The 57,671-nt window shown below is 72.9% G+C and carries 41 protein-coding genes (2 of these 41 cut by a window edge); 19 read left to right on the plus strand and 22 right to left on the minus strand.

The genetic code is table 11. The features are described from left to right. From ACIBI5_RS24690 to ACIBI5_RS24700, 3 genes are all read right to left on the minus strand, one after another. Positions 1 to 1,235 carry the 5' portion of an ATP-binding cassette domain-containing protein gene (locus tag ACIBI5_RS24690; RefSeq protein ID WP_397250476.1) on the minus strand. The gene continues 1,123 nt to the left of window position 1, outside the view, so 1,235 of the gene's 2,358 nt are visible here — the first part of the coding sequence; the start codon lies at positions 1,233 to 1,235; its stop codon lies beyond the left edge, outside the window. A 115-nt stretch (positions 1,236 to 1,350) separates the two neighbouring features. Next, the gene (locus ACIBI5_RS24695) at positions 1,351 to 1,755 is read right to left on the minus strand and encodes an MFS transporter (protein ID WP_397250478.1); all 405 of its coding nucleotides are present in this window, start codon (positions 1,753 to 1,755) and stop codon (positions 1,351 to 1,353) included. Continuing rightward, positions 1,752 to 1,928 carry a hypothetical protein gene (locus ACIBI5_RS24700; protein WP_397250480.1) on the minus strand — a complete coding sequence of 59 codons (177 nt, stop codon included), beginning with the start codon at positions 1,926 to 1,928 and terminating at the stop codon, positions 1,752 to 1,754. The genes ACIBI5_RS24695 and ACIBI5_RS24700 overlap by 4 nt, the downstream gene beginning before the upstream one ends. 241 nt (positions 1,929 to 2,169) lie before the next feature. Here ACIBI5_RS24700 and ACIBI5_RS24705 point away from each other — a divergent pair, with 241 nt between their 5' ends. Both ACIBI5_RS24705 and ACIBI5_RS24710 read left to right on the plus strand, forming a co-directional pair. Then, positions 2,170 to 2,610, plus strand: coding sequence for a helix-turn-helix transcriptional regulator (locus ACIBI5_RS24705; RefSeq protein WP_397250482.1), 441 nt, complete (start codon positions 2,170 to 2,172; stop codon positions 2,608 to 2,610). Positions 2,611 to 2,620: 10 nt separating this feature from the next. Next, positions 2,621 to 3,034 (plus strand): VOC family protein, encoded by a 414-nt coding sequence (locus ACIBI5_RS24710; protein WP_397250484.1) that lies wholly within the window; start codon positions 2,621 to 2,623, stop codon positions 3,032 to 3,034. A gap of 3 nt (positions 3,035 to 3,037) precedes the next feature. Here the strand turns inward: ACIBI5_RS24710 and ACIBI5_RS24715 are convergent, their stop codons facing one another. Next, on the minus strand, positions 3,038 to 3,391 hold the full coding sequence (locus tag ACIBI5_RS24715) for a VOC family protein (RefSeq protein ID WP_397250486.1): 354 nt from the start codon (positions 3,389 to 3,391) through the stop codon (positions 3,038 to 3,040). A 53-nt stretch (positions 3,392 to 3,444) separates the two neighbouring features. Between ACIBI5_RS24715 and ACIBI5_RS24720 the strand changes: the two genes are divergently transcribed. Continuing rightward, positions 3,445 to 3,945, plus strand: coding sequence for a TetR/AcrR family transcriptional regulator (locus ACIBI5_RS24720; RefSeq protein WP_397250488.1), 501 nt, complete (start codon positions 3,445 to 3,447; stop codon positions 3,943 to 3,945). A 196-nt stretch (positions 3,946 to 4,141) separates the two neighbouring features. On the opposite strand, the gene ACIBI5_RS24725 is transcribed toward ACIBI5_RS24720, so the two are convergent. Then, positions 4,142 to 4,765, minus strand: a complete 624-nt coding sequence (locus ACIBI5_RS24725; RefSeq protein ID WP_397250490.1) for a GntR family transcriptional regulator — start codon at positions 4,763 to 4,765, stop codon at positions 4,142 to 4,144. A gap of 89 nt (positions 4,766 to 4,854) precedes the next feature. On the opposite strand from ACIBI5_RS24725, the gene ACIBI5_RS24730 reads away from it, so the two are divergent. Both ACIBI5_RS24730 and ACIBI5_RS24735 read left to right on the plus strand, forming a co-directional pair. Beyond that, the gene (locus ACIBI5_RS24730) at positions 4,855 to 6,042 is read left to right on the plus strand and encodes a CaiB/BaiF CoA transferase family protein (RefSeq protein ID WP_397250492.1); all 1,188 of its coding nucleotides are present in this window, start codon (positions 4,855 to 4,857) and stop codon (positions 6,040 to 6,042) included. Beyond that, positions 6,039 to 6,839: an HpcH/HpaI aldolase/citrate lyase family protein gene (locus ACIBI5_RS24735; protein WP_397250494.1), complete on the plus strand. Its 801-nt coding sequence runs from the start codon at positions 6,039 to 6,041 to the stop codon at positions 6,837 to 6,839. The genes ACIBI5_RS24730 and ACIBI5_RS24735 overlap by 4 nt, the downstream gene beginning before the upstream one ends. Before the next feature lie 211 nt (positions 6,840 to 7,050). Here the strand turns inward: ACIBI5_RS24735 and ACIBI5_RS24740 are convergent, their stop codons facing one another. After that, positions 7,051 to 7,887 carry an MBL fold metallo-hydrolase gene (locus ACIBI5_RS24740; RefSeq protein WP_397250496.1) on the minus strand — a complete coding sequence of 279 codons (837 nt, stop codon included), beginning with the start codon at positions 7,885 to 7,887 and terminating at the stop codon, positions 7,051 to 7,053. Positions 7,888 to 8,055: 168 nt separating this feature from the next. Between ACIBI5_RS24740 and ACIBI5_RS24745 the strand changes: the two genes are divergently transcribed. Continuing rightward, positions 8,056 to 8,757 (plus strand): TetR/AcrR family transcriptional regulator, encoded by a 702-nt coding sequence (locus tag ACIBI5_RS24745; RefSeq protein ID WP_397250498.1) that lies wholly within the window; start codon positions 8,056 to 8,058, stop codon positions 8,755 to 8,757. A 356-nt stretch (positions 8,758 to 9,113) separates the two neighbouring features. Here the strand turns inward: ACIBI5_RS24745 and ACIBI5_RS24750 are convergent, their stop codons facing one another. The 4 genes from ACIBI5_RS24750 to ACIBI5_RS24765 all read right to left on the minus strand — a co-directional run bounded on the left by ACIBI5_RS24750 (position 9,114) and on the right by ACIBI5_RS24765 (position 12,254). After that, positions 9,114 to 9,701, minus strand: a complete 588-nt coding sequence (locus ACIBI5_RS24750; protein ID WP_397250500.1) for a plasmid pRiA4b ORF-3 family protein — start codon at positions 9,699 to 9,701, stop codon at positions 9,114 to 9,116. 133 nt (positions 9,702 to 9,834) lie between these two features. Then, on the minus strand, positions 9,835 to 10,494 hold the full coding sequence (locus ACIBI5_RS24755) for an alpha/beta hydrolase (RefSeq protein WP_397250502.1): 660 nt from the start codon (positions 10,492 to 10,494) through the stop codon (positions 9,835 to 9,837). Positions 10,495 to 10,551: 57 nt separating this feature from the next. Continuing rightward, positions 10,552 to 11,214 (minus strand): hypothetical protein, encoded by a 663-nt coding sequence (locus tag ACIBI5_RS24760; RefSeq protein WP_397250504.1) that lies wholly within the window; start codon positions 11,212 to 11,214, stop codon positions 10,552 to 10,554. Positions 11,215 to 11,432: 218 nt separating this feature from the next. Next, positions 11,433 to 12,254, minus strand: a complete 822-nt coding sequence (locus ACIBI5_RS24765; protein ID WP_397250506.1) for a DUF6597 domain-containing transcriptional factor — start codon at positions 12,252 to 12,254, stop codon at positions 11,433 to 11,435. Here ACIBI5_RS24765 and ACIBI5_RS24770 point away from each other — a divergent pair. Further along, positions 12,253 to 12,798 (plus strand): TIGR03086 family metal-binding protein, encoded by a 546-nt coding sequence (locus ACIBI5_RS24770; protein ID WP_397250508.1) that lies wholly within the window; start codon positions 12,253 to 12,255, stop codon positions 12,796 to 12,798. The genes ACIBI5_RS24765 and ACIBI5_RS24770 overlap by 2 nt on opposite strands. Before the next feature lie 159 nt (positions 12,799 to 12,957). Continuing rightward, on the plus strand, positions 12,958 to 14,457 hold the full coding sequence (locus tag ACIBI5_RS24775) for a PhoX family protein (RefSeq protein WP_397250510.1): 1,500 nt from the start codon (positions 12,958 to 12,960) through the stop codon (positions 14,455 to 14,457). 55 nt (positions 14,458 to 14,512) lie between these two features. Here ACIBI5_RS24775 and ACIBI5_RS24780 read toward each other — a convergent pair whose 3' ends face one another. Continuing rightward, the gene (locus ACIBI5_RS24780; protein WP_397250512.1) at positions 14,513 to 15,058 is read right to left on the minus strand and encodes a CGNR zinc finger domain-containing protein; all 546 of its coding nucleotides are present in this window, start codon (positions 15,056 to 15,058) and stop codon (positions 14,513 to 14,515) included. An 82-nt stretch (positions 15,059 to 15,140) separates the two neighbouring features. Here ACIBI5_RS24780 and ACIBI5_RS24785 point away from each other — a divergent pair, with 82 nt between their 5' ends. Next, positions 15,141 to 16,376 (plus strand): MFS transporter, encoded by a 1,236-nt coding sequence (locus ACIBI5_RS24785; RefSeq protein WP_397250514.1) that lies wholly within the window; start codon positions 15,141 to 15,143, stop codon positions 16,374 to 16,376. Between the two features lie 13 nt (positions 16,377 to 16,389). Here ACIBI5_RS24785 and ACIBI5_RS24790 read toward each other — a convergent pair whose 3' ends face one another. Further along, on the minus strand, positions 16,390 to 17,586 hold the full coding sequence (locus ACIBI5_RS24790) for a DUF418 domain-containing protein (RefSeq protein WP_397250516.1): 1,197 nt from the start codon (positions 17,584 to 17,586) through the stop codon (positions 16,390 to 16,392). A gap of 170 nt (positions 17,587 to 17,756) precedes the next feature. Between ACIBI5_RS24790 and ACIBI5_RS24795 the strand changes: the two genes are divergently transcribed. From ACIBI5_RS24795 to ACIBI5_RS24810, 4 genes are all read left to right on the plus strand, one after another. After that, positions 17,757 to 22,736, plus strand: coding sequence for a CHAT domain-containing protein (locus tag ACIBI5_RS24795; RefSeq protein ID WP_397250518.1), 4,980 nt, complete (start codon positions 17,757 to 17,759; stop codon positions 22,734 to 22,736). Beyond that, on the plus strand, positions 22,729 to 23,412 hold the full coding sequence (locus tag ACIBI5_RS24800) for a hypothetical protein (protein ID WP_397250520.1): 684 nt from the start codon (positions 22,729 to 22,731) through the stop codon (positions 23,410 to 23,412). Before ACIBI5_RS24795 ends, ACIBI5_RS24800 begins: the two co-directional genes overlap by 8 nt. A gap of 66 nt (positions 23,413 to 23,478) precedes the next feature. Further along, positions 23,479 to 23,997 (plus strand): SigE family RNA polymerase sigma factor, encoded by a 519-nt coding sequence (locus tag ACIBI5_RS24805; RefSeq protein WP_397250523.1) that lies wholly within the window; start codon positions 23,479 to 23,481, stop codon positions 23,995 to 23,997. Further along, positions 23,994 to 25,085 carry a hypothetical protein gene (locus ACIBI5_RS24810; protein WP_397250526.1) on the plus strand — a complete coding sequence of 364 codons (1,092 nt, stop codon included), beginning with the start codon at positions 23,994 to 23,996 and terminating at the stop codon, positions 25,083 to 25,085. The genes ACIBI5_RS24805 and ACIBI5_RS24810 overlap by 4 nt, the downstream gene beginning before the upstream one ends. 39 nt (positions 25,086 to 25,124) lie before the next feature. Here ACIBI5_RS24810 and uppS read toward each other — a convergent pair whose 3' ends face one another. After that, a complete protein-coding gene (uppS, locus tag ACIBI5_RS24815; protein WP_397250528.1) occupies positions 25,125 to 25,862 on the minus strand; it encodes a polyprenyl diphosphate synthase in 738 nt (245 codons plus the stop codon). 92 nt (positions 25,863 to 25,954) lie between these two features. Between uppS and ACIBI5_RS24820 the strand changes: the two genes are divergently transcribed. The 6 genes from ACIBI5_RS24820 (at position 25,955) to ACIBI5_RS24845 (ending at position 31,460) form a co-directional block, all read left to right on the plus strand. Then, on the plus strand, positions 25,955 to 26,350 hold the full coding sequence (locus ACIBI5_RS24820) for a DoxX family protein (protein WP_397250530.1): 396 nt from the start codon (positions 25,955 to 25,957) through the stop codon (positions 26,348 to 26,350). A 50-nt stretch (positions 26,351 to 26,400) separates the two neighbouring features. Then, on the plus strand, positions 26,401 to 26,958 hold the full coding sequence (locus ACIBI5_RS24825; RefSeq protein WP_397250532.1) for a hypothetical protein: 558 nt from the start codon (positions 26,401 to 26,403) through the stop codon (positions 26,956 to 26,958). Positions 26,959 to 27,057: 99 nt separating this feature from the next. Beyond that, entirely contained in the window at positions 27,058 to 28,086 is a 1,029-nt protein-coding gene (locus tag ACIBI5_RS24830; protein WP_397250534.1) for an ABC transporter substrate-binding protein, read from the plus strand. Continuing rightward, positions 28,083 to 29,099, plus strand: a complete 1,017-nt coding sequence (locus tag ACIBI5_RS24835) for a FecCD family ABC transporter permease (RefSeq protein ID WP_397250536.1) — start codon at positions 28,083 to 28,085, stop codon at positions 29,097 to 29,099. Before ACIBI5_RS24830 ends, ACIBI5_RS24835 begins: the two co-directional genes overlap by 4 nt. Before the next feature lie 5 nt (positions 29,100 to 29,104). Continuing rightward, the gene (locus ACIBI5_RS24840; RefSeq protein ID WP_397251311.1) at positions 29,105 to 30,151 is read left to right on the plus strand and encodes a FecCD family ABC transporter permease; all 1,047 of its coding nucleotides are present in this window, start codon (positions 29,105 to 29,107) and stop codon (positions 30,149 to 30,151) included. A gap of 22 nt (positions 30,152 to 30,173) precedes the next feature. After that, positions 30,174 to 31,460: a lysine N(6)-hydroxylase/L-ornithine N(5)-oxygenase family protein gene (locus ACIBI5_RS24845; RefSeq protein WP_397251314.1), complete on the plus strand. Its 1,287-nt coding sequence runs from the start codon at positions 30,174 to 30,176 to the stop codon at positions 31,458 to 31,460. Between the two features lie 2 nt (positions 31,461 to 31,462). Here the strand turns inward: ACIBI5_RS24845 and ACIBI5_RS24850 are convergent, their stop codons facing one another. The 9 genes in view from ACIBI5_RS24850 to ACIBI5_RS24890 are tightly spaced (at most 24 nt apart) and all read right to left on the minus strand, a layout consistent with a single transcriptional unit that may run on beyond the window. Then, positions 31,463 to 32,203, minus strand: a complete 741-nt coding sequence (locus ACIBI5_RS24850; RefSeq protein ID WP_397250538.1) for a class I SAM-dependent methyltransferase — start codon at positions 32,201 to 32,203, stop codon at positions 31,463 to 31,465. Next, on the minus strand, positions 32,200 to 33,069 hold the full coding sequence (locus ACIBI5_RS24855; RefSeq protein WP_397250540.1) for a siderophore-interacting protein: 870 nt from the start codon (positions 33,067 to 33,069) through the stop codon (positions 32,200 to 32,202). Before ACIBI5_RS24855 ends, ACIBI5_RS24850 begins: the two co-directional genes overlap by 4 nt. Continuing rightward, on the minus strand, positions 33,066 to 34,766 hold the full coding sequence (locus ACIBI5_RS24860; protein WP_397250542.1) for an ABC transporter ATP-binding protein: 1,701 nt from the start codon (positions 34,764 to 34,766) through the stop codon (positions 33,066 to 33,068). Before ACIBI5_RS24860 ends, ACIBI5_RS24855 begins: the two co-directional genes overlap by 4 nt. Further along, positions 34,759 to 36,438 (minus strand): ABC transporter ATP-binding protein, encoded by a 1,680-nt coding sequence (locus ACIBI5_RS24865; RefSeq protein ID WP_397250544.1) that lies wholly within the window; start codon positions 36,436 to 36,438, stop codon positions 34,759 to 34,761. Before ACIBI5_RS24865 ends, ACIBI5_RS24860 begins: the two co-directional genes overlap by 8 nt. Before the next feature lie 6 nt (positions 36,439 to 36,444). Further along, the gene (locus ACIBI5_RS24870; RefSeq protein ID WP_379621162.1) at positions 36,445 to 36,654 is read right to left on the minus strand and encodes an MbtH family protein; all 210 of its coding nucleotides are present in this window, start codon (positions 36,652 to 36,654) and stop codon (positions 36,445 to 36,447) included. 24 nt (positions 36,655 to 36,678) lie between these two features. Beyond that, positions 36,679 to 37,923, minus strand: coding sequence for an enterobactin transporter EntS (gene entS, locus ACIBI5_RS24875; protein WP_397250546.1), 1,245 nt, complete (start codon positions 37,921 to 37,923; stop codon positions 36,679 to 36,681). Continuing rightward, entirely contained in the window at positions 37,920 to 53,666 is a 15,747-nt protein-coding gene (locus ACIBI5_RS24880; protein WP_397250548.1) for an amino acid adenylation domain-containing protein, read from the minus strand. Before ACIBI5_RS24880 ends, entS begins: the two co-directional genes overlap by 4 nt. Before the next feature lie 24 nt (positions 53,667 to 53,690). After that, a complete protein-coding gene (locus ACIBI5_RS24885) occupies positions 53,691 to 57,662 on the minus strand; it encodes an amino acid adenylation domain-containing protein (protein ID WP_397250550.1) in 3,972 nt (1,323 codons plus the stop codon). Beyond that, positions 57,659 to 57,671: the 3' portion of an amino acid adenylation domain-containing protein gene (locus tag ACIBI5_RS24890; protein ID WP_397250552.1), read on the minus strand. It continues 4,397 nt past the right edge of the window; the window shows 13 of its 4,410 coding nt (coding positions 4,398–4,410); its start codon lies off the right edge, out of view — the gene reads right to left on this strand; its stop codon occupies positions 57,659 to 57,661. The genes ACIBI5_RS24885 and ACIBI5_RS24890 overlap by 4 nt, the downstream gene beginning before the upstream one ends.

Here is a 57,671-nt window from a genome sequence, read left to right on the forward strand (position 1 = left end):
AGGCGCAGCAGCAGCTCGTTCATCCGCTGGATGTCGTGCGGGTGCAGGCCGATGGTCGGCTCGTCGAAGACGTAGGTGACGTCGGTCAGGGAGGAGCCGAGGTGGCGGATCATCTTCACGCGCTGCGCCTCGCCGCCCGACAGCGTGCCCGCCGGCCGTTCCAGCGACAGGTAGCCCAGCCCGATCTCCACGAACGACTCCAGCGTGTGCAGCAGCTTGGCCAGCAGCGGCGCCACCGTCGGCTCGTCCAGGCCGCGCACCCACTCGGCCAGGTCGCTGATCTGCATCGCGCACGCCTCGGCGATGTTCATGCCCTTGATCCGCGAGGACCGCGCCAGATCGCTCAGCCGCGAACCCCCGCATTCCGGACAGGAGGCGAAGGTGACCGCCCGGTCCACGAACGCCCGGATGTGCGGCTGCATCGCCTCGCGGTCCTTCGACAGGAACGACTTCTGGATCTTCGGGATCAGCCCCTCGTAGGTGTAGTTGCCGCCGTCGACCTTGACCTTGGTCGCCTCCTTGTACAGGAAGGCCTGCATCTCCCGCTTGGTGAAGTCACGGATCGGCTTGTTCGGGTCGACGAACCCCGACTCGGCGTAGATGCGCACCGTCCAGAAGCTGTCGGACTTCCAGCCGGGGATCGTGAACGCGCCCTCGGAGATCGACTTGGAGTCGTCGTACAGCTGGGTCAGATCGATGTCGGAGACCTTGCCCCGGCCCTCGCAGCGCAGGCACATGCCCCCGGTGATGCTGAAGTCGCGCCGCTCCTTGACCGTGTTCCCGCCGCGCTCCAGCGTGACCGCGCCCGCCCCGCTGATCGAGGCGACATTGAAGGAGAAGGCCTGGGGCGAGCCGATGTGCGGCTGGCCGAGCCGGCTGAACAGGATGCGCAGCATCGCGCTGGCGTCGGTGGCGGTGCCGACGGTCGAGCGCGGGTCGGCGCCCATCCGCTGCTGGTCGACGATGATCGCGGTGGTCAGCCCGTCGAGCACGTCGGCTTCCGGCCGCGCCAGCGTCGGCATGAAGCCCTGCACGAACGCGCTGTAGGTCTCGTTGATCATCCGCTGCGACTCGGCGGCGATCGTGTTGAACACCAGCGAGCTCTTGCCCGAGCCCGACACGCCCGTGAACACCGTCAGGCGGCGCTTGGGGATCTCGACACTGACGTCCTTGAGGTTGTTGACGCGCGCGCCGTGCACGCGGATCAGGTCGTGGGTGTCGGCAGCGTGCGGCATCGTGTCTCCATCGTGTGCGCCTGAACTTTACGCGGGGTCCCGTACGGCCCGCCGTGTAGATTTAAGCAGTTTTACGTGGTACGTCTGGTTTTGTCCGGCAGGGGCGGCCCAGGGGTCACGCTAGGGGCGGCGCCGTACCGGATGCTTCTTCATTCCTGCTTGGTCTGGTCAAAGCTCCCCTCCTGACCGGCAACAGCAACACGCCCGCGACCACCGCCAGCGCCACGGTGACCAGACCGGAACCGGCCAGCGTCACCCGCGGGCCCAGCACGGTGGTGAGCGGCCCGCCCAGCGCCGTGCCCAGCGGCGAGGCGGTCAGCAGCACCGCGCTGCGCGCCGCGAGCATCGCGGCCAGATGCCGCGGCGGCGAAGCCGTCTGCATCAGCGTCACCGACAACGCCACGAACGGCCCATAGACCACACCGCCCAGCGTGAAACACGCCACCGTCACCGCCACCGGCGCCTCGAACCCGAACGGCAGCAGCAACACCCCCCACCCGGCCACGATCACCACCGTCACCGGCCACGCCCCACGCCGGCCGGCGGCGCCAGCTCCATCGCCAGCCACGCCACCGCGACGAAACTCATCCCGTCCCCGAGATAGGACACGGCGAAACCGCCGATCAGCCGCCGGAACACCCGGTTGGCCGGCACCGGCCGGTAGGCGGAGGGAAGCAGGCGGGGCAGCGTCATGGGGGTCACCGTCAGGCCGGCGCGGCTCGGGGACGTGAGCCGGGATGTGACTTGTGGCGGGATGTGGGCTCGTAGGACGCGAGCCGGGGGGCCCGAGTCGGGGGGCCCGAGTCGGGGGACCCGAGTCGGGGGGACCCGACGAGACTACCCGGGCGACCGCCCGCCGCACAGCCCCCGGCCGGGGCGCGGCCCGAGCGCAGGTCAGGGGCACTTTGTCGGCCGCCGGTGCTACGCTGCCCGCATGACCCCGCAAGACCTGGCCAACCTCGCGCACCTGCGGCGGGCGCGGGATCTGATCGACCGCGAATACGCGCGCCCCCTCGACGTGCCCACCATGGCGCGCCACGCGCTCATGTCACCGGCCCACTTCTCCCGCCAGTTCCGGGCCGCCTACGGCGAGACGCCCTACAGCTACCTCATGACCCGCCGCATCGAGCGGGCCATGGCCATGCTGCGCGCCGGAGTCAGCGTGACGGACGCGTGCATGGCCGTCGGCTGTACCTCGCTCGGCTCCTTCAGCGCCCGCTTCACCGAACTGCTCGGACAGACGCCGAGCGCCTACCGTGCCCGCGAGCACAGCGCCGTGGCCGCGATGCCCCCGTGCGTGGCGCGGCTGCGCACCCGGCCCACCCGCGACGCGCCGAGCAGGATCGAAGAAGCCAAACGCGAGGCCGCCGCCTAACGTGGGCGGCATGACCATCGCACTTCAGTACTGCCACGTCACCGTCAACGACGTCGACGAAGCCCTCGCCTTCTACCGCGACGCCCTCGCCTTCGAGGTACGCAACGACGTCGCCTCCGGCGGATTCCGCTGGGTCACCCTCGGCACCCCCGGCCAGGCCGCCGGCACCGAGATCGTCCTGTCGGAACCGCACGCGGGCCGCTCCCAGGCCGACGGCGACGCCATCCAGGAACTGCTCACCAAGGGCGTCATGCCCATGATCGTCCTGCGCGCCGACGACCTCGACAAGACCTTCGAGAACGCCCGCGCCTCCGGCGCCGAGATCCTGCAGGAGCCCATCGAACAGCCCTGGGGCCCCCGCGACTGCGCCCTGCGCGACCCGTCGGGCAACCTGGTACGGATCCAGCAGGAGCCGAAGGCGTAGAGCCTACTGCGGTCCCGCCGTGCTCTGGTCGAACAGGTGGATCGGGTTACCCGAGGGGTCGAGGAACGCCGCGCTCTTGCCGTCGGGCAGCTCCTGGACCTCACCCACCCACTTCAGTCCGGGATGGGCGGCGATGTAGTCGTCGACGCTGTCGACCATGAACCCGCCGCCCCTCCCCCACTCCGGCCCGTCGGTGGGCGGGATGTCGAGCATCAGCTCGACCTCCGTGCCGGGCAGGTGGAACGCCACGGTCGTCTCGCCCTCCCGCCACGACTCATCGAGCCCCAGCACGTCGCGGTAGAACGCCACCGACTCCTGCAGGTCGGTCACCGGCTGATACAGGAAGATAAGCTTCATACGCCCGAACATAATCTGTTTACGTTATCCCGTCAATAAACTACGATGGCGTGGTGCGCCCCTCCATCCCGGTACCCGGATCAGCGAAGGCACGGCTCATCGAAGCCGGACTCCACCGCTTCGAACGCGACGGCTACGACGCCGTCAACGTCACCGACCTGGCCGCCAAGGCCGGCGTCACCACTGGCGCCCTCTACCACCACTTCGGCTCCAAGCTCGGCCTCTACGGCGTCATCCGCGACGACTTCGAACAACGCGTCATCGACCGCATGCACGGAGCAGCAGCCGCCGCCCCGGCCCCCATCCGCGCGGCCCTGCTGATCGCCTTCGACACCGCCGTCCACTTCGGCACCTGCCGCATCCTGGCCGAACAACCCCCCGAACCACGAAAAGACCCGATCACCGAACTCCTGCGCGACCTCCTGCAACCCCACCTGACCAGCGCCGCCCCCATCCTCGCCGCCGCCTGGCGCGCCGCCCTGCTCGAAGTAGCCGACGGCACCCCCGCCTCCACCGTCCGCCCCGCCCTCCACCTCATCCTCACCGACACATAACCCCTCCCCCGCCCCCGCAGGCCCGCCCCCCACCTGCCAGGCGCGGTGCGCTGCGCGTCACAGCGGTGGCTTCCGGGGCGGCGCAGCGCACGACCTGGAAAAAGCATGCGTACAGCATCGCGGCGAACGCCGCCCCGCCACATCAACCCACGGTCTGAACGCCACCAGCCCAGGGTCTGACACCGGAGAAACCCGGTCACGAAGCCCGGGACGCCCCCGCCTGCCGTACATGATCGATCATGATCTTCTCGGCCAGGTCCCCGTCGGCGGCCCGCAACGCCGCCAGAATGTGCTCGTGCGCGTCAAGGTTGGCCCGCGCCTGCACCGGATCCAGCCACAACGACGCCGCCGCCGGAACCGGCACGCTGTTGCGAATCGCCCGGGCGTGCTGCCCCAGGAAAGCCGGCCCCCCGATATCGGCGATCGACAGGTGAAACGCCCGCGACTTCTCCCCCAGCCCGGCCGGCGCACCGGCGGCCAGATCGGCGACCATCTCGGCGTGCAACGCGTACAGCCCCGCCAGATGCTCAGGAGTGATCCGGGCGGCGGCCAGCCGCGCGCCCAGCCCCTCCACCACCGCACGCACCCCGTAGAACTCCTCCAGCGCGTCCGCCCCCATGTCGATGACGGTCGCGCCGTGGTGCGGCTCGTAGCTGATCAGCCGGTCCTTCTCCAGACGGCGCAACGCCTCGCGCACGGGGGTGACCGAGACGCCCAGGCGCTCGGCCACCGCGGCGGCGCGCAGGGCGGTGCCCCCCGGGATACGCGCGCTGCGGATGTCGTCCAGCAGAACGCTGTAGACGTAATCAGCCTTACTCATCGGCGGCGTAGGCGGCATGTCCGTGATTGTTCCGTATTTCGGAGTCGCGCGGGTTGACGTATGACTTATTTCTTATAAGTTACAGCATCATGACCAGCCTGCCCGACCTTCGGGTGATCGATATGGCGACCCTGTTCGCCGGCCCCTCCGCCGCCATGATGCTCGGCGACTTCGGCGCCGACGTCATCAAAATCGAACACCCCCGGCGCGGCGACCCCTCACGCGGCCACGGCGCCGCCGTCGACGGCGTCGGCCTGTGGTGGAAGACCCTGTCACGCAACAAACGCAACGCCGCCATCGACCTGTCCCGCCCCGAAGGGCAGGAGATCATCCGGCAACTGGCCCACAACGCCGACGTCCTCATCGAGAACTTCCGCCCCGGCACCCTCGAACGCTGGGGACTCGACCCCCAGGACCTCCTGACCGCCAACCCCCGGCTCATCATCGCCCGCATGACCGGATTCGGGCAGTTCGGCCCCATGTCAAGCCAGCCCGGCTTCGGCACACTCGCCGAAGCCATGAGCGGCTTCGCCGCCATGACCGGCCAGCCCGACGGCCCGCCCACGCTCCCGCCGCTCGCCCTGGCCGACGGCATCGCGGGCCTGGCCATGTCGTACGCCGTCATGGTCGCCCTCCACAGCCGCGAACACACCGGCCGCGGCCAGATCGTCGACATGGCGATCATCGAACCCATCCTCGGCCTCCTCGGCCCCCAGATGAGCGCCTACAAAGCCCTCGGCGTGACACCCCGCCGCACCGGCAACCGCTCCAGCAGCAACGCCCCCCGCAACACCTACCGCACCCGCGACGGCCGCTGGCTCGCCATCTCCACCAGCGCCCAGCCCGTCGCCGAACGCGTGGTCACCCTCGTCGGCCGCCCCGACCTCGTCGCCGAACCCTGGTTCGCCAGCGGAGCCGGCCGCGTCCAGCACGTCGAAGAACTCGACGACGCCGTCGCCACCTGGATCGCCGCCCGCGACGCCGACGAGGTCATCGCCGCCTTCGAAGCCGCCCAGGCCGCCATCGCCCCCATCTACGAAATCTCCGACATCGCCGAAGACCCGCAATACGCCGCCCTCAACACCTTCGTCGACCTGCCCGACCCCGAACTCGGCACCGTCACCATGCAGAACGTCATGTTCCGCATGTCCGAGACCCCCGGCGAAATCCGCTGGCCCGGCCGCCCCCTCGGCCACGACACCGACACCATCCTCACCGAACTCCACTACACCCCAGAACAGATCGCCACCCTGCGCGACGCCGGAGTCATCGCATGACCGTCACCTGGCTCTACGTCCCCGGAGACCGCCCCGAACGCTTCGCCAAAGCCGCCGCCTCCGGCGCCGACGAAATCATCATCGACCTCGAAGACGCCGTCGCCCCCGACCACAAAGACCAGGCCCGCGCCAACGCCCTCGCCTACCTCCACACCAACCCCCGCGTCCCCACCCAGGTCCGCATCAACGACCTCACCACCCAGCGCGGCCGCGACGACCTCGCCGCCCTCACCGGCGCACCCGGCCTCACCGCCGTCCGCCTGCCCAAAGTCGAATCCACCGCAACCCTCGACACCCTCGACGTCCCCGCCTGCGCCCTGCTCGAGTCGGCCGCCGGCATCCTCAACGCCGCCGCCATCGCCGCCCACCCCCGCATCACCGCCGTCGCACTCGGCGAACAAGACCTGACCGCCGAACTCTCCCTCACCTCCCCGGCCGCCCTGGACCACCTGCGCCTGCAGGTCGTCCTCGCCGCCGCCGCCGCTGGCCTGCCCCCCGTCCCGATGTCGGTCCACCCCGACGTCCACGACGAACAAGGCCTCATCGCCTCCTGTACGGCAGGCCGCGCCCTCGGCATGTTCGGCCGCACCGCCATCCACCCCCGGCAAATCCCCGCGATCCGCCGGGCCTTCCGCCCCACCCCCGAAGAAACCGCCCGCGCCGCCGAAATCGTGCAAGCCGCCACAGCAACCGGCCAGGCCGCCTTCACCCTGCCCGACGGCCGCTTCGTCGACGCCCCCGTACTCGCCAAGGCCCGCCGCACCCTCGCCCTCGCCGACCGCCTCGCCGACTCCTGACCCTCACACCTCCCCAGAACCACGCGGCATGACAACCACCGCCGACCCGCACCCTCGGCGGCCACACCAGAGGTGATGACCAGCCCACCTCGGCCGTGAACCACCAGCCGGCACAAAGGCGGCCCGGCGCAGCGACCATGCCACCGATGACCAACGGCCGCGCGGGAGAGGAAGCGGGCCGGCGACCCCGCCGCGAGCGTGACGCCGATCGCTAGCCGGGCGTCCCGCCGCGCTCGTTTCTCCGGGCGAGGCTCTGGGCCTGCCCTGCGTGGATGTCGCTCACCCATTCCCAGCCGGGCTTGGCCGACGGGCCGATCCGCGGATCGCCCGGATCGCGGCCGTCACGCAGGGCATGCACGTACGCCCGGTCCAGATTGATCCGCGCACGTGCCTGACCGGCTCCGCCGACGGAACCGTGACCCGGGACGATCACCTCGGCCCCGTCCGCCACCTCCTCCAGCAGCCGCAGCCCGGCCAGGTACTCCTCGACCGGGTCATTGGCGCTGCCGAAGTCGTCGAGCATCGGAATGAAGACGTCAGAGAGCATGTCGCCCGCGACCAGAACCCCGGCCTCCTCGATGAACAGCGCCGCATGGCCAGGGGCATGAGCCGGATGCTCGATGATCCGGACGTGCGGGCCGTCCCAGGGAATCCGCGCCGTCTCGGCGGGCAGGGCGGTGATGAGGCCGTACAGGTCCAGCGGCACCTCCTCGGCGATCTCCGGCGGCAACCCCTCGGCGGCCCGCGCCTTCCAGTCCGCCTCCGACAACCGATCCCGCATGAAAGCCGCGCAACGGGCCGTGCCATAACGAGGCGCCTGACCGAGCTCGGCGTGCCAGAGCACGTGATCCCAATCAGGATGCGTCGCGAAGCCCGCCACCACAGGCCGGCCCATCTCGGACAGATCGTTCGCCAGACAGGCCATTTCGCCCCCCGTGAGCCCGGGGTCGACGAGCAACACGCCGTCCCGGCCGCGTACGACAACCGTGTTGTTCTGGAGCAACTCGCTCTGATGGACCAGCACACCCTCCGCGACCTGCCTCAGCATGAGCTCGCCTCCCCCCGCTCGATCGAGAGGAGCTGGCGCTGCTGTCCGGAGTTCTCAGGCATCGTGGATCCGTTCTCCCTGTCGACGGTCCAGCAAACAGTGTCCGCTGGATGCTGTGTATGCTAGACACAGATTAAGATCGGCAACAAGCATTCCTGGAGGATCAACTTGGACAGCACCGCCGAGCTGCTCTGGGGAATGCGACAACCACCGAACCGAGGCCCCAAGCCCACGTTCACCGTCGAAGAGATCGCCAGAGCCGCCATGGACATCGCCGACACCGACGGCCTCACCGCACTGTCCATGCAACGGGTCGCCACCCAGCTCGGCTTCACCAAAATGGCTCTCTACCGCTACGTCAGCGGAAAAGCCGAACTGACCGCCGTCATGATCGAAGAAGCCGTCGGCGACCCACCCGACCTCACCGCAACCCCAGGCGGCTGGCGCGGCAAACTCCAGCACTGGGCCCACCAACTCTGGACCACCTGGGACCGCCACCCCTGGCTACCCGGCGCCACCCTCGGCGAACGAGCCATGGGCCCGAAAGAAATCGCCTGGACCGAAGTCGCGGTCGCCGCCCTCGCCGAAACCGGGCTCAGCGGCAGCGAACAGATGGACGCGGTCCTCCTCCTCAGCGGCCACGTCCGCAACACCCGATCCACCACCTCGGCCGGCACCCAGCCCTGGACCACCCAACACCAGCCCAGCCCCACCCTCAACACCCTGCCCGCCCACGCCGCCGACCGCTTCCCCGCACTCACCGCCGCCATCGCATCCGCCGAAAACCCGACCCCCGACAGAAGCCGCCAATTCGGCCTCCAACGCCTCCTCGACGGTCTCGACGTCCTCATCACCCAACGCACACACTGACCCGGCGAGACGCGGCAATCCACGGAAGACCAGAACGCGTGCCCCAGTCCGCCCCCGGTCGCCACCTGACCCCGCGTCAGCCAACTCCCGCGATCAGGTGGGCGCCTGCACCAACAAGATCGAGACGGACGACGGTCCACGCCCGCTCGCATCCCGCCAACACGGGCCCGAGAGGCATCACCTCGTACGCCATCTGCGAACGTCCGGACCTCGCCCGAGCTGCCGACCCTGATCGGCCACCCACGCGACAAGGCTCGGCATGGGCACCTCCCGAGCCGCGGCACTGAGGTGAAACGACAGGCCGGAGCCGCCCCGCGTCGATCATGCGAAGGTGCATACTGACTGGCAGCGCAGCGTCAGTTCTTGATGAGAACGGTCGCCAGACCGGACAGCGCGGTGTTCGCCCGAGCCACGTCGAAGGCCGTGGGGTTGAACTCGTCAGCTGAGTCGAGGCCGAGCCATTCCAGGCGATCCTCGTGCTCCTCGTGGTGGGGGTCGGCAAGAATCTCCAGGAGATGGTCGTAGCCCCAGACGCCGCCGCAGTCTTCAGGCGGGCAGGCTCCCCGGCCGTCGAGGCAGCGTGGATAGGCGATGCCGGACCCCGCCGCAGTGACGGCCTCGACGAGGATGGTGTGTTCCCAGTCATCGCCGAAGTCGTAGGTGTAACTGAGACGGTCTTGCCCTGCGGGAGCCACCTGGTCGAGTCGTCGGGCAGCGGCGCCGGCGATCTGCAGTTCGCGGTCGGCGACGCCGTAGCGTCCCAGCGAGCTGTCGAAGACCCACAGGTGACCGTCCTCCCAGCCGAATGCCGCTTGGAGAACAGTGTGCAGCGCGCGCAGCGTGATCGTGGACGCAACCTCCAGACGCCGCCAGATCGGCGGCCGTGACCCGACCAGCGTGACCTTGATCCGGTGAATGGTAGGGGCGGTGCGTCGGGCAACCATGACGGTATCTTGCCGTACCCGCGCTGAGCACGCTCCCCACCACGAGAATGATCAACGTGGCCGAGGAGCACGAAGGCATCGGGCAGCGGGTGAATCCCGGCGCGTTGGAACCATGAGGTTCAGCCGGGCTGCCTCACGGCCCGAACGCCCATGCCACCATCAACGGCAACTCCTCCCGCCAGAAAGCACCGCCGTGCGACCCGGCCCGCTCCGTCATGACGACCTCCGCACCCGCATCGCGCAGCGCGACCACCCACCGGGTCGCGTTCTCCAGGAAGAACGGCTCCTGCGTGCCGGCGACGAGGTACGTACGCGGAATCGAACCCGGCATCACGCCAGGCGGCCGGAACCCCGCGCCCGGCGAGGCGCAGAAGACCACACCAAAGACGTCCGGATGCCGAAGCCCCATCGCGAGCGCCAGCTCCCCACCCGCCGAAACACCGAACACCGCGGTGCGCTCGGCGGCGAGCACGACACCGAACCGCGACCGCACCCACCGGCGAACGTCCACGACGAAGAACCGCTCATGCGCCGCGAACCGTTCCTGATCGAAGCCCGGTGAGTACTCATGGAGCCGAAGCGTCTCATCGCCCGCGCGGTGCACACCGACGATCATCGTGGACGGCGCGCCGGCCGCCTCAAGGACTCCGCCCCACCGCGAGATCAACTGACCGTCGCCGGCGAACACGACCGCCTCGGGCGGATCCGGCGGGACGTACACCGTGACCTGCCTGCCACCGTCATAATCGAACGTCTCGGTGACGACCTCGCCCGCCGCTGCCTGGTCATGCATGTCGAATCCCGATCTTCAGATCTCGACCCCGCGCCTCCCCGCCAGTCGGTGGCCAACTCACAGAGGAGTGTCAGCGAGCTTCCTCGCCATCTTCCTCGCCTCGAGTCCTCCATATTCGACCGGCCGCCACTTCGGAGGATCGCCCGGGATGTCACCGCTGCTCGGAAGCGTGTAGATCGCCACGGTCCTGCCTTGTCGCACGACGGTGGCCGCATCTATGGAGGCGACCTTGAACATATGCACCATGAACGCCTCATCCCCGATGGGTGTGGCCTTGACCCGGTAGGTGAAGTGGTTGCGGTTCCGCTTGGCACACCGGCGCAGATCCGAGCGTAGGCTCCGCACAGCCGCGCGTGCAGCGATCTCATCGCGGTAGACGATCACCTGTTCGGAGTAGTCGCCGTCCCACTCAACCGAACGCCCCGTGATGGTACGTGCGGACCGGCGACTCGTGTCGGTCTGCTTTCCTGTGGCACAAGGATCGATCAGCAATAGCTCTTCCAGGCGGTCACTGGCCCTCCATTGCATGCGTGTGCGAACGACCTTCTTCTCCAGCCTCTTCCTCGCCGCCTCGCTCTCATACAGCAGGAAACCCCGGGGGATGGCCCTCTCCATGCTCGCTGTAGCCAGAGTCCGGTACTCGGTAGGTGCGGGCGTGGCCAAACCGATCACGCTCATTAAGGCGATCGCTGCGGACGGCAGCGCCACGGCCTTGCGCATCAGACCGGGCCATACCTGGCATCCCTGACGGGTATCCACTGAGACTCCTCCTGACGGTGGCATCAATCGGTAGGTTGAGATGCGCAGGTCACCTGATTGGTTCACTACGTGACACTTGGCGGTCACCCAGAAGCCCAAGGCCGCGCCTCGCCCTCGTTGTTTGTTCGTTGGTATAGCCGAAAAATCGCTTACTCAGCCGATCGCCTTTACAATGTAGATCAAGATCTGCGGCGAGCGTAGGCCGCCGGAGTCATGCCGACCGCCGCCGTGAAGTCGCGGGTCAGGTGGGCCTGGTCGGTGTAGCCGAGCTCGGCCGCCAGCGTGGCCAGGTCGAGGCCCTGGTAGATCCGCTCCGCCGCCTCGTGCAGCCGGAACCGGCGGATCACCCACTTCGGGCCGATCCCCACATAGTCCCGGAACAGCCGCTGCAACGAGCGCATCGACCGGCCCGACCGGGCGACCAGCTGCTCCACCCTGACCATCGGCACCTCGGCCTCCGCCAGGGCCACCAGCGCCGCCGCCTCCTCCGCCAGCGGATCCTCGCGCGGGTCCAGGCCCAGCAGGAACGTCTCGACCCGCGCGATCGCCGCCCGCGCCTCGGGTTCGGCCAGGACCCGCTCGGCCATGGCCGCGCCCGCCTCGCCGTACATGTCGCCGATCTCCACGAAACGGCCGGTCAGCTCGGAGACGGGGCCGCCGAGGAACGTGCGGAAGCCGCCGGGACGGAATCGCACGCCGAGCACGCGCCCGCTTCCGCGCATCGTGTAGGAGAAACCGCCCTTGATCACTCCCGCGATCCGGCGGTGGTCCGGGGCGATGTTCAGGTTCACGGTGGGATGGGAGACGATGCGCTGCACGTACGGCTCGGCCAGATCCGTCCAGGTGACGACCCAGAAGTGGTCCACGAACGCCGCGAGGCCGGGCGGCGGCGCCTGCCGGGTGAAGTCGAAGGCCGCGAGCCCTGCATAAGGGTCTACCCAGCCACGCTGTCGCGTTTCTACAAGCCGCGCCTGTGACGGCCGGGGCATCATCGCTGCCATGGACCACATGATGCCGCTGATGACACGTGCCGCCGAACGCACCGCCGACGTGGTGCGCGGCGTACGGCAGGAGCAGTTCGCCGCACCCACGCCCTGCGCGAAGTTCGACGTCGAAGCCCTGATCGCCCACCTGGAGTGGGTCGCCGAGCTGTTCGAGTCGCTGGGCGCCAAGGGGCCGTCCGTCGAACAGAGCCCCTACACCGGCGACTTCCCCGAGCGGGCCGGGCGCACGCTGGCCGTCTGGTCGCGGCCCGAGGCGTGGGAGGGGGACAGCGCCGCCCTGGGCCTGCCGATGTCCGTGCTGGGGCACATGTTCCTCGTGGACATGGTCGTCCACGGCTGGGACCTGGCCAAGGCCACCGGGCAGCCGTACGAGCCGGACCCGGAGACCGTGACGCTGTCGGTGGACTTCACCCTTCAGATGGTGGAGATGGGCAGGCAGCGCGGCGCCTTCGGTCCGCCGGTGACGGTGCCGGACGACGCGCCGGCCTTCGACCGCCTGCTCGGCGTCATCGGCCGGGATCCGGCCTGGACGGCGACGTGAACACGGCCGTCGCTCGCCACCATGTCAGAGCCTGACGATGGTTCGCACGCGCATGGAGAAGAGCTCACCAACTGACAAATAGGCCCTCTCAGGGATGATCAGCGCGCTTAGGCTTCAAAAGCCTTTGTTCATCGTGTGTTCACACAAGGAGAGGCACACATGACCGCGCTTGATCGACGATCCTTCCTGGGCCGCAGCCTCGCCACCGCCGGTGGCGTCCTGGCCAGCGGTGTCGCCATCGAGACCTTGGCAGCCCACGCGTCCTGGGCCGACGCCGGACGCCCGACCGGTGACCCGGGCAAGGCGGGGTACGGCCCGCTGCGCCGTACCCCTTCCAAGAACACCGGCGAAGAGCTCCTCGCCCTGCCCGCGGGCTTCTCCTACATCGTGCTCGGCCAGACCGGGACCCCCATGACCGACGGGGTCGCGACCCCGATCGCCCACGACGGCATGGCCGCCTTCCCCGGCAGGCGACGCCACACCGTCCGGCTGATCCGCAACCACGAGGTCCGCACGACTCCAGGATCACCGACGGGCCGGGTGCACGTGCCCGGGTCCCGGAGTTACGACGAGCTCGGCGTCGGCGGCACCACCACGCTGGAGGTGGATCTGCGCAGCGGCGAGGTGCTGGAGCACTTCGTCAGCTTCAGCGGCTCGATCGTCAACTGCGCCGGCGGCCGGATGCTCCACAACCGCGGCTGGCTGACCTGTGAAGAGACCACCTCCGGCCTGGCCCAGGGCTGGCAGCGCAAGCACGGCTACATCTTCGAGGTGCCGCTGAACGGGCCCAGGCCGGGCAGACCCGCTCCGTCGATGCCGCTCACCGCGATGGGCCGCTTCTCCCACGAAGCCGTCGCGGTCGACCCGCGGACCGGCTACGTCTACGAGACCGAGGACGACTCCGGCAAGCCCGACGGCTTCTACCGCTTCCGGCCCGACGACCCGCGCGATCTGGCCGCGGGCGGCGTGCTGGAGATGCTCAAGGTCAAGGGCGCCGGCAACTACGACTGCCGCGAGGGCCAGACGATGGGCGGCCGCCTGCCGGTGGAGTGGGTCAGAATCGACGACCCTGACCCGGATCTCGAGAACGGCGCCCCGACCTGCACCCAGCAAGGCCTGGCCAAGGGAGGCGCGAAGTTCAACCGGCTCGAAGGCTGCTGGTACGGCGACGGCGCCATCTTCTTCAGCTCCACCAGCGGCGGCGACGCGAAGAACGGCGACGCCCCCAACGCCGACGGCTACCGCGAGGGCTACGGCCAGGTCTGGCAGCTCATCCCCGGGCGCCATCGCCGCGCCGACACGCTGGTGCTCGTCTACGAATCGCCCGGACGCAAGGAACTCGACTCCCCCGACAACCTCACCTTCACCCCGCGCGGCGGCATCGTCCTGTGCGAGGACGACGCCTCCTCCGCCGACGCCGACCCGCACCCGCTGGCCCCGGGCCTGGACAACGTCAACCGGCTGATCGGCCTGGATCCACGGGGCGGGCAGCCGTTCGAGTTCGCGGTGAACATCATCAACGACAGCGAGTTCGCCGGAGCCTGTTTCAGCCCCGACGGCTCGGTGCTGTTCGTCAACTGTCTCGGCCACACCGCAGCGCTCGACCCTCCCGGGCGCACGTACGCCATCCGCGGGCCGTGGTCACGCGGGCCGCTGTAGGTCACGGCCGGCGACTCGGCGGGTCCCGCTGACGGAGGGCGCGCGATCCCTCCCCTCAGGTGCGGCGACGGCTGCGATAGGCGGCGGTCTTGGCGCGAGCCGTACACGCGGCGCCGCAGTAACGGCGCGATCCGTTCCGGGTCAGGTCGATGTAGGCCGCCTCGCACTGGTGTGCCGCGCATTGCCCGAACCGGTCGGGGCCGTAGCCGTCCACGATGAGGGCCAGAGCCGTGGCGAACTCGCCACCCAGAGCCTCCACCGGGGTGTCTCCGGAACCGTGGAAGTGCAGGTGGAAGGGCTGGCCGACGTCATCCACCAGGTACGGCCGCGCGCCGTACCGGCTGATCAGGGCGTTGATGCGGGCGGCCTGGTCAGCCGGGGTCGTGGCCAGCAGGGCGTCGCGCAGATCGGCGGCGAGCCCCGCCAGGCGCCGCCCGGCGTCCGGGACGGCGCTGACGGCGGCGGCCACGCGGTCACCGAGCGCGCCGGCGAACGCCGTCGTCAGCGCTTCACCCGTCAGCGGCACCACCGAGGCGCCACCGCGCCAGTGGGCGGTGCCCAGGTTGACCAGCTCCGCGATCAGCGGAGCCTGCCGGGTCACGTTACAGGCTATTTGCACTTGACCAGTAACCCCTCGTTCCGATGTCATGGGCGTAGCTTTGTTAGATGGTAACGGAGGTCCCGTGCTCACGCCCTACCGCCGCCTGCTCGCCTGCCCGGGTGTCCCCCGGCTCCTCGTCGCCGGGCTCGTCGTCAAGCTGGGCACACCCGTGCTCAGCCTGGCCCTGCTGCTGTCCGCCGTCGACAGGCTCGGCTCGTACGCCGTCGCCGGGCTCGTCCTCACCGGCCACGCGCTGGCCCTGGCTCTGTGCGCGCCGCTCGGCGGCCGGATGGCCGACCGTTACGGCCCGCGTCCCGCTCTGACCGGCTACCTGGCCGCCCACACGGCGGCCTACGCCCTGCTCCTGTTCGCCCCGCCGGTCCTGATGATCGGCGCCGCGGTGCTGCTCGGCGCCACCACTCCCCCCGTCGGTTCGGTCATCCGGGGCGCTTGGCCCCGCCTGGTCCCCGAGGCTTCCCTGCACGCCGCGTACGCACTCGACAACGCCGTCAACGAGCTGATGTTCATCGCCGGCCCGTTGCTCGTGCCGGTGCTGACGATGGCGATCTCGGCCCACAGCGTGGTCGCCGCCGCCGGGGGCGCGGTCCTGCTCGGCACCGCGCTGCTCCTGACCTCATCCTCGGTACGCCAGGCCGAACGGGTCACGCCGGGCCGGTTCCTGCTGGCCGGGCCACTCACCCACCGGCCCACACTCCTGCTGCTGACCATCGCCGCGTGTGGCACGTTCACCTTCGGCTGCCTGCGCATCGCCGCGGTCGCCGCGGCGGGCACTTCGGGCTCGGCCGCCTTGGCCGGGATCCTGATGGGGCTGCTGTCGGCCGGAGCCTTGCTCGGCACCCTCGGGTACGGCGCGCGGGCTTGGCCGATCGCCCCCGGCCGCCTGCTCGTCCTGTTCTCCCTCGGCGAGGCCCTCATCCTGGTCGCGGCGGCCTGGCTGCCCGGTTTCGCGGTCCTCGCCGTGCTGATCACGCTCGTCGGGCTGGCGACCGGGCCACGTGACGCCGTCGTACCGGCGTTGCTCGCCGACCACGCGCCCGCTCGCTACCGCACCGAGGTGTTCGCCTGGCTCAACACCTTCATGTGGGCCGGCTACGGACTGGGCACAGCGGCGGCCGGCCAGCTCACCGGCACCGGCGAGACCGGTGCCGGCGCCTTCGTCACGGCGGCCGCAGGTGCGGTCGTGGCCGCGCTGGCCGGCGGGTTCGTCTCCCGGTTGCGGAGGTCCGCCACGACGGCCGGGGACGCCGATCACGCGACCGGGGCCGAGGCGGCGATGAAGAAGCCGCCGACGGAGTAGGCCTACCCGGAGATCATGTTCTGGGGGCGGCGAGCCGGCGCAGTACGATCTCGGCTGGTCCTGGAAGCCCGCGCCGCTCCAGCGCCCACGCTCCCGCCGCCGTGATCAGCCACACGCCTACGGCATAGCCGGCCATGGCGGCACTGTGCAGGTGGGCGCCGAGGCCGAGCCCCCATGCGGCGAGCACGGGAGCGCAGAGGAGCGACTGGGTGAGGTAGGCGGACAGCGATCGCCTCCCCACGGCTGTGACGACCGTGGCGACCAGCCCGGGGTTCCGCCCGGCGATCCGCCACCCGAGCAGGCCGAAGAGCGCCGCGTACCCGAGCCCGGCGGGGAGCCCCGTGGTCATCTGGGTGACCTCGAAGACGAACATGGACTCTGGCGGGACCGTCAGCCATCCCATGACCGCCGCGGTATGGGGCAGTCCGCCCAGCAGGCCCGTCGCCACGCCGATGACCGCGACCCGCCGGAGCAGCGGAAGGCGTCGGCCCGGCTCTTCCAGAATCCGCAGCCGGGCGGCCCAGAAGCCGAGCACGATGGCGATGGGCAGGGCGAGGGCGAAGAGCCCCTGCCCGAGGGTGACGATCGGCCAGAAGGCGAGACGGTCCGCCACGGCGGCGAACAGGTCGCTCTGACCGGCTGGGGCGGCGCCGAGGGGCAGGTACGCGAGGGTCTCAGCCGCCACGGGTACGGCGGCGGCCGCGATGGCGGCGACGGTCGCCAGCACCAGCACCGCGCCGCCGATCACCGACCAGGTCAGAAGCGTCCGGTCGGCGCGGTGGAGGAAGAGCCTGGCGAGAAGGATGCCCGCCAGGCCGTACGCGCCCAGGATGTCGCCCTGCCACAGCAACGCGGCGTGGGCGAACCCGAACACCAGGAGCCACAAGCCGCGGCGCCGCAAATGGGCCAGCACACTCGGCCGATCCTGCCCGGCCTCCCGCTGACGGTTCAGGAGTTGCACCATGCCGTAGCCGAAGAGGAAGGCGAACATCGGGTAGACGCGGAAATCCACCGCGACGATGCTCGCCACCTGGACACTCCGATCCAGCGCCGAGCCGCCCGGCGGATGGATGGTGCTGGGGCGCAGTTGCCTGCCCCACAGGTACCAGGGGGTGTTGGCGATGGCGATGAGCAGGAGCATGGCTCCTCTGGCGAGGTCGGGAGCCGGCACGCGCGCGTACTGCCGGACCGGCGGGCTGGTGGGCGTCAACGGCCTTCTCCCCCATCGTCATTCTTGTAGTCTGACTACAAGAATGTTTTTGTAGTGACGCTACAGTCAAGTGGATGGGAGAAAGATCACAGCAGGCGCATCCCCATCTGGTTTGCTTGGGGAGGACCCGCCTCCGGCGAGTGCCGTGTGACTCTCGGCGGGGAGGCCGCGTGGAAGACCTGGACACTCTGGTGGAAAAGGTACGCCGTCGGGTTTTCGTCTGGGGCAGGAAGAAACGCGTCTGGGCCGGGGAGGCACTGACGGAGGCCGCGGAGCTGGTACGGCTCATCGACGGGGACCACGCGGTCGACCCGGCGGGCTTCGCCAAGGCGGTCGAGGCGGTCGGGCGCCTGCACTGGGCCCGCTACACCACCGGGGGCAGCCGCGACGAGGGCGAGCTCCTGGCCGCCATGGGACTGTTCTCCCTGCTGAAGACCGTCGCTCCGCACCGCGTTCCCGGCGCGGTCAAGGACCTGGTCGTGGCCGTGCCGCGGCACCTACTGGCCGGGGAGAGCGGCCTCGTCCGGTTCATGTGGGACGGCGCCGCCACCGAACTGGTCGACCGGGTCATCGGCACCGGCACGGTCGACGGCGTGCCCGATGCCGTCTACCTGTGGGAACGCGTGCTGGCCGCGACCGGCCCCGACGATCCCAGCCGCCCTCGGCACGTGTTCAACCTGGGCAACGCCTGGCACCTGATCGCCCAGCACCTGGCCAACGCGGCCGGACTCCGGCGAGCGCTGGAACTGGTCGAGGAGTCGCTGGCCGCGACCCGGCAGGACGACCCCGACCACGCCGCCCGCTCGGCCCTGCGGGCGGCGATCGTCAAGGACCTCCACTACGTCACCGGCGACCCCACCCTGCTCGTCCAGGCCGTGGAGATCTACGAGGACGTGCTGGGGCTGATCCCCGACGACCACATCGACCGGGCCGTCCACGTGCTCAACTACTGCGACGCCGGAGCCATCCTGTTCGAGACCTCGCGTGATGAGGATCTCGCCGACCGGGTCCTGAACGAACTCGCCGGCCTCTACGCCACCGGAGACCCGCCCCGGCAGACCGGGCAGGTGCTCTCCCGGCTGATGGCCGACCGGTTCGGCGACGGCACGCCGCAACCAGAGCCGGAGCCGGAGGAAGAACCGGCGACCCCCGAACTGCGGGCGTTCGAGCAGACCGGCAAGACCGCCCACCTGACCGGGCCCCAGCCCGACTCGGGCCTGCTGACCTGGTACCGCGCCCTGTACCTGGGCGAGACCACCGGCCTCGAAGACGCCACGACCGGCCCCGAGGCGCTGCGCCGCTTCGCCGCCGACAGCGAAGGGCTGCGCGCCGACGGCCTGGACCTCGAAACGGCGGCGCTGATCCACGAGGTCCTGAGCCCGACCCTCCCCCGGTTCTTCAGCCGCGTCGTCGAACGCCTGCGGACACGGCCGTCCTCGCCCGTCCTCACCGGATACCTGGGCCTGGCCCACGACATCCGCCACCACCTCGAAGGCGACCCCGGCGACGAGGCGAGCGCGCTCCGGCTGCTGCGCGAGGCGCTCGACGGCCCGCTGCCCGAGCACCGCCGCGGCCTGTTCCTTGCCTACCTGGGCGACGCGCTCAGCCACACACCGGCCGGGCTCGACGAGGCGATCGAGCTCTACGAGCAGGCCACGCGGCACACTCCCCCGCCCCCGGTCGCCGTCGTCTCCCTCTTCCGCGCCCACGCCGCCCGCCAGGACGCGGACGCCATGCTGGCCGTCGCCCGGCGCTTCCTCCCCGAATTGCCGCAGGACTCCCCCGAATGGCGCGAGATCACCGGGAACATCGGGCTGGGACTGGCCGAACGGGCACTTCACGACCCCGCCGCCGACCTGGACGAGGCCATCGACATGCTGGCCGTCACCCAGGACGGAACCAGCCTGACCACCCTCATGTACGGCTCCGCGCTCCGCCGGCGCCACCTCCGCCGTCAGGACCCGGCCGACCTCGACCGCAGTCTCGCCGCGTACGGCGGCGCGGCCGGCGCCGAACCCCTCCTCGTCCTGTTCCGCCTGGGCGAACTGCTGCAATGGCGCCACGCCCTGGAACCCAGGCCCGCGCTGCTCGACGCGGCGATCGGCTTCCTGCGCGGGGCGGTGGCGCTGTCCGACGGGCACGAACTGGCCACCACGAGCCGGGAGGAGCTGGCGCGGGCGCTGGCCTGCCGCGCCGAAGACGCCGGCCGCCCGGACGACCTCGACGAGGCCATCGAGACGGCCCGCCGTACCGCCGACTTCCTGCTGCTCGGCGATCTGCTGGCCCTGCGCCACCCGGAAGAGCCGCCGGCCGCCGCGCTCCTTCAGGCCGCGCTCGCCGACGTCGCCGACGGGTCGCTCGACATCGAGCAGGCCGAAGCGGCCATGCCGCCCTTCGCCGACGACGAGGCGACGCTCGGCGCGCTGCTCAGGCAGACCGCCGAGGCGACGCTGCTGCTGGGCGCCGGCGCGACCGAGCAGGCGTTACGCCTGGCCAGGCTCCTGGTCGCCGGTCTGCGGGACACGACGGACGACGCGGTCCTCGCCAAGGCACGGGCCGAGGCGAGCCTCATCCTGGTGGACAGCGCGCGCGAGGTGCTCTCCCGGCGCGCCGATCCCGCGCTCTACCATGCGGCCCACGAGGCGGGATCGTGGGTGGCCCGCTTCGCCGAGGAGACCGGCGAGGCGATCCTGGCCGGGACCGCCGCCTTCCGGCTCGGCACGCTGAACCTCGAGCTCTACGGCCGGTACACGACCCCGGGTTGGGAACGGCGCGGCCGCGAGCGCCTTCTCGACCCCGCACCGCTGCTGCCCGGCCACGAAGGCCCCGGTCTGCCCGATCCCGTCACCGCCCTGCGCACCGCCGCCGGGCATCTGGCGCGGGCGGCCGGCCTGCGTACCGGCGAGGCCCGGGGGGAGGCGGCACGGCGGGTGGCCGCCGCGCTGTACCGGCTGCGCGAGCGGGGCGAGCCGATCGACGAGGCCGAGCTGGACGCGGCGGTCGAGACGGCGCTCCGGCTGCTTCCCGACGACGCGTACGGACGCCGCCTGGGGATGCTGGCGATGCGGCCGGGCCCTGAACGGGTCGCCGGGGCGGAACGTGCCCTCGCCCTGCTGGAAGCCGACCTGGACGAGTACATGGAGCGTGCGGGCGCCGAGGCCGCCGTGGCGGCGGCGGTCACCCTGGCCCGGCTGCTCACCGGCACGGCCCCGGCCCGCGCCCTCGACCTGCTGACCAAGGTCGCCGCCGCGGCCGCCGAACCGGACGCCGACCTCGACGAGAGCGTGGGCGTCGCCCAGGTCTGCTCCTGGCAGATCAAGCTCCTGGCCAGAATCCACGACGACGACCTCGGACGGCTGCTCACCGAGGCCGACCTGGCCACCGCGCAGGACGGGGATCCGCAGCGGGGCCTGGCCGCGCTCGGGCGCGTCGACCGGGACGACCCGCGCCTCGGCGGCTTCCGCCAGGCCCTGCACTTCCTGGAGGCCCGCCTGTCGGCCACCGCGGCGGAACACGCGGAAGGTTCCGAGCAGGTTGGCCTCGCCGCCGCCGCCGTCCACGGCTTCACCTACGCGGGCGCCACGCAGTACGCGCTGCTGGTCATCGAGTCCTTCCTCATGCCCGCCGGCGCCGGCCTCTCCGACGACGACGCCATCCAGGTTCTCGCGATCCTCGGCGTGGTCGCCAAGTTCGTCCCGCTCACCTCCCCCGGCACCACCGAACTGCTCCAGCGGTTCTACGCGCGCCTCCTGGCCGGCCTGCTCACCACCGGCACGAGCGAGCACACGCTCGGGGTCCTGCTCAGCCAGGCCAAGGGCAGCCGCCTGGGCGAGGTCCTGCTCGCCGGGCCGCCCGCGCTGGCCGGCCCCGAACCTGTCGCGTTCCCCGTTCCCGCGGCCGCGCAGGAGACGCTGGACGAGCTGATGGTCGTCGCGTGGGCCGACTCCCGCCACCGCCGTCCGGCCGATTCCGAGGAAGGCCGGCTGCGCAACCGCCAGCGCGCGTTCGACGCCGAGATCACGGAAAAGGTGCTCGCGCACCGCACCGTCCTGCCCTACGCCACGCTCAAGCTCGGCGGGCTCATGGAACGGCTCGGCGAGCGCACCGCGCTGATCATCTACCTGCCGATCCTGTCCGCCGGCGGGCGGGGCGGGCTGGCCCACCTGATCGTCACCGCGGACGCCATCTTCGTCGGGCAGGCCTGGGACGACCATCCCGCGGGCGACATCGCCGTCGTCGGCGACACCGCCTTCACCGTGTCCACGCTGGGCACCGACGTGGCCGGGACCAGGCAACTGCTGCAGGAGGACCCAGGCCCCGCGCCCGTGACCGCCGAGGCGCCGGCCTTCCTCGTCAACCCTCTGCTGTTCGGCCGGGAGAGCCTGGACCACCTCGCCGGCCTGCGCGCGAGCGGTCACGACCGGCTGCTGGTCGCGCCGCACGGCCCGTACCACTTCTTCCCCTTCCACCTGGCCGGGCCCGAGCGCGGCCGGTGGCTGGACGACTGGAAGACCGGCTACCTGCCCAACCTCGACCTGCTCCTGCGCCCCGCGGCGGCGATCGGCGAAGGCACGCTGACCAGCATCGGGCTCGACTACCTCGGCACCGAGCATCCGCCGCTGCACGAGGCGGTCGCCGAGGCGAGCGCGTGCGCCGCCGCGTTCGCGACCACGCCCGTCCTGAACGCCGCCGCCACCCGCGCCGCCGTGCTGGCCGCGCTGCGCGGCAGCCGCCACGTCCACCTCGCCGCGCACGGCTCGCACAACATCGACGCGCCCGTCCTGCAGGCCGTGCACCTGGCCGACGGGCCTCTTTTCGCGTACGACCTGCTCGGCCTCGACCTGACCGGGCTCGAACTGGTCACCCTGAGCGCGTGCGAGACCGGGCTCGGCCGGATCGACCGGGCCGACAACCTGCGCGGCATCCCCGCCGCCCTGTTCGTGGCCGGGGTGCGGTTCATCGTGGCCACGCTGTGGCCGGTCTCCGACGAGACGGCGGCGTACTTCTTCCCGCGCCTGTACGCCGGCCTCGCCGAAGGCAAGGGGATCTGGGACGCCTTCCACGACGTCCGGCACCTGACCCGCCGGCAGTTCCCGCAGTATCGCGACTGGGGCGCGTTCGTCCTCATGGGAGGAGATGGCGATGACTGAGATCGAGCTGTCGGAGGACGCCGACGTCCCCGTGGCGCTGCGCCTGAGGACGGTGCGCGGGCGGCCGGCGCCCGCGGCCCCTTTCCTGCTGGAGGGGCAGGTGGCCGTCGGCACGCCGACGACCCGGCGGCTGACCGCCGCCGACGCGGGGCCGGATGACGAGCTGGCCGGGTTCATCGCCGCGGAGTCCGCCCGCTGGGACTACTACCTGACCGCGCTGTCGTGCACGTTCGTCTCCCTGGAGGAGGCGGAGCTGGCGTCGGGGTGGCTGCGGATCACGTTGTCGGGCGAGGAGAGCACCGCCCATTCGATGGATCCCATGGTGCTGGAGGAGTTCGCGGACCTGTCGTACTCGATCAAGCTGGTGGTCCCGCTGATGATCGAGAGCGAGTTCGGGGTCAACGGCGCGCGCAAGAGGCGGCGCACGGCGGTGGAGGGGCTCTACGACGGGACGCGGACGCCGTCGTGGCTCTTCCACGGCAGCGCACGGGCGCCGGTGCACGGGGTGCAGCGGCTGCGGCTGGTCGTCAGGACGCCCGCTGGGCTGCCGGCCGAGGGCACGATCCAGGCCGGGGCGTCGGTCCGGCACAAGCGGCTCGGCCTTGACCTGTTCTCGTATACGACGCCGCTGGCCGATGTGCCCGAGCCGTTGCGCATCCGGTTCCTGCCGGATTGATCCGGTCAGGGTTCCAACCTTTCGCCCCGTACGTGGCGTTTGACTGGGGTGAGAGGAGAACGAATCTTGGAACCTCACGCCGGCTTCCGCGAGTTCGTGCTGGCCCGCCAGCAGGCGCTCATGCGGACCGCGTACCTGCTCACGGGGGACGCCCACCTTGCCGAGGATCTGCTGCAGAGCGTCCTGGTCAAGGTGGTCGGCCATTGGGCCCGCCTGGCCCGCGACGGCAACCCCGAGGCCTATACGCGCAAAGCGCTGATCAACCAGTACATCTCCTGGCGGCGGCGGCCCCGCCCCGAGTCGCCCAGCGCCAGCCTGCCCGAGCGCGGGCGCCGCTATGACGAGGCGGCGCTGGACCGCATCGTGCTGCGCCAGGCGCTGGCCAGGCTGACTCCCAAGCAGCGGGCCGTCATCGTGCTGCGGTTCTGGGAGGACCTCACGGAAGCGCAGACCGCCCAGGTGCTGGGCTGCTCGCTGGGAACCGTCAAGAGCCAGACCCACCACGCGCTCTCGCGCCTGCGCGAGCAGGCGCCGGAGCTGGCCGGTCTGCTGTCGGAACATGTGATCGAGGAGGTGGCCCGATGACGAGGCTGCGTGACGCGCTCGGCGACCTGGCCGAGCAGGCCCCACGCGTGGACCTGGCGGAGGCGGCCATCGCGGGCCACCTGCGCAGGCGGCGTACCGGCCGGATGGTCGCCGCCCTGGCCACCGCCACCGCGCTGGCCGTCGCCGGAGCCGTGGTGACGCTGCCGTGGCAGAGCACCGTGAGCCCGGTCGCGGCCGAGGGCGCGAAAAAGGTGCCCGACCTGCCCGCCACCGCGGTGGGGCCGCTCCGTTACGCCATCCGCACACCCTGCGGCGGCAAGCCGGACCACGACTGCTCCACGTCGGAGTGGCGGGTCGTCACCCGCTCGGGCAGGACCTACCGGCTGCCGCACGCCCCCTCGTACCTCCCCAAGGCGCTCGCCGCGCCGGTGGCGATCAGCCGTGACGGCGGCATGCTCGCTTACTACGACCCCCGGGAGGGGGCGCACGTGGTCCACGACCTGGAGCGCGGCACCCGGACGGTGTCGCGGTTGCGGCTGGGCGAGGACCGCGTCGGCATCGGCTCCCTGCTCTTCGTCTCCGACGACGGCCGCTACCTGGCCTTCGACCCGCGGGAAGGCGGCAAAGAGCCGGGGATGGTCATCGACGTGCGTACCGGCGCGACGGTGGCGGTGCCGGGGAAGTACGAGCCGGTCGGCGTCAAGGACGGCGTGGTGTCGCTGGTGCGTTACCTCAAGACCGACCTGTGGCTCATGCCGGTGACCGGCGGCGGCAAGCCGGTGCGGTTCGACGGCGTGTTCATCATGTTCAGTGAGCCCGCCCCCGACGGCCGCACGGTCGCCGCGGTCCGGCACCCGGACCATCTCCGCATGAAGCTGACCCTGCTGGACGCCAAGACCGGCAGAACCCTGCGTGCGCTGCCCGTCCGCGGCCTGCCCGACGGCCGCGGCGCCGTGACCGCGACCGGGCCTTGGCGCGGCTCCGGGGAGATCGACATCACCTATTCGGATGTAACAGGCACGCGGACCTACGCCGTCGACGTGCGCAGCGGCCGGGCCCGTCTGCTGGAGCGCTACCCCGGCAAGCGGTCGAGCGTGACCCTGCCCGGCCACGCGGAAATCGGGTAGAAGGCCGGCTATCCGCCGGAGGAGGCCCGGGATGAGCGGTCAGGTCCGGGCGTCGCGGGCGAAGGTGCGCAGGGCCCGGAGGAAGTCGATGTGGCGGAAGCCGGGCCAGTTCACGTCGCAGAAGTGCAGCGTGGCGTGGGCGGCCTGCCACATCAGGAAGCCGGACAGGCGCTGCTCGCCGCTCGTGCGGATGATGAAGTCCGGGTCGCTGCGCCCTCTGGTGTAGAGGTGGGCGGCGATGTCGTCGGCCGTCAGCGTCCGGGCCAGTTCGGACAGGTCCGCGCCGTCGGTCTCCAGGAGCGCGCGGACCGCGTCCACGACCTCCTGCCGCCCGTCGTAGCCGATCGCGAGCGTGAGTTCGTGGCCGTGCTCGCGCCCCGCGGTGGCTTCCATGGCGAGCTTGAGCGCGTGCGCGGTCGAGTCGGGCAGTTCGTCGAGGCGGCCCGCCACGTGCAGCCGCCACAGGGGCGAGGAGGCGACCAGGCTGCCCGCGATGACCTTCTCGATCAGTTCCATGTAGAACGTGACCTGCTCGGAGGCACGTTTGCGCACGTTGTCGGAGGAGGCCACGTAGATCGTGACCTCCTTGATGCCGAGTTCGGCGCACCAGCCGGCGACGGTCTGGATGTGCTCGACGCCGTAGCGGTGGCCGACGCTGGGGTTGGCGAAGCCCTCCTCGCGGGCCCAGCGCCGGTTGCCGTCCATCACCAGGCCGACGTGGCGGGGGACGCGGGTGACCTGGGCACGGAGCCTGCGGGCGTAGAGCGCGTGGAGCATGGTCCGACTCTATAGAGAGTGCACGCAGGTACACCCTCGCTTGGGCGTTACCTGCATTCTGAATCCCGGGCCGGGAACCTAGCGTCGGGATCATGACACCCTTCATACGGACCATCGGGCTGTGGATCCTTCAGGTCGTCACGGCGGCGGCGTTCCTGCTGGCGGCACTGGGTAAGTTCGCGGACGCCGAGCCGGCCGCGAGCACGTTCGACGCGATCGGCGCGGGTGACTGGCTGCGCTATCTGGTGGGCGCGCTGGAGGTCGCGGGCGTCATCGGCCTGCTGGTGCCGCCGCTGACCGGGCTCGCCGCGCTGGCGTTCGCCGCGCTCATGGCCGGCGCGACGCTGATCCAGCTGCTCGTGATGGGCGGCGGCGCGTTTCTGCCGCTCGTCCTGCTCGCGCTGTCCCTGGTGATCGCCTGGGGCCGGTGGAGCAGTACGGCGAAGCTGTGGTCGGCCCTCAGATCCCGCAAAGCGCACAGGATCTGATGACAATCCGCATGGGTGCGTTGTTCGGAGATGCCCGCACGCTGTCACCCATGCGAACTCTCACCCATTACCGCGACGCCCTCCTGGCCCGGTGGCCGACGATGGCCGGCCTCGTCGTCCTCGCCCTCTCCGGCCCCGACGCGCACGTCGCCGCCATGATCATCATTCTGGCCGCCCTCTGCTACCTCGGCGCCGCGGCGCTCGGCTCGCGCCGCGCCGGCTGGATCGTCGCCGTCCTCGCCTCGGCCCTGGTGAGCATCGGGATGGCCACCGCGCTGGACGCGATCGTGCTGCTCCTCGCCGCCGCCGCGATCTTCCTCGTGTACGGCCTGCTGCGCGGCGACCGCGTCGACCGGCGTGAACTCGGCATCCAGGCGGCCGCCTTCGCCGGCTACTCCGCGATCGCGCTGACCGCGATGACGGCCGGCCCGATCCTCGCCGTCCACCTGGCGGCGCTGGCGGCCATCGGTCACGGCGTCTGGGACGTGATCCACCACCGCCGCGACAAGGTCGTCACCCGCTCCCTGACCGAGTTCTGCATGGTGCTCGACTTCGGCCTCGGCGTGCTGCTGCTGGCCGTCACCTGGGCGGCGATCCTCACCGGCTGAGGCGTTCCCGGGCAATATTTTAGTTAGGCTAGCCTAACCTAACTTAAGGGATCATACTTGTCGTGCACCACGTCGGACGACGTCGAAAGGAGCCGTCCTTTGGCACGGCATGAAGCCTCACCCCGATCCTCGGCAACCCTGAAGGCCGCCGCGTTAGGCCTGGTCCTGGTCCTGCTGGCGGCGTGCGGCAGCAACGTACAGAGCGCCACGCCCTCCGCGGCGCCCGCGCAGCGGCCAGCCGGCGCCTTCCCCGTCACGATCAAGCACGCGGCCGGGGAGAGCCGCATCGACAAGGCCCCTGCCCGCGTCGTCGCCCTCAGCACCGGCTGGGTCGACGCCACCCTGGCCCTCGGCGTGGTCCCGGTCGCGGCCAACCGGTGGAGCGCCACCCAGCCGGTCTTCGCCCCGTGGAACGCCGACCTGCTCAAGGAGTCCACGACCACGCCCATCAACACCGTGGCCGACATCTCCGTCGAGGAGATCGCCAAGCTGCGCCCCGACGTGATCTTCGGCTCGTACCAGGTGACCTCGAACAAGGGCCTGTACGCCGCGCTCAGCAAGATCGCGCCCACCATCGGCATCATCGGCGCCGACAACCAGGACGGCACCTGGCAGGAGATCCTGCTCACCGTCGGCAAGGTCCTGGGCAAGAGCGCCGAAGCCCAGGCCGCCGTGACCAAGGCCGAGGCGTCGCTGTCCGGGGTCGCCACCACCTACCCGGGCATCAAGGGCAAGACCGTGCAGTACGTCGTGCTGCGCCAGCCCGGCACCGTCCAGGCCGGCGCCAAGGCCAACGACCACCTCGTCCGCTTCTTCCAGACCATGGGACTCGGCCCCGCCCCGGGGCTGACGGCGCTGGAGGCCAAGGGCGGCGAGACCGGCTTCCTCAGTTACGAGCAACTCGGCGCGCTCGACGGCGACCTCATGTTCATCGGCGGCTTCAGCGACGAGGAGATGACCGCGTTCGAGAAGTCGGAGCTGTTCAAGAAGATCCCCACCGTGCGCGACGGCACGTACCTGGTCCTCGACGCAGAGAAGATCGGCGCGATGCGCACCCCCACCGTGCGCAACATCCCCTACCTCCTCGACGCCATGAAACCGGCCCTGGAAAAGGCCGGAAACGCGTGAGCGACGGCCACCGGGGCCGTGCTGCGCTGCGCGGCGCCGCCTTGGTGGCGGCCTGCGGGGTGCTGTTCCTCGTGTGCCTGCTCAGCGTGGGCATGGGCTCGTTGCAGATGTCGCCCGCCACGGTGATCTCGGCCCTGCTGTCGCCCGACGACTCCTACTCGGCGCTCATCGTCACCTCGATGCGGGTGCCGAGGACGCTCGTCGGGCTGCTGGCCGGCGCCGCGCTCGGCGTGTCGGGCGCGCTCATGCAGTCCATGACGCGCAATCCCCTGGCCGATCCCGGCCTGCTCGGGGTCAACGCGGGCGCGGCCACCGCCGTGGTGTTCGCGGTCGCGTTCTTCGGGCTCGACCAGCTCACCTCGTACGTGTGGTTCTCGTTCGCGGGCGCGCTGGCCGTCTCCCTGCTGGTGTACGGCATCGGCTCGGCGGGCGGCGGCCGGGCCACCCCCGTACGGCTGGCGCTGGCCGGAACGGCCATCGGCGTGGTGCTGACCTCGATCATCCAGGCCGTCCTGCTGATCGACCCGATCGCCTTCGACCGGTACCGGTTCTGGGCCGTCGGCGCCCTGGCCGGCCGGGACATGCGGGTGGCCGAGCAGGTGCTGCCGTTCATCCTGATCGGCCTGGCGATGGCGCTCGTCCTGGCGCCCTCGCTCAACGTGCTCGCGCTCGGCGACGACAGCGCCCGCGCTCTGGGGCTGCGGCTCGGGCACGTGCGCGTGCTCACGGCCGTCGCCATCACGCTGCTGTGCGGCGGGGCGACGGCCGCGGCCGGGCCGATCGTGTTCGTGGGGCTGGCGGTGCCGCACATGGTGCGCCTGCTGACCGGCCCCGACCAGCGGTGGGTGATCCCCTACAGCATGGTCGTGGCGCCCATCCTGCTGCTCGGCGCGGACCTGGCCGGGCGCCTGCTCGCCCGGCCGAGCGAACTGGAGGTCGGCATCATCACCTCGTGCCTCGGGGCGCCCGTGCTGATGTGGCTGGTCCGCGGGAGGAGGCTGGCGAAGCTGTGAAGAGCATGACGGCCGTCCCCGGCAAGACGGTACGCCTGTTCGGCGACCGGGTGTCGGCCCGCGTCTCCGTCCGCACGGTCACCGTGTGCGCGCTGCTGGCCTGCGCCGCGGCCGGGCTCGGCATGCTCGCCCTCGCGGTGGGCGACTACCCGATCCCTCTCCCGGACGTCCTGGCCGCGCTCGCCGGAGACGGGCCTGGCGGCGACCGCTTCATCGTCGCCGACCTGCGCCTGCCGCGCGTGCTGTGCGCGCTGCTCATCGGGGCCGGGCTCGGGGCCGCCGGGGCGATCTTCCAGGGCCTGACCCAGAACGCGCTCGCCAGCCCCGACATCATCGGCTTCACCACCGGGGCGGCCACTGGCGGCATCCTGGTGATCGTGCTGCTCGCGGGCGACTCCGCGCAGGTGGCGGGCGGCGCGCTCGCCGGAGGCGGCGTGGTGTCGCTGGCCGTCTACGTGATGTCGTTCAAGCGGGGGGTGCAGGGGTACCGGCTCATCCTCATGGGCATCGGCATCACCTCCATCCTGGTGTCGGTCAACAGCTACCTGCTGGCCAGGGCCGAAGTCGAGACCGCGGCCAACGCCCAGCGCTGGCTGATCGGCTCGCTGAACGGCTCCACCTGGAGCAACACCGCCGTCCTCGCCGCACTGCTGGCGGTGCTGCTGCCCGCGGCGGCGTCCATGGGTGGCCGGCTGCGGCTGCTCGGGCTGGGCGACGAGCAGGCGCGCGGGCTCGGGCTCGCGGTCGAGCGGTCCCGGCTGGGGCTGATGCTGGTGTCGGTCGCCATGACCGCCGCCGCCACGGCCACCGCCGGGCCGATCGCGTTCGTGGCGCTGGCCGCGCCGCAACTGGCCCGCAGGCTCACCCGGACGAGCGGGGAGGGCGTGATGTCGTCGGCGTTCATGGGGGCGCTGCTGCTCGTGGCCGCCGACTTCGCCGCCCAGCGGGTGATACCCGGCGTGCAACTGCCCGTGGGCATTCTGACCGGGGTGATCGGCGGGCTGTATCTGGTGGCTCTGCTCACCGCCCAGTGGCGGGCAGGGCGAGGCTGACTCAAGGAGAATGCGGGTGACCATGCACGGCTGCGAATCGGAGACCGTTCTCGACGTCCTGGGCATCGGGTTCGGGCCTTCGAACCTGGCCCTGGCCATAGCCCTTGAAGAGCACACGGCGGCGCCGCCGCTCACCTCCAGATTCCTGGAGCGGCAGCCGCGGTTCGGCTGGCACCGGGGAATCCTCATCGACGACGCGACGATGCAGGTGTCCTTTCCGAAGGACCTGGTCACCATGCGCGACCCGAGCAGCGACTTCAGCTTCCTCTACTACCTCCGGGAGAAGGGACGCCTGGTCGACTTCGTCAACCAGAAGACGCTGTTCCCGTTACGCGCGGAGTTCCACGACTACTTCGAGTGGGCGGCGGCCAGGCTGAGCCACCTGACCCACTACGCCGCCGAGGTCGTCGCCGTCGAACCGGTGCACGACCGCGGCGAGGTGCACGCGTTCGACGTGGTCACCGCCCAGGACGGCCGCCGGGTACGGCGGCGCGCCCGCAACCTGTCCATCGCCATGGGACTCAAACCGCACCTGCCACCGGGCACGGTCCTGTCCGACCACGTCTGGCACACCAGCGAGGTCCTCCCCCGCATAGCGGAACGCCTCGAATCGGGCGAGCCGGTACGACGGGCGCTCGTCCTGGGCGCCGGCCAGAGCGCCGCCGAGGTGGTCGACCTGCTGCACCGCACGTTCACCGAGGCCGAGGTCTGCGGCGTGTTCGGCAAGTTCGGCTACACCCCCGCCGACGACAGCCCGTTCGCCAACCGCGTGTTCGACCCGGCGGCCGTGGACGTCTTCTACGGCGCCCCGCCCGAGGTCAAGCGCTCGATCCTGGACTACCACCGCGGCACCAACTACTCCGTCGTCGACATCGACCTCATCCAGTCGCTGTCGTCGACCATGTACCGCGAACGGCTGCACGGCAGGCAGCGGCTGCGCATGCTGAACGTCTCGCGGGTCCACGACGTCCGCGAGCGCGCCGGCGGCCTGGACGTGACCGTCGAGGACCTGCCGACGGGCCGACGCGAGGTCCTGGCCGCCGACGTGCTCGTGCACGCCACCGGCTACCGCCCGCACGACCCGGCGGCGCTGCTCGGCGAGGCCGCCAAGTTCTGCCTGCGCGACGAGGAGGACGCCCTGCGCATGCACCGCGACCACAGGATCATGCTCGCCCCGCGGGTCAAGGCGGGCATCTACCTTCAGGGGGCGACCGAGCACACCCACGGCCTGACCTCGACGCTGCTGTCCACCGTGGCGGTCAGGGCCGGCGAGATCCGCGACTCACTGCTGGCCCGCCGCTCCCCCTGACCTCACCCCGCCTTCGTGGCCGCCATGATCACGCGCGGGCTGGCCGGCAGGGTGGCGGGCGTGTCCCTGGCCTCCTCCAGCAGGACGGAGGCCCCGGGACCCAGCTCCGCCTCCAGCTCCGCGGCCCGCGCGCGCACCAGCTCGTACACCCGCAGCTGCCGCTCCAGCCACCGCTCGGCCTCCTCCTTGGCCGTCACGGTGAACCCGGCCCCGGCCAGCAGCGCGCCGTGATCGAGGTAGGACGGCTCCCAGGTGCTGAACACGAACCTGCCGCCTGGCCGCAGCACCCGGGCCACCTCGGCGAACGCGGCCCGTTTGTTCCACACCATCCACAGCGCGTCCACGCTCAGCACCGCGTCACACGAAGCCGGCTCCAGGCCCGTGGCGGTGAAACCGCCGACGGCGAAACGCGCCTCGGGCAGGCCGAGCGACACGCTCAGCTCACGCGCGCCCTCCACCGCGACGGCCAGGGGGTCCAGGCCGAGCAGCCGGGCGCCCGCCGCACGCGCCAGCGCGATCCCCGGCCCGCCCCTGCCGCAGCCCACGTCCAGGAGTGACATCCCCGGCCGCAGGCCCAGCAGGACGGCGAAGCGCGCCAGGTCCGTCCTGGTGACGAAGCCGAACGGGCGCAGCTCCCCGGGATGGTCGTCGCCGTAGACGTCGCGGTAGATGCGCGCCAGCGTCGGGCTCGACAGCTGCCTGGCGTAGAAGTCGGCGTAGCGGTCCTCCGCGGTCTGGCTCATAGGCCCGCCGCTTCCAGGGCGGCGTCGAACTCGTCCTGGCACTGCTCGGTGTCGCCGCCCCGCTCCCGCGTCACCGCGACCCTGGCCCTGACGTCGGGGGCGACCTGCTCGAAGCGGCGCTGCCACTCCTCGGCGGCCGGACGCCAGTAGCCGAGCGTGGCGAAGCGGTCGGCGGGCAGCCGCAGGTCGTGGCGCAGGTACTTGCGGATGGCCCGCATGGCCGCGGCCTCGCCCGCGGCCCAGACGTAGGCGTCGCGCACGTCGTGCCGCCGGACGACCTCCGGCAGGCCGATGTCGCCCGGGTACAGCCAGGTGATGTCGACCTGGCCCCGGGTGTCGAACTCCTGGCGTTCCGCGGGGCCGGCGACCTGGGCGTACACGGTCGCGCTCGTCCCGGCGGGGAGCTCTTCCACGATGCGGCCGATGGCGGGCAGCGCGGTCGCGTCACCCACGATGAGCTGCCAGGACGCCTCGCGGGGCGGGCGGTGGAGTCCGTGCGCCGCCGACACCCCGACCCTGTCGCCGGGGCGCGCCCTCATGGCCCAGGGGGCGGCCACGCCGCCCTCGTGCACGACGAAGTCCACGTCCATGGTGTCGACGTCCATCTCGCCGGTGCCCGGGGTGAACCGGCGCACCGTGTACGTGCGCAGCACCGGCTCCGGCACGCCCTCCGGGTACACCCAGCGGCCCTCGACGACCTCGGGCAGCACGGGCTCGCGCTGTCCTTCCGCCGGGAAGAACATCTTGAAGTACTCGTCGGCCGCGCCGCTGCTGACATAGCCGTCCAGGCCGAGCGTGACCCTGATCATCAGCGGGGTCACGTGGCGGGTCCCGATGACCTCGGCGGGGAAAAGGCCGTTGCTCACGTCGTCTCCTCAGGTGTGGGGTATGGGGCCACTTCGCCGCCGCGCAGTTCCACGCGGCGGGTGAAGCGGTCGATGGTGGCGCGGCGGTGGGCGATGACGATCAGGGTGCGCTCGCCCGCCTGCCGTTCGAGCGCGCCCTCGATGAGGGCGGCGGTGGCGGGGTCCACGTCCGCGGTGGCCTCGTCGAGGATGAGGACGGCCGGGCCGAGCAGCACGGCCCGGATGAGGCCGATGAGCTGGCGTTCGCCCGCCGACAGCAGGGCGCCCCGCGCGCCGGTCTCGGTGTCGAGCCCGGCGGGCAGGCCGCCGAGCCAGCCGTCCAGGCCGAGCAGCGTGATCGCCCGCTCCAGGTCCGCGCGGCCGGAGCCGGTGCCCAGGGCGAGGTTGTCGGCGATCGTGCCGCGCACGGTCTGCACGTCCTGCGGGATCAGCGCGACGCGCCGCCGCCGCTCGGCCGGGCCGAGGGCGGCCAGGTCGGCTCCGTCGTGGCGGACCGTCCCCCGGTCGGGGGTGTAGAGGCCGGCCAAGAGCTTGGCGAGCGTCGACTTGCCCGCGCCGGTCGCGCCCACCACGACGGCGTGCTCGCCGGGCGGGAACGCGAGCGTGACCTCGCGCAGAACGTCCTCGCCCGGGACGTAGGCGTAGCAGGCCGCGTCCACGCGCAGCCCGCGCTCGGATCCCGGCCTGTCCCCGCCGGCCGCGGGCGGGGGCTCGGTGGCGGCCAGCAGGTCAAGAACGCGGGCCAGCCCGACCCTGGTCCGCTGCACGCCGCCGACCAGGCGGGTCAGCTCCATGAAGGAGTCGAACATGCCGCGGCACGACAGTACGAACACCACCACGGTGCCCACCTCGCCCGGACCGCCGCCGAGCAGGACCCCGCCCAGCAGGATCACCCCGGCGACGGACAGGCACTCGAACGCCTGGATGGCGGTCATGGTGTTGAGCGCTCGGGTGGTCTGGGCGATGCCGTCCAGGAGCCGGTCGTTGTCGCGGGCGTAGCGGCGGTCCCACTGCCGGGCCGCCCCGGCGAGCTGGATGGTCTCGCGGGCCTCCAGGCTCTCGGCGAACGTGGCGGCCACCTTCGCCTGCCGGTCCGCCTCGGCGTCCCACGCGCCGGCCGAGCGGACCCGGAAGCGGTGCAGGACGAACAGCGCCGGTGGCATGAACGCCGCGAACAGCACCACGGCCAGCAGCCACGACCTGCTCACCAGCACGTACCCGCCGATGAGCAGGTAGCCGGCGGAGGCGAGCAGGGCGGGCACCTGCCGGCGGACGAACACGGCCAGCTCGGCGATCTCCGCGGTGGCCCGGCCGACCAGTTCGCCCGCCGCGTGGCTCTCCACGAACCGCAGCGGGGCCGCGGCCAGCCGTTCGGCCGCACGCTCGCGCAGCGTGCGGACCAGCCGCTCGCCCGCGGCGCCGAGCAGCAGGTCTCCGCCCTGCCGTGTCGCCAGATGGACGAGGGTGAGTCCCAGGAGGACGAGCGTCACGGTCGTGACCTGATCCGTGTCGCGGTCGAGCACGGCCGTGGTGATCGCGCCGACGGCGGCCGGTACCAGCGCGACCGCCGCCGACGCCGCCAGGCTCAGCCCGGCGCCCCACCCGATCCGGGCGAGGTGCGGACGAAGGTAGGGCAGCGCGGCCCGGACGAGGCCCCGTCTCGACGGCGCCTCCAGCAGTCTCCCGGCCTCACCCATGGGCCCGGCCGATCGGGATGATCTGGTCGGCGTGCCGCAGGACGGCGGGGCGGTGGCTGACGGCGATCACGGTGCCGGCGCCGAGCCAGTCGCGTACGCCCGCCAGCACCCGTTCCTCGGTGGGCTCGTCCACGGCGGAGGTGACGTCGTCGAGCAGCAGCACGTCGGGACGGCGCAGCAGCGCCTGTGCCAGCGCGACCCGGCGCCGCTGGCCGCCCGACAAGGTGGCGCCGCCCTCCCCGATCAGCGCGCCGAACCCGCCCGGCAGGGCCTCGACCTCGTCCAGGACCGCCGCGGCGCGCAGGGCGGCGCGCAGTTCGGCGGGCCCCGGCGGATCGTCCAGGCCGAGGGTGAGGTTGTCGGCGACGGTGCCCGACACGAGGACCGGCCGCTGGGGCACCAGGGTGACCAGCTCGCGCAGGGTGGCCGGGTCGAGGTCGCGCAGGTCCATGCCGCGGTAGCGGACCTGCCCTTCGCGGGGTTCCTGGAGGCGTACCAGCACCCGCAGCAGCGTGGACTTGCCCGAGGCCACCGGACCGGTGACGACGGCGAACGCGCCCGGCTCCACGCGGAAGCCGACCGGCCCGAGCACCGTGCGTCCTTCGTGCTCGACGCTCAGGTCCGCGACCTCGATCACGCCGCCGGGACGTTCCGAGGGAGCGGCGCTCCCGCTACGGGCCTCGGGTCCGCTGCGCAAGATCTCGGCGATCCTCGCGGCGGCCTCGACCGCCTGGGCCCGCTCGGAGACGCGCACGGACAGCGTGGTCGAGGTGGCGGTGAGCATGAGCATCCAGGACGCGAACGCGGCCAGCCCGCCCACCGTCATCGTGCCCGCCGCCACGGCGGGGGCGGCCGCGGCGACGCCCAGGGCGATGGACAGCAGCGGCACGAAGGACGACACCGCCGACCAGCCCGCCCCGGCGCGGGTCACGGCCAGCGCCTTCCTGCTCACCTCGGCGCTGTGGTCGTGGTGGGTGCGGACGAGGGCCTGCTCGGCGCCCGCGCCCTTGACGGTCAGGGCCGCGCCGACCAGTTCGTCCACGACGTCGGCGCGTCGTCCCTGAGCCGCCGCCAGCGCGCCGCTGCGCACCCCGAGGACGCGGCCGAACACGATGTTCGTGCCGAGGACCGCGGCCACGCAGCCCAGGCAGAGCAGGGCCAGCCACGGGTGCAGGAACGCGACCGCCACCACGACCGTGACGAGGCCGATGACCAGGTGCGGGAGGGCGGTGGTGCCGCCGACCCACATCCAGATCAGGTCCACGTCGTGGGAGTTGCGCGCCTGAAGGTCGCCCCGGCCGAAGGCGGCGGCCGTACGGGTGTCGAGGGTGAGCAGGTGAGCGGAGAGCCGCCGGCGCAACCGGGTGATGATCTTGGCGCCGGCCATGTAGTCGAGGTGCTGGCCGGCGTGCTGGGCGAGCCAGGCGAGCAGCCCGGTGCCGACGATCACCCCGCTCCACCGCAGCAGCGCCGCCCGGTCCGAGGCGACGAGCCCCTCGTCGAGGGCGCGCTGGATCGACAGCGGGAGCGACACGAGCGCGAGCTGCCACAGCGTGGTGAGGGCGGCGGCGGCCGCGATCGCCCGCGCCTCGCCGCGCAGGCACCATCGCAGCAGTTCGCGGGCGGCCCGTGGGGAGCCGCCCGCGATCCGCGGGGTCGTCGTGGTGCTCACCGGCGCCTAACGGTCCATGGCCCGCTGCAGGCTCAGCGGCCGCATGTCGGTCCAGTGGCGCTCGACGTACTCGAGGGCGGCGGCGTGGGTCCCCGGCCCGTGGACCACCTCCCATCCGGCCGGTACGTCCGCGAACTCGGGCCAGAGCGAGTGCTGGCCCTCGTCGTTGACGAGTACGAGGAAGGTGCCGTTCTCATCGTCGAACGGGTTGGACATGGAACCTCCATGGATAGGGCGTGACTAGGACGTCGGTGTCGGCTGGCTGTCGGGTTCGCGCAGGGCGGGCAGCAGGGCGGCCAGGACGAGCACGGTGGCCCCGGCCCCCGCCCCGTACACGATCAGGGCGGTCGCGGGGCTGAACGTCTCGGCCAGCACGCCGGCGACGAGGGAGCCGGCCGCGGCGGCGGCCACGACCTGCGCCTGCCAGAGGCTCGCCACCCTGCCTCTGATCTCGTCGGGCGTGTGCCGTTGCAGCAGGGTGAAACGGAGGATGTCGGTCAGGACGCGGCCGGCGCCGTACCCGGTGAGGGCGAGGAACGCCAGCAGCGGGACGGGACTCAGGCCCGTGGCGAGCACGGCGAGCCCCATCACGAGCAGGGACGCCAGCAGCGCGAGGCCGGGGCGGCGGGCGGCGCCGATCCAGCCGCTGGTGAGCGAGCCGGCCACGGCGCCGATCGCGGGGGCGCTGTAGAGCAGGCCGAGCACGGTCTCGCCGCCGCCGAGATGGGTCTTCACCAGCGCGGGCAGCAGGACGACGGGGCCGCTGAGCAGCATCGTGGCCAGCCCGGCGACCAGCACGCTCCTGACCGTTCGGTGGCGCGCCGCGAAGGTCAGGCCGGCCGCCATCGCGCGCAGGGGCGGTTCCCGTCCGGTTCCCGGCGCGGGGTAGGAGGGCAGGCGGCTGATGCTGAACGCGGTCAGGGCGGTCGCCGCCGCGGCGGCGCCGTAGTTGGCGGCCACGCCCCAGGTCGCGATCAGCAGCCCGCCGAGCGCCGGCGAGACCATCGCCGACAGGTCGGCGGTGAGGCTGAGCAGCGCCCCGGTGGCGGGCAGGTGCTCGCGGCCGACCAGGGTGGGCAGCAGGGCCGTGAGCGTGGTGGAGCTGATGCCGCCGGCCAGGCCGTCCCAGGCGGCCAGCGCGTAGATGGGCCACAGCGGCGGGTCGGGCAGCAGCGCGTTGGCAGCCAGGAGCACGAACCCGATCCCGGCGGCGGTGCGGGCGGCCAGGATGACGCGGCGGCGGTCGTAGCGGTCGGCGAGCAGGCCGCCGGCGAGCGACCCGGCGAACACGCACGCGCCCGCCGTGGTCGCGACCGCGCCGAGGTGCAGCGCGGACCCGGTGATCGCGTACACCTGGACAGGGACCGCCACCATCAGCAGCCCGATCCCGAACAGCGAGGCCAGCCTCGCCGCGAACACCAGACGGAACGGCCGCGAGGCGCGCAGCGGCGTCAGGTCGAGAGTGATCTTCTTCAGAACGCTCATCCGGCCGTCTCCCCCGCGAGGTGGGCGGCGATGAGGGAGCCGGTCAGCGCCCAGCCCGCCGCCCGCCCGAGCGTGTGGTGGTCCACCGGCACCGCGTGCTCCACCAGCCGCCCGGACACCTGCCGCCGCCAGGCCGCCCGGTTGGCCGCGGCCTCCTCCTCCCGCTCGCCGGCCGAGGCGCCGATGAAGAGCATGTCGCCGTCGAACACCTCGAAGGCGGCGTGTCCCATCTGCTCGCTGTGGCGCAGGTAGGACTCGACGATCCGGTCGAGCGCGCCTTCGTCGAAGGAGGTCAGCACGCTCTCGGTGCGGCGTACCCGGGCGTAGAGGTCCTGCTTGTCGGTGAGGTCGAGCGTGGCGGGGTCGAGTCCGGCGGAGGAGGCGACGTAGGCCATCGCCTCCGCGCGCAGCGCCGCGCCGGTGCCGTCCCCGCCGCCGCCGGTCTCGGTGATGTAGGCGTCGAGGACCGTCAGCGAGGCGACCGCGTGGCCTTCCCGCCGCAGCGTGGTGGCCACGCGGTGCGCCACCAGCCCGCCATAGGACCAGCCGACCAGATGGTACGGCCCGCGCGGGTCGACCCGCCTGATCCGGTCCAGGTACCCGGCGACGGCCTGGTCGAAGGTGAGCCGCGGCGCGGCCGGGTCGGACAGCAGCGGCTCCTGCAGCGCGTAGATCGGGTTCGCCCCCGGCAGATGGGAGACCAGCCCGGTGTAGGACCAGCCGAGCCCGCCGGCCGGGTGGAAGCAGAAGACCGGCGCCTCCTGCCCCGAGGAGCGGATCTCCAGCAGCGGCCGCAGCCCGCCGGCGCCGCCCCGCCGGCCGTCCGCCCTGGCCACCAGCCGGGCGGGCGTCGGCGCGTCGTAGACGTCCCGGACGGAGACCGCGCCGATCCGCTCGCGCAGCCGGCCGACCAGCCGCACCACCAGCAGCGAGTGGCCGCCGAGCGCGAAGAAGTCGTCGTTCCTGCCCACGCCGGCCAGCCCGAGCACCTCGCGGAAGGCGTCCGCGACCGCCTCCTCCCGCGGTCCCTGCGGCGGCTCCCCCGCGCCGGGCGCGGTGATGACCGGGCCGGGCAGCGCGTCCTGGTCGAGCTTGCCGTTCACGGTGAGCGGCAGCCGGTCGAGCGTGACGACCGCGGCGGGCACCATGTAGCCGGGCAGCACGGCGGCGGCCTCGGCGGTGACCCGTTCGACGTCGATCTCCTCCGCGCCGGAGGCCGGCACCAGGTAGGCGACCAGGTGGACGGCGCCCTGGGCGTCGGTCCTGGGCACGACGGCCGCCTGCCCGACCCCGTCCAGGCCGGTGAGCACGTCCTCGACCTCGCCCGGCTCGATGCGGTAGCCCCTGATCTTGACCTGCCCGTCCGAGCGGCCCAGGAAGTCGATCAGGTTGTCGGGCCGCCACCGGGCCAGGTCGCCCGTCCGGTACATGCGCCCGCCCGGCCCTCCGAACGGGTCGGCGACGAAGCGCCCGGAGGTCAGGCCGGGGCGGCGGTGGTAACCCCTGGCCAGCCCGTCGCCCGCCAGGTAGAGCTCGCCGACCGCGCCGGGCGGCACGGGCCGCAGCCCGGGGCCGAGGATGTAGGCGCGGGTGTTCCAGATCGGCCGGCCCACGGTCGAGGTCGTACTCTCGGCCAGGTCCGCGCCCAGGGCGTTGATGGTGTACTCGGTGGGCCCGTACAGGTTGTAGCCCTCCACTCCCCCGGCCTCGCGGATCCTGTTCCACAGCCCGGCGGGCACGGCCTCGCCGCCGAGCGAGAAGAAGACCAGCCCCGGTGCGTCCGGCGGGGCGTCGCCGCCGCACCGGGGCCGGTCCAGCAGCCCGGCCTCGACGAGGAACGTCCCGTACGACGGGGTCACGTCGAAGCCGTCGACGCGCTCGCGGTCGAAGTAGTCCAGCAGCAGCGCCGGATCGCGCCGCGTGTCCTCGTCGATGACGTGCACCTCGTGCCCGGCCAGTAGCCAGAACAACTGCTCCCACGAGGCGTCGAAGGAGAACGACGTGGTGTGCGCGATCCGCAGCTTGCGCCCGTCCTGCCGGGCGGTCACGTGGTCGAAGATGTTCTCCAGGTGGTTGTAGTACATGGTGGTCAGCCCCCGGTAGGGCACGGTGACCGCCTTGGGCCGCCCGGTGGAGCCCGAGGTGAAGATCAGGTACGCCGGGTGTTCGAGCCCGGCGGGGGCATGCCGTTCGCCGGCCGGGATCGGCTCGGGCGAGGTCGCCGCCAGTTCGGCCGTCGCCTCCGGCCCGTCGAGCACGACGGCGGGCCGCCCGGCCGGGAGCAGGTCGCGCAGGCCCTCGGTGGTGAGGACCACGACGGGTGCGGACTCCTCGATCATGTACGCGATCCGGTCGGCCGGATATTCGGGGTCGATGGGCACGTAGGCCGCCCCCGCGGCGAACACCGCGAACAGCGCCACCACCATCAGCTCCGACCTGGGCAGCACCAGGGCGACCGCGCTCTCGGCGCCGACGCCCCGGCTCACCAGCAGCCTGGCCAGCCGGGCCGCGGCCGCCTCCAGCTCGGCGAAGGTCAGCTCCGCCGTACCGCTGACCAGGGCGCGCTCGTGCGGGATCAGCAGCGCGCGCTCGTGCAGCAGGTCGGCGATCGACAGCTCCGGCACCGGCCTGGGCGCGGGGTTCAGCCCGTCGAGCAGGTGGGCCCGCTCCAGGTCCGAGACGGCTTCCACGCGCCCGATCGGCCGGTCGGGGTCGTCGGCGAAGGACGTCAGGATGCGGACGTAGGCGTCCATGACCCTCGTGGCCTCATGCTTGCCGAAGACGTCGGTGCGGAACAGCATGCGCAGCCGGGCGGTGCCGTCGGGCGGGCTGACCACCATGGTCAGCGGGTAGTGGGTGGCGTCGCGCAGGTCCCTGCCCTCGACCCAGAGCTCGCCGTCCGGGCCCCAGCGCTGGTCGGGGGTGACCTTCGGCTGGTTCTGGAAGACGAACAGGGTGTCGAACAGGTTGCGCCGGCCGGCCAGTTCCTGGATGCGGGCCAGGCCGACGTAGGGGTGGCGGACCACGGTCATGCGCTCGCTCCGTACCCGGGCGGCCATGGCCCGCAGGCTGTCGGCGGGGGCGGTGCGCACGCGCATGGGGACGGTGTTGAACAGCAGGCCGACCGTGCTCTCGATGCCGGCCAGTTCCGGCGGGCGGCCGTAGGTGAGCAGGCCGAACACGGCCTCGTCCGCGCCGGTGTGCTGGTGCACGAGCACCGCCCACGCGATCTCGAACAGCGCGCTCGCGGTCAGGCCCAGCTCGCGGCTGACCGCGCCGAGCCGGTCGGCCAGATCGGCGTCGAGGTCCTCCTCCAGCTCGTCCATGTGGCGCGCGTCGGCCGTGGTGTCCTGCGCGTGGGGCGCGATGAGCCCGGCCGCGCCGACCCCCGCCAGGAACCCGCGCCAGGCCTCCTCCGCCGCGGACATGTCCTGTACGGCCAGCCATTCCAGATAGGTCCGGAAATCGCAGACCTCGCGCCGTTCCTCGGCGGCCGGGTCGGTGTAGAAGGACAGCACGGACAGCAGGAACAGCGAGATCGACCAGCCGTCCATGAGGATGTGCTGGGCCCACACGACGAAGCGGTGCTCGTCCCGGGCCAGCTTGGCGAGCCCGAACCTGATCAGCGGCGGGCTCGCGATGTCGAACGGCTCGGCGGCGCCGCGGGCGCGGAACTCCACGAACGCCTCCTCCGGCCGGGGCGCGCCGCTCAGGTCGGCCGCCGTCCAGGAGAACGGAACGTGGGCCGGGATCGCCTGGACGGTGGCGTCGCCGATGTCGTGGAAGCCGGCGTTCAGGTTGGGGAACTTCGCCAGCGCCGCCTGAACGGCCCCGGCCAGGCGGGCGGGGTCGAGGGGGCCGCGCAGGCGCAGCGTGTTCTCGGTGAGGTAGACCTCTCCGGTGGTGTCGGCCAGCAGCAGGTGGAACAGCAGGCCCTCCTGGAGCGGGGAGAGCGGGAGCACGTCGCGCAGCGGGCCGGTCTTGTTCTCCAGCCACCGGCGGCGGAACGGGGTCAGGGCGAGCATGGGCGCGGCGTCCGTCTCCTGGCCGTCGTCGCCGGTGGCGCGCAGGTGGTCAGGGGCCCAGGCCGCCAGCCGGTCGGCCCAGGCGCGCAGCAGGTCGCTCGTCGTCTCGGCCGGGCCGGTGGCTGCCAGGACCGTCTCGTTCGGACGGCGGTGGACGGTGAAGGTCAGGTCGTAGCCGGAGGGCGGGTTCTGGCCGAAGCTGAGCAGGATCCGGGCCTGGGGGGCCTGCTCCAGGAACTCGGCGGTGTCGGGGCGGTCGTAGCGGGCCGTTCCGTAGGCGACGGCCGTTTCCCGGTCGGGGGGCAGCAGGGCGTGCAGGAGGTGGTCCGGGTCGCTTCGCATGAGGTCGGCGTCGAGCAGGACCGGGAAGACCCGGGTCAGCAGGCCCACGGTGGCGGGGGCCTGCTCACGGTCGGGTTCGTACACGTCCAGCAGGACCGGGCCGGTGACGCCCGCCGCTGCCAGTGCGGTGGCCAGGGCGGCCAGGGCGACGGGGCGCCAGGGCTCGCCGTCCAGTCGCTCGGCCAGCTCGACGCGGCTGCGGGTGATCGGACCGGTGGCCTCGGGCTGCCACAGGGGGCCGGACTCGGCGACGCGGTCGGCCAGGTCGAGCCAGACCTCCGCGGTGTCGTCGGGGCCGGGCGCGGCGACCAGGGTTCTGGCGTAGTCGGCGAAGGAGGTCGGGGCCGCTATGGGCCGTCCACCGGGGAGTTCTTCGAGGATGAGGTCCCAGGAGCGCTCGTCGACCAGGGCGGGGTGGGCGCTGAGGAGGAGCTCGTCCCGGCCGGTGCGGGTCGCGTGGAAGACGTGGCCGGTGGTGAGGTCGAGCTTGGTGTCCGGGGGGACGAGCACCGGGCGGGCGAGCGCCTGGAGGGGGTCCACGACGTTCGTGCGCCACAGGCCGGCGCCGTCGCGCCACACGCGGGTGCGCAGGGCGTCGTGCCGCAGCACGCAACCCCGCAGCGCCCCGATGACGGCCGAGTCGCCGGTGCCGGGCGCAAGCGTGACGCGGCGTGTGGTGAGGGTGTCCCCCGTGCCGAATCCACGGTCGAGGAGCCAGCGCTGGGCGGGGGTGAGCGGAGCGGGGGCCGGGGTGAGGGCGTCGGGGGTGACCAGGTCCGACAGGCGGGTGCCGGCGTGCGCCGCGGCCTGGGCCAGCACGGCGGCGACCCCGGACAGCAACTGCCGGGCCGTACCCTCGTCGAACAGGGCGGTCGCGTAGACCACCGACAGGTCCAGCGCCTGCTTCGCGCCGCCGTCGAACACGTGGAAGACCAGGTCGAACTTGGTGGTCCTGGTGTCGACCGGGCGGGGCGTGACGCGCAGGCCGTCGAAGGCGAGGGCGACGGCGGGCGCGGTCCCGTAGGAGACGAGAACCTGGAAGAGCGGGTTAAGCGTGGCCGCCCGCGGCGGGTTGAGATGCTCGACCACCTGCTCGAACGGCACCCGCGCGTGCTCCATCGCCGACAGGTTGCCCTCCCGCATCCGCTCCAGCAGGTCGCCGACGCGCGGGTCGCCGGACAGGTCGGCGGTGAACACGAGCGTGTTGACGAACAGGCCGACGACCTCGGCCAGCCGTTCCTCCGTACGCACGTCCATGGGCGAGCCGAGCGGGATCAGCTCCCCCGCGCCCGCCTTGGACAGCTGCACGGCCACCGCCGCCTGGAACACGGTCAGCACGCTCACCCGCCGCGACCTGGCCAGCTCGCGCAGCGACTGCGACAGTCCCGCGTCGAGCGGCTGCCGCAGCACCCGGCCCTCATGGTCGCCGGCCTCGGGACGCGGCCGGTCGAGGGGCAGCGCGAGGCGCCGGGGCGCGCCGGCCAGCCGTTCCGACCAGAAGGCCAGGTCGGCGGAGACGCGCGAACCGGGGTCGGCGGCGTCGCCCAGCGTCTCGTTCAGCAGCCGCGCGTAGTCGGCGTAACTCAGCTCAGGCGTGGCCCGCTCGGGTGCGGCGGGCTCGGGTGCGTGGCCCCGGACGCGGGCGGCGTGGGCGGCGGTGAGGTCGCGCAGCAGGATCTGCGCCGAGGTGCCGTCGAAGGCGATGTGATGGGTGCCGACGTGCATGAGGTGCGCGTCGTCGGCGGTCCTGAAGAACGTCAGCCGCAGCGGCGGCTCCGTCTCCAGGTCGAAGGCCCGGTTGACGGTGGCGCGGATGGTTTCCTCACGGTCGGCTTCCGGGACGGGGCGCAGGTCCACCAGGTCGGCCCGCAGGTGCGTGGCGAGGGCTTCGGCCGGCAGGACGCGCTGGACCGGCCCGTCCGCGCGCATCGGGTAGACGGTCCGCAGGATCGCGTGCCGCCCCGCGACGTCGAGCAGGGCCAGCCGGAACGGCTCGGGATCGACGGGCCCGCCGCTCAGCTCCAGCATGACGCCGGTGTTGTAGGCGCTGGACGATCCCTCCAGACGGTCCAGGAACCACAGCCGCTGCTGGGCGGGCGTCAGGGGCGCCTCGTCCCGCCCGTCGCCGGCCGCGACGCCGTCCGCCCGCGCGGGTTCGGACGGAGCCAGCAGTTCGGCCAGATCGGCGACCGAGGGCCGGTCGAAGATGTCGCGTACCTCCAGAGACGCGCCAGTGGCCGAGGTCAGCCGCGTGACCAGGCGCATCGCCAGCAGCGAGTGGCCGCCCAGCTCGAAGAAGTCGTCGCCGGGCGCCGTGACCTCCACGCCGAGGACGGCGGCGAACGCCTCGGCGACCACCCGCTGCGCCCCGGTCAGAAAGGACGGCTCACGCGCGGGCGCCGCCTGCCCGGGATCGGGGAGCGCGGCCCGGTCGAGCTTGCCGTGCGGGGTGCGCGGCAGCCGGTCGAGCAGCACGTACGCCGACGGCCGCAGATGCTCGGGCAGGTGCGCCGCGGCCAGCTCGCGCACCCGATCGAGAGCCGCGGGCTCGGCCACGAGGTAGGCCACCAGCCGCGGCTCGCCACGCGGATCGTCCCGCACGACGACGGCCGCCTGGGTGACCGCGGGATGGCCGGTGAGCAGCGACTCCACCTCGCCCGGCTCGACCCGGAAGCCACGGATCTTGGCCTGGTCGTCGGTACGCCCGAGGTAGACCAGGCTCCCGTCGGAACGCCGCCGCGCCAGATCCCCCGTGCGGTACATGCGCTGCCCGGCGGCGAACGGATGCGCCACGAACCGGCCGGCGCTCAGCCCGGGACGCCCGTGGTAGCCGCGGGCCAGCCCGGCGCCCGCGACGTACACCTCACCGGCCACCCCGTCGGGCACCGGCCGCAACGCCCGGTCCAGCACGAACACCTGCGTGTTGACCACCGGCCCGCCGATCGGCAGCGGCCCGGCGTCGTCGCCGGGCAGGCAGCGCCACAGCGTGGCGTCCACGGTGGTCTCGGTGGGCCCGTAGGAGTTGAACACCCGGTGGCGCGCCGCCCAGCGCGCCGCGAGCGGCGCGGGACAGGCCTCCCCCGCCACCACCACGACCCTGCCCGCCGGGATCTCCTCCTCGGCGATCTCGGCCAGCGCGGACGGCGGCAGGGTGCAGTGGGTGATCCCGGCCTCGGCGATGAAGGCGCCGAGGGGCGCGCCGAGCCGCCGCGCGCCGGGTACGAAGACGAGCGCCGCGCCGGTCAGCAGCGCCATCGCGATCTCCCACACGGAGGTGTCGAAGCTCAGCGTGGCGAACTGCAGCACCCGGCTGCCCGGCCCGGCGCCTATCGCGCCGGCCATGGTGACGCCGAGGTCGGCGAGCCCGGCATGGGTGACCACGACCCCCTTGGGCCGCCCGGTCGAACCCGAGGTGAAGATCATGTACGCGGCGTCGTCCACCCGCGTCCCCGGCTCCGGCGGGGCGGCCGCCCGCGTGAGGTCGAGCTCGTCGAGCGGCACCGGCCGCGGCCCCGGCAGCCCGCCGGGAAGCGCGGGCAGGGTCTCCCTGGTGGTGAGCACCGCGACGGGATCGGCGTCGCGCAGCATCAGCGCGATCCGCTCGGCCGGGTAGGCGGGGTCCACCGGCAGGTACGCCGCCCCGGCCCGCTGCACGCCCAGCATGGCGACGACGGCCTCGGGACAGCGGGGCACCAGCAACGCCACCAGGTCGCCCCGGCCGATGCCGCGCCCGGCCAGCGCCGCGGCGAGCCGGGAGCCCGCCTCGTCCAGTTCCCCGTACGTCATCCGGGTGCCGTCCATCTCGACGGCGAGCGCGTGCGGGTCGCGGGCGGCCTGGCGGGCGAACAGCTCGGGCCAGGTGGCCGGTGCCACGTCGGCCTCGGTGGCGTTGCCCTCCAGCAGGATGTGCGCGCGGGCCCGCGGCGACAGCAGGTCGAAGGCGCCCACGCGCCGCTCGGGTTCGGCGACCAGCGCGGCCAACAGCCGGGTCAGCGCGGGACCGGCGGATCGGGCCAGGTCGCCGGGCAGTACGCCCGGCCGGTGCCGCAGCACCAGGCGCAGGCTGTCGCCGGGCAGGGCGGTGATGCCGATCGGGTAGTGGGTGGCGTCGTGGCCGTCCACGGCGGTCACCGACAGGCCGGAGGCGGCGGCGAGCGTGTCGAGGCGGCGCTGGTCGAAGGGGAAGTTGTCGAAGACGGCGAAGGTGTCGCACAGGTCGGCGTGCCCGGCGGCGCGCTGGATGTCGGCCAGGCCGAGGTGGTGGTGGGCGATGAGCCCGGCCTGCTCCCGCTGGATCCGGCGCAGGCTGCGCAGCGCGGTGTCGCCGGGACGTAGCCGCAGGCGGGCGGGGACGGTGTTGACGAGCATGCCGACGAGCCGGTCGGCTCCCGGCACCTCGGGCGGGCGGCCGGAGGTCATGCCGAGCAGGACCACGTCGTCGCGGCCCGTCCAGTGGGCCAGCAGCATGGCCCACGCCCACTGCACGACGGTGTTGAGCGTCAGGCCGTTGCGCCTGGCCAGCCGGGTCAGCGCGGCGGTGAGCCCGGCGGGCAGGTCGATGTCGAGACGTTCCGGCAGCGGGACGGGTTCGTCGAAGGGGGCCAGGAGGGTGGGCTCCTCCAGGCCGGCGAAGTGGTCCCGCCAGGCCCGGCGGGCGGCTTCCCGGTCCTGGCCGGCCAGCCAGGCGCGGTGGGTGCGGGGGTCGGGCGGCGGCGGGAGGGCGCTGTCGTCGGCGGCGGCGCCGTACAGGGTGAGGAGCTCTTCGACCAGCACGGACAGCGACCAGCCGTCGAGGACGACGTGGTGGGTGGTGATGGTCAGGCGCCAGCGGTCCAGCGCGGTCGGCTGGAGGTCGAAGCGGATGAGCGAGGGGGCGGTCAGGTCGGACGGTTCCTCACCGCCCCAGCGGGGTTCGGCTTCGGTGTGCACGACCTGGACGGCGACGCCGGACGGGGTGCGGGTGATGGAGCTGCGCAGGCTGGGGTGGCGGCGGACGAGCGCGGCGCTCGCGCGGCGCATGCGCCCGGGTGACAGGGGGCCGGACAGGTCGAGGGTCCAGCTGATGAGGTACGGGTCGGGGCCCGCGGTCGTCTCCTTCCTGAACAGGATGCCTTCCTGCGGGGCGGTGAGCGGCCAGGTCTCCCGCAGGGTGGGGTGGCTGGCGCGCAACGCGGCGTCGTCGGCGGGGCTGAGCGCGGGCGGCGTCCAGCCGGGGGCGGTGGTGGTGTCGTGGCGGGCCCTGGCGGCCAGCCCCGCCACCGTGGGGTGGGCGAACACGTCGGCGGGGGTGATCACGATGCCCTGGCGCCTGGCGAGGCCGGCGAGCCTGACGACGAGCACGCTGTCGCCGCCGAGCTCGAAGAAGCCCTCGTCCACGCCTGTCGCGGTGCGGCCCAGGACCTCGTCGAACAGGGCGCACAGGTGGCGTTCCACAGCGGTGGCGGGCGGGCGGCCGGCCGGGGCGTCCTGGCCGGGGGCGGGCAGGGCGTGCTTGTCGACCTTGCCGTTGGGGGTGGTGGGCAGGGCCGGGAGGGCGAGCAGGTGCGCGGGGATCATGTGGGCGGGCAGGGCGGCGCCCAGGTGGGCGCGTAGCTCGGCCGTGGTGGGCGGTTCGGCGCCGGGGACGTAGTAGGCGACGAGCCTGCCGTGGCCGGAGGCGTCCCGGTGGACGGCCGCGGTGGCCTGCCGTACGGCGGGGTGGGCGTTCAGGGTGGCGGCGACCTCGCCCAGTTCGATGCGGAAGCCGCGCAGCTTGACCTGCTCGTCCTCGCGGCCGAGGAACTCCAGCGCGCCCGCGCCGGTCCGGCGGACCCGGTCACCGGTGCGGTAGAGACGGTTGGCGCCGGTGAAGGGGTCGGCCACGAAGCGGGCCGCGGTCAGCGCGGGCAGGCCGTGGTAGCCGCGGGCCAGCCCGGCTCCGCCGAGGTACAGCTCGCCCGGCACCCCGGCGGGGACCGGGCGGAGCCGCTCGTCCAGCACGTGGGCGACGGTGTTGGCGATCGGGGCGCCGATGGGCGGCTCGGCGGGCAGGTCGCCGCCGAGCGGGGCGCGGGTGGACCAGACGGTCGTCTCGGTGGGGCCGTAGAGGTTGACGACGTCGGCGCCGCGGGCGCGCAGGCGGGCGGCCAGGGCGCGGTCCAGCGCCTCGCCGCCGGTCAGGGCCCGGATGCCGTCGAGCGCGCCGTCCCCGTCGGCTTCCGCCAGCAGCCGCCACTGGGTGGGCGTGGCCTGGACGACGCTCGCTCCGCAGGCGCGTACGGAGGCCAGCAGCCTGGCCGGGTCGCGTACCTCCTCCTCGCGGGCCACGACCACGGACCCGCCCGCGATCAGCGGCGCGAACAGCTCCAGCACCGAGATGTCGAACCCGGCGGTGGTCAGCGCGAGCACCGTGTCGTCCTGGCCGACGTCCTGGCCGGTCATCGACTCCAGGAAGTTGACCACGGCCGCCATGGGCACCACGACGCCCTTGGGGCGGCCGGTCGAGCCCGAGGTGTAGATGACGTAGGCGGCCCTGCCCGGCACGTACGGGCTCTCGGTGACGGGCCCGGCGGCGCGGGGCCGGTCGATCTCCAGCCTCGGCACGCCCGCGGGGATCTCGGTCCCCGACGTGGTCAGCACCAGCTCGGGTGCGGCGTCTCCCAGCATGTACGCCAGCCGTTCACCCGGATAGTCCAGATCCAGCGGCAGATAGGCGGCGCCCGCCCGCCACACCGCCAGCAACGCCACGACCAGCTCGGCCGAGCGGGGCAGTGCGACGGCGACCACCGGCTCGCCGCCGTGCAGCCGGGCCCGCAGGTCACCGGCGAGCAGCGCGACCCGCTCCTCCAGTTGCCCGTAGGTGAGCACCTCGCCGTCACAGCGCACGGCGACCGCGCCGGGATGCCGGCGGGCGCGCCGCCGGACGAGCTGGTCGACCGCGGCGGGCGTCACCTGCGTGACCGGGCCCTGCCAGGTGGTCGACAGGTCGGCGCGCTCGGCGCCGGTGACCAGGTCGAGGGCGGCGACCGGCGTCAGCGGGTCGCGGGTGACGGCCTCCAGCAGCAGCTCGAGCCGCTCGGCCAGCAGCGCGGCGGTGGCCGGGTCGAACAGGTCTGCGGCGTACTCGACCTCCGCGCGCAGCGGCGTGCCCTCGCCGCGCTCGCTGACGCGGAACGTCAGGTCGAACTTGGCGGTGCCGGTGCCGATCAGGCGTGGCTCGCCCCGGTACAGGACGCCGTCGCCGGTGCCGGCGGGCAGCGCGTGGTAGCTGACCAGCACCTGGAAGATCGGGTGCCGGGCCAGGGACCGGGAGGGGTTGACCGCCTCCACGACCCGCTCGAACGGCACGTCCTGGTGGGCGTAGGCGTCCAGGTCGCTCTCGCGGACCCGGTCCAGGAGGTCGGCGAACGTCGGCCCGCCGGAGACGTCCACCCGCAGCGCCAGCAGGTTGACGAAGAATCCGGCCACGCCGTCCAGCGCGGGGTCGCCGCGACCGGCGACGGGCGTGCCGACGCAGACGTCGTCGCCGGCGCCCATCCGGTGCAGCAGGGCGACGACGGCGGCGTGCACGAGCATGAAGGGGGTCACGGCGGCGTCGGCGGCCAGGCGCAGCATCCGCGCGCGCAGTCCGGCGCTCAGCTCGAAGGCGTGCACGCCGCCCCGGTGCCCGGCCCGGGACGGCCTGGGGCGGTCGGCGGGCAGGTCCAGCTCGGCGGGCGCGCCGGCCAGGCGGGCGGCCCAGTGCTTGACGCCGGCCAGGGCCTCGGGTCCGTCGCCCGCCGGGCCGTCGAGCTGCAGCAGCGCGTGGTCGGCGTACCGCACGGCCAGCGGCTCCCACGCGGGCTCCACGCCCCCGCGCCTGGCCTCGTAGGCGTGGGCCAGGTCCTCCAGGAGCACGACCGTCGACCATTCGTCGGCGGCGATGTGGTGGACGACCAGCAGCAGCACGTGCCCGCCGGTGTCCCGTTCGCACAGCCGGGCCCGGATGGGCGGCTCGGTGGCCAGGTCGAACGGATGCCGCGCGGCCGCGGCGAGCGCGTCGTCGAGCCCTGCCGCGCTCACCCGGACGACCTCCAGCGGCGGCGCCGCCTCCCGCGGATCCAGGACGCGCTGCCAGGGCAGGCCGAGGTCCTCGGGAAAGACGGTACGCAGGCTCTCCTGCCGGGCGGCCAGATCGGTCAGCGCCTCACGCAGCGCGGGAAGGTCGACCGGGTCGCGCAGTTCGACGGCGATGGGGATGTTGTAGGTGGGCCTGGGGCCGTCGGTCCGGTAGAGGACCCACAGACGGCGCTGGGCCGGCGACAGCGGAGGGCGCGCCGGGCGCGTGCTCCGGCGCGGTTCCGCCCGTTCCGGTTCCGCCGTCCGCAGGGACGCGCTGAGCGCGGCGACTGTGGGGTGGTCGAACAGCGCGCGCATGGTGATCCTGACGGCCAGTTCGGCCCGGACCCTGCCCGCGACCTTGGCCGCGCCGAGCGAGTCGCCGCCCAGGCGGAAGAAGTCGTCGCCCAGGCCGACGGCGGGCACGCCCAGCACGTCGGCGAAGATCCCGCACAGCCGTTCCTGGGCCGGAGTGGCCCGGACGGCCGGCGCGGCCGCGCCCTCCACGGCGGGGTCGGGCAGGGCGGCGCGCTCGAGCTTGCCGTTGGCGTTCAACGGCAGCGCGTCCAGCCACACCACGTGGGCCGGCACCATGTACTCCGGCAGGCTCTCGCGCAGGGCGGCCGTCACCTCGGGCGGGGCGTCCTCGCCCGGCGTCCGCACGACGTAGGCGACCAGGCGCCGGGACGGGCCCCGCACGTCGGCCGCGGCCTGGGCGATGCCGGGCAGGGCGCGCAGCGCGTGCTCGATCTCGCCCAGCTCGATCCGGAACCCGCGCACCTTGACCTGCGCGTCGGCCCTGCCCAGGTAGTCGAGGCGGCCGTCGGGCAGCCATCTGACCAGGTCGCCGGTGCGGTACATGCGGCTGCCCGGCGTGCCGTTCGGGTCCCCGACGAACCTGCCCGCGCTCAGGCCCGGCCGGTTCAGGTAGCCGCGGGCCACGGCCGCGCCACCGACGTACAGCTCGCCGGGCTCGCCGGGCGGGACCGGCCGCAGCGCGTCGTCCAGCACGTACGCGCGGCTGCCCGGCACCGGGCGGCCGATCGTGGGTGCGCCCTGGCCGACGGCTCCCGCCGTGGCGATCACGGTGGTCTCGGTGGGGCCGTACATGTTGAAGACTTCGCAGCCCGGCATGCGGTCGGCCACGGCGGCCACCAGGTCGGCGGGCAGCGCCTCCCCGGCGGCGATCAGGCAGTCCGCCCGCGCCTGGAAGGAGGGGTCGGCCAGGACCGTGGCCAGCACGGACGGCACGCCGCTGATCAGGCTGCCCCGCCAGGTCAGCCGGTCGTCCTCCAGCAGGGCGAGCGGGTCTTCGACGATCTCGACGGCGCCGCCGTTCAGCAGAGGGGCGAACATCTCCAGTACGGAGACGTCGAAGGTGAGCGCGGTGGACAGCAGGACGTGGCGCAGGTGCTCCTCGCCGAGGATCTCGCGCGCCCAGGCGGCCAGGCCGACCACGCCGCCGTTGGAGACGACGACGCCCTTGGGCGTGCCGGTGGAGCCGGAGGTGTAGATCACGTACGCGGCGGAGGCGGGGCCGGCGCCGTGCGGGGCCGGCGCGCCGCCGTTCAGGGCCGTCCGGCCGTCGAGGACGAGCTCGGGCAGGCCCAGGTCGCCGCCGCCCAGGCCGGTGCCGGGGGCGCGCACCAGCAGCACGGGTGCCGCGTCGCGGGCGATCAGCTCCGCCCGCCGGAGCGGGTGGCGGGGGTCGAGCGGCAGGTAGGCGGCGCCGCTCTTGAGGACCGCGAACACCGCCACGACCAGGTCGGCCGTCCTGGGCAGGCAGAGGGCGACCAGCTTCTCGGGGCCCGCGCCGCGCTCGCGCAGCAGCGCCGCCAGCGCGTCGGAGCGCCGGTCGAGTTCCCCATAGGTCAGGTGCGTGCCCGCGTGCCGGACCGCCACCGCGTCCGGATCGCGGCGCACCACGGCCGCGAAGGCCTCGGCCACCGAGAGCGCGGGGGCGGGGGCGGCCTCTCCCGCCCATCGCGTGAGCACGGTGTGCCGCTGGCCGGGGGTCGCGGTGTCCAGCGTGCCGATCGGCCGGTCGTCGGGCGTGAACCGGCTCAGGAAGTCCAGGAACCGCTCCCGGTGCGCGGCCAGTTCCTCCCGCGTGAACATCGACGGGTTGCCGTCGAACTCGAAGGCCAGCTCGTCCCCGGCCGGGTAGACGGAGATCGTCAGCTCCTCCACCGGCCCGGCCGCGAGATAGCGCGAGGCGCCCGGGGCGCCGGCGAAGGCGAGCGGGCTCTCGAACGGCTTGATGTTGAGCCACACCCGCGAGGGCGCCCGGTCGCCGGCCTCGGCTCGCAGGTCGCCGCGCATGTCCTCGAAGCGGTACTCCTGCCGTTCACGCGCCTCGGCCAGCCGTTCCCTGGTACGGCGCAGCAGCTCCGCCCCGCCGGCCCCCGGCTCGGCGGCGATGTCGACCGGCAGCACGTTGACCCACGTCCCCGGCACCCTCGGGTACGCCGACCCGGGCTTGCCCATGAACGGCACCCCCAGGACGACGGTCCGGTCGCCGGTCATCCGGTGCAGATATCCCGCCAGAGCCGCCATGACGACCTCGGCCCAGTTCGCCCGGTGGGCGGCGGCGCCGTCCTTCAGCCGTGCCGTCGCCGTGGCGTCGAGGCGGCCCAGCTCGCGCACGAAGCTCCTGGCGGGCTCGCCCGCCCGGCTGGCCAGGCTGGTCGCGGCGGGCAGGAGCCGCTGCCGGTCGAGCCAGTGCCGCCGGTCCTCGTCGTAGCGGGCGGAGGAGCGGTAGCCGGCCTCCTGTTCCAGCGCCTCGGCCAGCGGCAGGAACGGGCTCGGCTCGGGCTCGCGCCCCGCGGCGAGCGCCGTGTAGACGGCGGCGACCCTGCGCTGCAGCTGGGCGTGAGCGTACCCGTCGAGCAGGATGTGGTGGGCCCGCCCGTACCAGTAGTGCCGATCGGCCCCGATCGTGAACACCGTCTGCCGCACGAGGTCGTCGCCGGTCAGGTCGAGCGGCTGGGCCAGGTCGGCCCGCATCCGCTCCAGCGCCGTCCCGTGCGGGTCGGCGGCGTCGCTGACGTCCACGACCTCCGCCCGGTACGGCGTGGCTCCGGCGACGCGCTGCCGGGCGGACTCGCCCTCGGTCTCGAACCGCACCCGCAGGACGTCGGTCTCGTCCATCACCCGGTCGATCGCCCGGACCAGGAGCGCGGGGTCGAGCTCGCCGGTGATCTCGACGTACTCGGCGGCGTTGAAGATGGGGTTGTCCGGGTCGAGCCGCTGGGCGAACCAGAGGCCGCTCTGCGCGCGGGACAGGGGCAGGGTCGTCACCGTTCGTGTCTCCAGAGATCGCGTTCAGACGGGGAAGTGGCCCAGCAGGCCGGCCGCGGCGTCGCGGCCGATCACGGCGGGGTCGCCGGCCAGCCAGAGGCGGCCCGCGTGCTCGGCGTGGGAGATGACCAGGGGGTAGTGCTGCTCGGGCGCGTCGGCCCCGCCCTCGTCGGCGAGGGGTGGGAACAGGCTCCGGCGGATGAGGATCTGGCGTCGGGGGTGGGCGCGCAGCACCGCGCCGCCCTGGGGGTGCAGCAGGTACAAGATCTCGTAGTTCAAGGGGTCGGCCGGGGAATCCTCACCCGCCATAGCCGGATATATCCGGGTGGGAGCGCCCGCCGGGGTGATCTCCACATCGGCCAGCAGCGCCGGCCGCCCCAGCCACGCCGCCGTGGCGGCGAGGACGGCGGCGGACGTGAGCGCGCCGACCGGCGCCGACACCCGGAACCTCGGCCCGGCGCCGGGCGACCAGGGCCCGAACACCTCGGCCGTGCCCTTCGCCAGCAGCCCGAGCCAGCCTTCGAGGTCATCCTCACCGGCCTGGAGGCGGGCGGGCACGCCGCCCTGTGCCGCTTCCCCGGTCGAGAGCTGGTGCAGGACACGGTGCAGGGACACCTCGTCGAACACCGCGGCGTGCGCGGCCGCCACCAGCCGCCCGGCGACGGCGACCACCCGCAGGGGCCGTCCTCCGGCCAGGTCCACGCCCTCGCGCGCGAGTTCCAGAGCACCGGCCAGGTCCGTGCCGTCGTGCGTGAGCAGGTCCGCGGCCCGCGGGACGATCGTGGCCCGCCACGGCCTGCGGTCCGGAGTGGAGATGGCCAGCCGCACCGCCTCGTTCAGATCCGCGACGGGGACGACCGCCCGGCCCTCGACCATCCCGGTGATCAGGTACGACGCGACCGGCAGCCCCGAGCGCCGCAGCCGATGCGCCGCCAGCGGCAGCTCGGCCGCCTTCGCGACCGGCGCCGGTCCGGCTTTCGCGAGCAGGAGGGCCAGGGCGGCCGGGGTCCGGTGGTCGAAGACGTCGCCCACCGACAGGGGCGCCCCCGCGCGACCGGCCAGGCGCATCGCCGTGATGCTGTCCCCGCCGAGCTCGAAGAAGTCGTCCTCGGCCCCGGCATCGCCCGCCAGCCCCAGCACCTCGCGGAACAGCCCGCACATCCGCTCCTCCGCGGCCCCCGACGGCGGCCGGGTGGTCCCGTGCGACGGAGAGCCGGGATCGGGCAGCGCGCCGCCGTCGACCTTTCCGCTGGCCGTCCGGGGCAGCGCGCCGATCGGCACGTACAGCGCGGGCACCATCGCCGCGGGCAGCAACCCGCCCAGGTGCGCGCGCAACACGCCGGGCTCCACCTCCCCGTGCCGCCCGACGACATAGGCGACCAGGTAAGAACTCCCGTCAGCCCGGCTCGGCGCCCGGACCGCGCAGTCCCGCACCCCGGGATGGGTCCGTAGCGCGGCCTCCACCTCCCCGGGCTCCACCCGTACGCCCCGGATCTTGACCTGGCCGTCGATCCTGCCCAGGAACTCCAGCACCCCGTCGGCCCGGCGGCGTACCAGATCACCGGTGCGATACATCCGCTCACCGGCGCCGGACGGACAGGCGACGAAATGCCCGGCGCTCAGCCCCGCGCGCCCGTGGTAGCCCCGCGCGAGCTGCACCCCGCCCAGGTACAGCTCCCCCGCGACCCCGTCGGGCACCGGCCGCAGCCAGGTGTCCAGCACATGGGTGGCGGTGTTCCAGATCGGCCGCCCGATCGGTACGACCGCCTCCGCGTTCGCCTCGAACGCGGTGACGTCGATGGTGGCTTCGGTCGGGCCGTACAGGTTCTCGATCGCCACCGTTCCCAGGACGGCCCGCGCGCGCTCCACGAGATCCCCGGGCAGCGCCTCGCCGCTGCAGACGATCCGCCGGAGGCAGGGAAGGTCCGCGGCGCCGAGCCCGTCCAGGAACTCCCGCAACATCGACGGCACGAAGTGCACGACCGTGACGCGCTCCCCGCGCATGACCTCGGCCAGGTAGGCGGGGTCGCGATGCCCGCCGGGCCGCGCCATCACGAGCTGGGCGCCGTGGGTGAGCGGCCACCAGAACTCCCACCCGGACACGTCGAAGCCCGCGGGGGTCTTCTGCAGCACCCGGTCATCGGCCCGCAGCGGATAGGCGTGCTGCATCCACCGGATCCGGTTCGCCAGCGCCCGGTGGGTGATGGCGGCGCCCTTCGGCCGGCCGGTGGAGCCGGAGGTGTGCAGCACATAGGCGACCCGGTCGGGGTGATGCTCCTCGTCGATCACCCCGTCCGTGCCGGGCAGGCTCTCCTCGGTCACCACGCACACCGGCTCGGTGTCGTCCACGATCGCGCGTGACCGGGCGGCGGGCTGCTCGGTGTCGAGCGGCACGTATCCGGCCCCCGTCTTCAGCGCGGCCAGCAACGCCACCACCAGCTCGGCCGAACGGGCGCGGGCCACGCCCACCAGCCGCTCGGGCCCGGCGCCGCGCGAGCGCAGCGCCCCGGCCAGCCGCTCGGAGCGCCGGTCGAGCTCGGCGTAGGTGATGACCTGCCGTTCGTCGCGGACCGCGGGCCGATCGGGGTGCCGCGCCGCCTGTTCCCTGAACATCCGCACCACATCGATCTCCGGTACGGCGACCGCGCTCCCCCTGACAGGAGCCGCCTGTCCCGGCAGCACGTCCACGACCCTGGCCGCCGGATCGGCCGCCATCGCGGCGAGCACGGCCGCCACCCGCTCCGCCGGATCGGCGAGCTCCGGCGGCTCACCCGCGAGCGCCCCCGGCAGCCGATCGACCGACAGCCGCAGCCGCGCCCCCGGCACCACGATCAGCGTGAGCGGATACCCCGTGGCATCGGTCCCGCTCACCCCGCGCAGGCGCAGCCCCCCGAACGACCGCCCGTCCAGAACGGCCGCGTCCACCGGATGGCTCTCGACGACCACCAGCGTGTCGAACAGCGCCCGCCGCCCCACCGCCCGCTGGACGGCGGCCAGCCCCACGTGCTGCGCGCCGAGCGTGCGGGCATGATCGTCGCGCACCCGGCGCAGCAGCCCCGTCACGGACTCGGCGGGTTCCAGCGCCACCCGGGCCGGGACGGTGTTGACGAACAACCCGACCATCGACTCGATACCGGCCACCTCGGCGTCGCGCCCGGAGACCGTCAGCCCGAAGACGACGTCGCTCCGGCCGGTGAGCGTCCGCAGCACCAGCGCCCACGCGGCCTGCGCCGCCACACCCAGCGTGACCCCGGCCGTCCTGCACAGTGCCCGCAACGCCTCGGACGTCTCCTCGCTCAGCTCCGCCCGTGACCGCTCCGCCCGTTCTGCCCGCTCTGCCAGCTCTGCCCGCTCCGGCCGCGCGCCTCGCGGAGCGTCCGGTACGCCCACCAGCGTCGGCCCGTCGAGCCCGGCGAGCCGTTCCCGCCAGGCGGCCAGCGCCGCGTCGTCGCTCCCGTCGCGCCGCCGCTCACGCAGCCACGCCAGGAAGCTCCGGTACGGCGGCGCCGGCTCGAGCCGCCCCGGATCGCCGCCGTTGTCGTAGAGCCGGAGCAGGTCGCCGACGACCAGCGAGTTCGACCACCCGTCCAGCAGCAGGTGATGGTAGGTGAACAGCAGCCGGTGCCGCCCCTCCACGGTCACCAGCGTCATGCGCAGGCAGGGCGAGGCGGTCAGCTCGAACGGCCGGAGCGCGTCGGCCGCCTTGATCCGGGCGTAGGCGTCCTGGCCGGCTTCGCCGTACACCTGAAGGGGCAGGACGCTCTCGGCCGGGATGACCTGGACCGCCTGGCCGGAGGCGCGGGTCACGAACGCGGCCCGCAGGTTGGGATGGCGCGCGAGCAGGGCCTGGCCGGCGGCGCGCAGCCGGCCGGCGTCGAGCGGCCCGTCGAGCTCCAGGTCGAGTTGGACGATGTAGGGGTCGTGGCCGCCGCCGGAGTGGAACAGGATGCCTTCCTGGAGCGGGCTGAGGGGAAGAACGTCCTGCAGGGCGGTCATGCGGGCCTC

Origin of the sequence: Nonomuraea sp. NPDC050540, assembly GCF_044457485.1 — a bacterium.
Classification (GTDB): domain Bacteria; phylum Actinomycetota; class Actinomycetes; order Streptosporangiales; family Streptosporangiaceae; genus Nonomuraea.

Coding starts and splice junctions, on each gene's coding strand:
- ACIBI5_RS24710 (WP_397250484.1), top strand. CDS start 2,621: ATGACCATCGCACTTCAGTACTGCCACGTCACCGTCAACGACGTCGAC.
- ACIBI5_RS24775 (WP_397250510.1), top strand. CDS start 12,958: ATGACCGCGCTTGATCGACGATCCTTCCTGGGCCGCAGCCTCGCCACC.
- ACIBI5_RS24765 (WP_397250506.1), bottom strand. CDS start 12,254: ATGGCAGCGATGATGCCCCGGCCGTCACAGGCGCGGCTTGTAGAAACG.
- ACIBI5_RS24820 (WP_397250530.1), top strand. CDS start 25,955: ATGACACCCTTCATACGGACCATCGGGCTGTGGATCCTTCAGGTCGTC.
- ACIBI5_RS24810 (WP_397250526.1), top strand. CDS start 23,994: ATGACGAGGCTGCGTGACGCGCTCGGCGACCTGGCCGAGCAGGCCCCA.
- ACIBI5_RS24770 (WP_397250508.1), top strand. CDS start 12,253: ATGGACCACATGATGCCGCTGATGACACGTGCCGCCGAACGCACCGCC.
- ACIBI5_RS24840 (WP_397251311.1), top strand. CDS start 29,105: ATGACGGCCGTCCCCGGCAAGACGGTACGCCTGTTCGGCGACCGGGTG.
- ACIBI5_RS24755 (WP_397250502.1), bottom strand. CDS start 10,494: ATGCATGACCAGGCAGCGGCGGGCGAGGTCGTCACCGAGACGTTCGAT.
- uppS (WP_397250528.1), bottom strand. CDS start 25,862: ATGCTCCACGCGCTCTACGCCCGCAGGCTCCGTGCCCAGGTCACCCGC.
- ACIBI5_RS24870 (WP_379621162.1), bottom strand. CDS start 36,654: ATGTCCAACCCGTTCGACGATGAGAACGGCACCTTCCTCGTACTCGTC.
- ACIBI5_RS24800 (WP_397250520.1), top strand. CDS start 22,729: ATGACTGAGATCGAGCTGTCGGAGGACGCCGACGTCCCCGTGGCGCTG.
- ACIBI5_RS24885 (WP_397250550.1), bottom strand. CDS start 57,662: ATGACCGCCCTGCAGGACGTTCTTCCCCTCAGCCCGCTCCAGGAAGGC.
- ACIBI5_RS24750 (WP_397250500.1), bottom strand. CDS start 9,701: ATGGTTGCCCGACGCACCGCCCCTACCATTCACCGGATCAAGGTCACG.
- ACIBI5_RS24730 (WP_397250492.1), top strand. CDS start 4,855: ATGACCAGCCTGCCCGACCTTCGGGTGATCGATATGGCGACCCTGTTC.
- ACIBI5_RS24760 (WP_397250504.1), bottom strand. CDS start 11,214: ATGCGCAAGGCCGTGGCGCTGCCGTCCGCAGCGATCGCCTTAATGAGC.
- ACIBI5_RS24740 (WP_397250496.1), bottom strand. CDS start 7,887: ATGCTGAGGCAGGTCGCGGAGGGTGTGCTGGTCCATCAGAGCGAGTTG.
- entS (WP_397250546.1), bottom strand. CDS start 37,923: ATGAGCGTTCTGAAGAAGATCACTCTCGACCTGACGCCGCTGCGCGCC.
- ACIBI5_RS24700 (WP_397250480.1), bottom strand. CDS start 1,928: ATGACGCTGCCCCGCCTGCTTCCCTCCGCCTACCGGCCGGTGCCGGCC.
- ACIBI5_RS24735 (WP_397250494.1), top strand. CDS start 6,039: ATGACCGTCACCTGGCTCTACGTCCCCGGAGACCGCCCCGAACGCTTC.
- ACIBI5_RS24850 (WP_397250538.1), bottom strand. CDS start 32,203: ATGAGCCAGACCGCGGAGGACCGCTACGCCGACTTCTACGCCAGGCAG.
- ACIBI5_RS24845 (WP_397251314.1), top strand. CDS start 30,174: ATGCACGGCTGCGAATCGGAGACCGTTCTCGACGTCCTGGGCATCGGG.
- ACIBI5_RS24860 (WP_397250542.1), bottom strand. CDS start 34,766: ATGGGTGAGGCCGGGAGACTGCTGGAGGCGCCGTCGAGACGGGGCCTC.
- ACIBI5_RS24725 (WP_397250490.1), bottom strand. CDS start 4,765: ATGAGTAAGGCTGATTACGTCTACAGCGTTCTGCTGGACGACATCCGC.
- ACIBI5_RS24705 (WP_397250482.1), top strand. CDS start 2,170: ATGACCCCGCAAGACCTGGCCAACCTCGCGCACCTGCGGCGGGCGCGG.
- ACIBI5_RS24715 (WP_397250486.1), bottom strand. CDS start 3,391: ATGAAGCTTATCTTCCTGTATCAGCCGGTGACCGACCTGCAGGAGTCG.
- ACIBI5_RS24825 (WP_397250532.1), top strand. CDS start 26,401: ATGCGAACTCTCACCCATTACCGCGACGCCCTCCTGGCCCGGTGGCCG.